At 58.7% G+C, this 45,517-nt stretch carries 41 protein-coding genes and 1 pseudogene (1 of these 42 cut by a window edge); 23 read left to right on the top strand and 19 right to left on the bottom strand.

Translation table 11 applies throughout. From position 1 onward, the window contains the following. From B0D71_RS06310 to B0D71_RS32065, 3 genes are all read left to right on the top strand, one after another. The coding region (locus B0D71_RS06310; protein WP_205885984.1) for a hypothetical protein at window positions 1–733 on the top strand (733 nt) is incomplete at its 5' end. Window positions 734–1,256: 523 nt separating this feature from the next. Then, a complete protein-coding gene (locus B0D71_RS06305) occupies window positions 1,257–3,317 on the top strand; it encodes a TonB-dependent receptor (RefSeq protein WP_103393977.1) in 2,061 nt (686 codons plus the stop codon). 5 nt (window positions 3,318–3,322) lie between these two features. Beyond that, complete coding sequence (locus B0D71_RS32065) at window positions 3,323–3,445, top strand: hypothetical protein (RefSeq protein WP_276310323.1); 123 nt, start codon at window positions 3,323–3,325, stop codon at window positions 3,443–3,445. 22 nt (window positions 3,446–3,467) lie between these two features. Here B0D71_RS32065 and B0D71_RS06300 read toward each other — a convergent pair whose 3' ends face one another. Next, on the bottom strand, window positions 3,468–4,427 hold the full coding sequence (locus B0D71_RS06300) for an HlyD family secretion protein (RefSeq protein WP_103393976.1): 960 nt from the start codon (window positions 4,425–4,427) through the stop codon (window positions 3,468–3,470). Between the two features lie 3 nt (window positions 4,428–4,430). Further along, complete coding sequence (locus B0D71_RS06295; protein ID WP_103393975.1) at window positions 4,431–4,802, bottom strand: DUF3302 domain-containing protein; 372 nt, start codon at window positions 4,800–4,802, stop codon at window positions 4,431–4,433. Window positions 4,803–4,953: 151 nt separating this feature from the next. Here B0D71_RS06295 and B0D71_RS06290 point away from each other — a divergent pair, with 151 nt between their 5' ends. Further along, complete coding sequence (locus tag B0D71_RS06290) at window positions 4,954–5,616, top strand: VIT1/CCC1 transporter family protein (RefSeq protein WP_103393974.1); 663 nt, start codon at window positions 4,954–4,956, stop codon at window positions 5,614–5,616. Between the two features lie 77 nt (window positions 5,617–5,693). Continuing rightward, window positions 5,694–6,776 (top strand): sterol desaturase family protein, encoded by a 1,083-nt coding sequence (locus B0D71_RS06285; protein ID WP_103393973.1) that lies wholly within the window; start codon window positions 5,694–5,696, stop codon window positions 6,774–6,776. Between the two features lie 153 nt (window positions 6,777–6,929). Here B0D71_RS06285 and mug read toward each other — a convergent pair whose 3' ends face one another. Next, window positions 6,930–7,445, bottom strand: a complete 516-nt coding sequence (gene mug, locus B0D71_RS06280) for a G/U mismatch-specific DNA glycosylase (RefSeq protein ID WP_103394037.1) — start codon at window positions 7,443–7,445, stop codon at window positions 6,930–6,932. Continuing rightward, window positions 7,438–8,064: a TetR/AcrR family transcriptional regulator gene (locus tag B0D71_RS06275; protein WP_103393972.1), complete on the bottom strand. Its 627-nt coding sequence runs from the start codon at window positions 8,062–8,064 to the stop codon at window positions 7,438–7,440. The genes mug and B0D71_RS06275 overlap by 8 nt, the downstream gene beginning before the upstream one ends. A gap of 260 nt (window positions 8,065–8,324) precedes the next feature. Between B0D71_RS06275 and B0D71_RS06270 the strand changes: the two genes are divergently transcribed. The 5 genes from B0D71_RS06270 (at window position 8,325) to B0D71_RS06250 (ending at window position 14,425) form a co-directional block, all read left to right on the top strand. Beyond that, a complete protein-coding gene (locus B0D71_RS06270; RefSeq protein WP_103393971.1) occupies window positions 8,325–9,461 on the top strand; it encodes an HlyD family secretion protein in 1,137 nt (378 codons plus the stop codon). Then, complete coding sequence (locus B0D71_RS06265; protein WP_103393970.1) at window positions 9,461–10,957, top strand: DHA2 family efflux MFS transporter permease subunit; 1,497 nt, start codon at window positions 9,461–9,463, stop codon at window positions 10,955–10,957. Before B0D71_RS06270 ends, B0D71_RS06265 begins: the two co-directional genes overlap by 1 nt. Before the next feature lie 19 nt (window positions 10,958–10,976). Further along, a complete protein-coding gene (locus B0D71_RS06260; protein WP_103393969.1) occupies window positions 10,977–12,455 on the top strand; it encodes an efflux transporter outer membrane subunit in 1,479 nt (492 codons plus the stop codon). A gap of 23 nt (window positions 12,456–12,478) precedes the next feature. After that, a complete protein-coding gene (locus tag B0D71_RS06255) occupies window positions 12,479–13,429 on the top strand; it encodes an aldo/keto reductase (RefSeq protein ID WP_103393968.1) in 951 nt (316 codons plus the stop codon). A gap of 63 nt (window positions 13,430–13,492) precedes the next feature. Beyond that, window positions 13,493–14,425, top strand: a complete 933-nt coding sequence (locus B0D71_RS06250; protein WP_103393967.1) for a LysR family transcriptional regulator — start codon at window positions 13,493–13,495, stop codon at window positions 14,423–14,425. Window positions 14,426–14,481: 56 nt separating this feature from the next. On the opposite strand, the gene B0D71_RS06245 is transcribed toward B0D71_RS06250, so the two are convergent. Together B0D71_RS06245 and B0D71_RS06240 are read right to left on the bottom strand one after the other, a co-directional pair. After that, window positions 14,482–14,754, bottom strand: a complete 273-nt coding sequence (locus B0D71_RS06245) for a DUF2790 domain-containing protein (protein WP_103393966.1) — start codon at window positions 14,752–14,754, stop codon at window positions 14,482–14,484. Between the two features lie 748 nt (window positions 14,755–15,502). Then, entirely contained in the window at window positions 15,503–18,805 is a 3,303-nt protein-coding gene (locus B0D71_RS06240) for a metallophosphoesterase family protein (RefSeq protein WP_103393965.1), read from the bottom strand. Between the two features lie 541 nt (window positions 18,806–19,346). Here B0D71_RS06240 and B0D71_RS06230 point away from each other — a divergent pair. Then, window positions 19,347–20,817: pseudogene (locus B0D71_RS06230) on the top strand (TrkH family potassium uptake protein). 248 nt (window positions 20,818–21,065) lie between these two features. On the opposite strand, the gene B0D71_RS06225 reads toward B0D71_RS06230, so the two are convergent. After that, complete coding sequence (locus B0D71_RS06225; RefSeq protein ID WP_007975212.1) at window positions 21,066–21,506, bottom strand: Lrp/AsnC family transcriptional regulator; 441 nt, start codon at window positions 21,504–21,506, stop codon at window positions 21,066–21,068. Between the two features lie 139 nt (window positions 21,507–21,645). Here B0D71_RS06225 and B0D71_RS06220 point away from each other — a divergent pair, with 139 nt between their 5' ends. From B0D71_RS06220 to B0D71_RS06190, 7 genes are all read left to right on the top strand, one after another. Beyond that, entirely contained in the window at window positions 21,646–24,693 is a 3,048-nt protein-coding gene (locus tag B0D71_RS06220; RefSeq protein WP_103393964.1) for an aminotransferase class III-fold pyridoxal phosphate-dependent enzyme, read from the top strand. 171 nt (window positions 24,694–24,864) lie between these two features. After that, window positions 24,865–25,653 carry an ABC transporter substrate-binding protein gene (locus tag B0D71_RS06215; RefSeq protein WP_103393963.1) on the top strand — a complete coding sequence of 263 codons (789 nt, stop codon included), beginning with the start codon at window positions 24,865–24,867 and terminating at the stop codon, window positions 25,651–25,653. 63 nt (window positions 25,654–25,716) lie between these two features. Next, window positions 25,717–26,364 carry an amino acid ABC transporter permease gene (locus B0D71_RS06210; protein ID WP_103394036.1) on the top strand — a complete coding sequence of 216 codons (648 nt, stop codon included), beginning with the start codon at window positions 25,717–25,719 and terminating at the stop codon, window positions 26,362–26,364. 10 nt (window positions 26,365–26,374) lie between these two features. Next, window positions 26,375–27,034, top strand: a complete 660-nt coding sequence (locus B0D71_RS06205; RefSeq protein ID WP_103393962.1) for an amino acid ABC transporter permease — start codon at window positions 26,375–26,377, stop codon at window positions 27,032–27,034. Continuing rightward, a complete protein-coding gene (locus B0D71_RS06200) occupies window positions 27,031–27,798 on the top strand; it encodes an amino acid ABC transporter ATP-binding protein (protein ID WP_103393961.1) in 768 nt (255 codons plus the stop codon). The genes B0D71_RS06205 and B0D71_RS06200 overlap by 4 nt, the downstream gene beginning before the upstream one ends. 97 nt (window positions 27,799–27,895) lie before the next feature. Then, the gene (locus tag B0D71_RS06195) at window positions 27,896–29,116 is read left to right on the top strand and encodes a helix-turn-helix domain-containing protein (RefSeq protein ID WP_103393960.1); all 1,221 of its coding nucleotides are present in this window, start codon (window positions 27,896–27,898) and stop codon (window positions 29,114–29,116) included. A gap of 35 nt (window positions 29,117–29,151) precedes the next feature. Continuing rightward, window positions 29,152–29,784, top strand: coding sequence for a Vgb family protein (locus B0D71_RS06190; RefSeq protein ID WP_103393959.1), 633 nt, complete (start codon window positions 29,152–29,154; stop codon window positions 29,782–29,784). 112 nt (window positions 29,785–29,896) lie between these two features. Here B0D71_RS06190 and B0D71_RS06185 read toward each other — a convergent pair whose 3' ends face one another. Further along, window positions 29,897–30,298 (bottom strand): GFA family protein, encoded by a 402-nt coding sequence (locus B0D71_RS06185; RefSeq protein ID WP_103393958.1) that lies wholly within the window; start codon window positions 30,296–30,298, stop codon window positions 29,897–29,899. 388 nt (window positions 30,299–30,686) lie between these two features. Beyond that, on the bottom strand, window positions 30,687–31,547 hold the full coding sequence (locus B0D71_RS06180) for a CAP domain-containing protein (protein ID WP_103393957.1): 861 nt from the start codon (window positions 31,545–31,547) through the stop codon (window positions 30,687–30,689). A 181-nt stretch (window positions 31,548–31,728) separates the two neighbouring features. Between B0D71_RS06180 and B0D71_RS06175 the strand changes: the two genes are divergently transcribed. Continuing rightward, window positions 31,729–32,088 carry a hypothetical protein gene (locus B0D71_RS06175; protein WP_103393956.1) on the top strand — a complete coding sequence of 120 codons (360 nt, stop codon included), beginning with the start codon at window positions 31,729–31,731 and terminating at the stop codon, window positions 32,086–32,088. On the opposite strand, the gene B0D71_RS06170 is transcribed toward B0D71_RS06175, so the two are convergent. The 3 genes from B0D71_RS06170 to B0D71_RS06160 all read right to left on the bottom strand — a co-directional run bounded on the left by B0D71_RS06170 (window position 32,085) and on the right by B0D71_RS06160 (window position 34,463). Next, complete coding sequence (locus tag B0D71_RS06170) at window positions 32,085–32,750, bottom strand: helix-turn-helix transcriptional regulator (RefSeq protein ID WP_103393955.1); 666 nt, start codon at window positions 32,748–32,750, stop codon at window positions 32,085–32,087. The genes B0D71_RS06175 and B0D71_RS06170 overlap by 4 nt on opposite strands. Window positions 32,751–32,769: 19 nt before the next feature. Further along, on the bottom strand, window positions 32,770–33,399 hold the full coding sequence (locus B0D71_RS06165; protein ID WP_103393954.1) for a hypothetical protein: 630 nt from the start codon (window positions 33,397–33,399) through the stop codon (window positions 32,770–32,772). A 275-nt stretch (window positions 33,400–33,674) separates the two neighbouring features. Next, a complete protein-coding gene (locus tag B0D71_RS06160; protein ID WP_103393953.1) occupies window positions 33,675–34,463 on the bottom strand; it encodes an alpha/beta hydrolase in 789 nt (262 codons plus the stop codon). Window positions 34,464–34,587: 124 nt separating this feature from the next. Between B0D71_RS06160 and B0D71_RS06155 the strand changes: the two genes are divergently transcribed. Both B0D71_RS06155 and B0D71_RS06150 read left to right on the top strand, forming a co-directional pair. Next, the gene (locus tag B0D71_RS06155) at window positions 34,588–35,535 is read left to right on the top strand and encodes an aldo/keto reductase (RefSeq protein WP_165798691.1); all 948 of its coding nucleotides are present in this window, start codon (window positions 34,588–34,590) and stop codon (window positions 35,533–35,535) included. Window positions 35,536–35,653: 118 nt separating this feature from the next. Beyond that, window positions 35,654–36,307 carry a peroxiredoxin gene (locus tag B0D71_RS06150; protein ID WP_103393951.1) on the top strand — a complete coding sequence of 218 codons (654 nt, stop codon included), beginning with the start codon at window positions 35,654–35,656 and terminating at the stop codon, window positions 36,305–36,307. Window positions 36,308–36,436: 129 nt separating this feature from the next. Here B0D71_RS06150 and yghX read toward each other — a convergent pair whose 3' ends face one another. The 6 genes from yghX to B0D71_RS06110 all read right to left on the bottom strand — a co-directional run bounded on the left by yghX (window position 36,437) and on the right by B0D71_RS06110 (window position 43,723). Beyond that, on the bottom strand, window positions 36,437–37,324 hold the full coding sequence (gene yghX, locus B0D71_RS06145) for a YghX family hydrolase (protein WP_103393950.1): 888 nt from the start codon (window positions 37,322–37,324) through the stop codon (window positions 36,437–36,439). 179 nt (window positions 37,325–37,503) lie between these two features. Beyond that, window positions 37,504–37,905: a heme-binding protein gene (locus tag B0D71_RS06135; protein ID WP_103393949.1), complete on the bottom strand. Its 402-nt coding sequence runs from the start codon at window positions 37,903–37,905 to the stop codon at window positions 37,504–37,506. Between the two features lie 19 nt (window positions 37,906–37,924). Continuing rightward, on the bottom strand, window positions 37,925–39,142 hold the full coding sequence (gene glcF, locus B0D71_RS06130; RefSeq protein WP_103393948.1) for a glycolate oxidase subunit GlcF: 1,218 nt from the start codon (window positions 39,140–39,142) through the stop codon (window positions 37,925–37,927). A gap of 3 nt (window positions 39,143–39,145) precedes the next feature. Next, window positions 39,146–40,210: a glycolate oxidase subunit GlcE gene (glcE, locus tag B0D71_RS06125; protein WP_103393947.1), complete on the bottom strand. Its 1,065-nt coding sequence runs from the start codon at window positions 40,208–40,210 to the stop codon at window positions 39,146–39,148. After that, complete coding sequence (gene glcD / locus B0D71_RS06120) at window positions 40,210–41,709, bottom strand: glycolate oxidase subunit GlcD (RefSeq protein WP_103393946.1); 1,500 nt, start codon at window positions 41,707–41,709, stop codon at window positions 40,210–40,212. The genes glcE and glcD overlap by 1 nt, the downstream gene beginning before the upstream one ends. A 250-nt stretch (window positions 41,710–41,959) precedes the next feature. Further along, a complete protein-coding gene (locus B0D71_RS06110) occupies window positions 41,960–43,723 on the bottom strand; it encodes an L-lactate permease (RefSeq protein ID WP_103393945.1) in 1,764 nt (587 codons plus the stop codon). A gap of 182 nt (window positions 43,724–43,905) precedes the next feature. Here B0D71_RS06110 and B0D71_RS06105 point away from each other — a divergent pair, with 182 nt between their 5' ends. Next, a complete protein-coding gene (locus tag B0D71_RS06105) occupies window positions 43,906–44,142 on the top strand; it encodes a hypothetical protein (protein WP_103393944.1) in 237 nt (78 codons plus the stop codon). A 38-nt stretch (window positions 44,143–44,180) separates the two neighbouring features. Here B0D71_RS06105 and B0D71_RS06100 read toward each other — a convergent pair whose 3' ends face one another. After that, the gene (locus B0D71_RS06100) at window positions 44,181–44,441 is read right to left on the bottom strand and encodes a hypothetical protein (protein WP_103393943.1); all 261 of its coding nucleotides are present in this window, start codon (window positions 44,439–44,441) and stop codon (window positions 44,181–44,183) included. Between the two features lie 383 nt (window positions 44,442–44,824). Here B0D71_RS06100 and B0D71_RS06095 point away from each other — a divergent pair, with 383 nt between their 5' ends. Beyond that, window positions 44,825–45,517: the 5' portion of a hypothetical protein gene (locus B0D71_RS06095; protein ID WP_103393942.1), read on the top strand. Its footprint extends 372 nt past the window's final position; only the first 693 of its 1,065 coding nucleotides appear in the window; its start codon is at window positions 44,825–44,827; the stop codon falls past the right edge of the window.

Genomic DNA, 45,517 nt, shown 5'->3' with positions numbered 1-45,517 from the left:
GTGTGAACTGAATAAACGCGGCGCACTTGAGTCCATCGCCGGCAAGCCGGCTCCTACAGTTTGGTGTTCACATCATTCGACGCGGTCCCTTGTAGGAGCTGGCTTGCCAGCGATGGTCGTTAACGATTACGCGTGTGAACTGAATAAACGCGGCGCACTTGAGTCCATCGCCGGCAAGCCGGCTCCTACAGTTTGGTGTTCACATCATTCGACGCGGTCCCTTGTAGGAGCTGGCTTGCCAGCGATGGTCGTTAACGATAACGCGCATGAACTGGATAAACGCGGCGCACTTGAGTCCATCGCCGGCAAGCCGGCTCCTACAGTTTGGCGTTCACATCATTCGACATGGTCCCTTGTAGGAGCTGGCTTGTCGGGTCGCCGCATCGCAGCGATGGTCGTTAACGATTACGCGTGTAAACCGGATAAACGCGGCGCACTTGAGTCCATCGCCGGCAAGCCGGCTCCTACAGTTTGGCGTTCACATCATTCGACGCGGACGCGGTCCCTTGTAGGAGCTGGCTTGCTAGCGATGGTCGTTAACGATAACGCGTGTAAACCGGATAAACGCGGCGCACTTGAGTCCATCGCCGGCAAGCCGGCTCTTACAGTTTCCCGGGATTGCGTGAAGAACCATTTTTTCCTGATGTGTGCGCCAATGGAACTGAAAACCATTCTGACACTCGAAGTCTTTACGGGCGAAGCGGGCGTCGTAGTGGTGACGCATTCGCAATAAACGCCCTGCATGGTTGTTAAGCCGGGAGGGTGGCATGGAAGATCGCGCGATGTTCAAGTTCGTTGCAGGCTACCTGCTCGTGTGCGCACTGTTGGCATGGGGGGTGGCCCAGGCGTCCCCCTGGATCGCCTCGCATGTGCTCCTGAGCTGGATTCTCTAGCACCGCGTTCCTCGGTGCCACGCCCGACGATTTCCGATACCTCATCCCGATACTTCAAGCACCGCAAGGGTGCGGTCCATTGTCTGGACTTCTTCCTCTGATCCTCAGCCTGCATTGCCTTTGCTGGCGTGATGCGCCACGGCCTTCTGTCGATACCTGAAAAAACCAGCGTTGCCCGAGGCGGCAAAAATCGAACTCGAATGTATTCAATTGGATACGTTTTCGATCTATAGATTTAAATGAGAAGCCTTATCAATAGTATTTGTTTTTGATTTTCATTCGATTAGACTCCCGCCAGCTGTAGGAAGACAGCGTTCTGGACGTAAGAAAAAACACAAAAAATCTGTCGCAGGGGAGCGGGGCGTGAATTTCAAAAAAAATACAATTGCGTTGGCTGTGGGGTCGGCGGCTTGCCTCATGAACAGCACATGGGCGGCCAAACAGTCGAACACAATGGAAATCGCGCCGATCACGGTGACGGGTGAAAAAATCAACCGCACCCTGGAAAAGACCCAGTCGAGCGTGGTGGTCGTCACCGACAAACAGCTGCGGGAAAAGGAAGACCATAACCTGGTCGACGTATTCGCCCGTACGCCAGGTGTCTACAACCAGTCGGGCAACGAAAACTGGGGTATCCGTGGCGTACCTGTGTCCGGTTTCGATGACCAGGGTCCGGCTGCGCTCAACGGCGCGGTCTCGGTATTCGTCGACGGCGCCGTGCAGCCGAACCGCGCACTGACCCTCAGCCCGATGCCGCTGTGGGACGTCGAGCAGGTCGAAGTGTTCCTCGGTCCGCAATCCACCACCCAGGGCCGCAACTCCCTGGCCGGTGCAGTGGTCATTCAAACCAAGAATCCAACCTTCGAACCGAGCTTTTCTGCGCAGACCAACGTAGGCAACTACAACGAACGCGGTGGCGCGGTGGCCGGTGGCGGCTCGATCGTCGACGATAAGATCGCCGGCCGCATCGCCGTCGATTACCAGGAAGGCGACGGTTACATCGATAACCTCTTCAACGGCGATGACGCCAACCCGACCCGCACCGCTAACTACCGTGGCAAGCTGCTGGTTCTGCCCAGCGACGATCTTGATGTGCTCTTGACCTATGCCCACGGTGAAAGCCGCAAGGGCGATAACTCGGTCATTCGCCAGAACGACAAGATCCGTTATTACAAAATCGATTCCAACACCGAGGCCTACGACAAGCTCAAGCAGGACACCGTCAGCGCCAAGGTCGACTACCGGCTCAATGATGACTGGTCCATCACCAGCCTCACGGCCAACACCGATTCGGACTACGACGCCCGTCTGGACTTCGACCAATCGGCCGATGCCAACCAGTTCGTTCTGCGCAAACAGGACGGCGACCTGTTCAGCCAGGAACTGCGGCTGAACTACAGCTCGGACACAGTGAAGAGTTTTGCTGGCCTCTACTATGGCCACAACACCAACAACTTCCACGACAGGCTGTTTTTCGGCAGTCGCCTGTTCGGCACCGTGAAGGGCGATACCACGATTGAGAACAAGGCGGTATTCGGTGAGGTCAACTGGACCTTCGCCCCGCGCTGGACATTGATTACCGGTCTGCGCTACGACCACGAGACCAACGACACCGACGTCAAGCAAGACGACTTCTCCGAGCCCGCCAAAGACAATCAGACGTCTGATGCCGTCTTGCCAAAACTCGGTATCGACTACGAGCTGGCCGACAATCAGTTCGTGGGCTTCATGGTGCAGAGAGGTTATCGCGGCGGTGGCGTCAACGTCCGGGCCGGTAGCGGTCACCAAGCCTACGATCCGGAATACACCACCAACTACGAGCTGTCCTACCGCGGTTCGTTCATGGACCAGACCCTGCGTACCCGTGCCAACGTCTACTACACCGACTGGAAAGACCAGCAGGTCAGTGTGCTGGACCCGCAAACCGAGTTCCTTGACGTGTTCAACGCCGGTAGCAGCGACATCAAGGGCCTGGAAGTCTCGGTTGAAAAAGACTTCGGCGAACAGCTGACCCTGAATGCCGGGGCCTCCGTGACCGATGGCAAGTACAAGGACTTCGTCACCAGCGACGGCCGGGACATGAGCGGCGAGGACTTCCTCTTTTCGCCCAAGTACAAGATGGCGCTGGGTGCTACCTATCGCTGGAATGATCGCCTGACGTTCAACACCGACGTCGTTTATCAAAGCACCAGTCCGTCGGAATACGAGTTTGACGACGCCGGTCAGGTCACTGGCGAGCGCAAGAGCGACGCCTACTGGTTGGCCAACTTCAACACCGAGTACAAGGTCACCAAGAACATCGCGGTGTCCGGTTACGTGAAAAACGCCTTCGACAAGGAATACGTCACCAACAACCGCAGCGGCGACATTGTCGATGTCGGCGCACCGCGCACGGTGGGTCTGGTTCTGCGCTACGACATGTAAACCCGATGACCTGCGGGAGCCGCCTGCTCGCGATTGCGGACGCGATCCGAAGCCTGCTCGATCAGTCGTTGCAACTGCGCGACCAGGCCGGTTCGTTGAACCGGCAACTGACCCAATTCAAGGATTGAGTCAGTTGCCGGTGCTACCCGGTTAGTGGAACGGGAAGATGTAGTTCATCCAGGCGGCCATGCGCAGGAGGATCTTGCGCATCATCGCGATGTGATGGAAATGCTGGCTGTACAGCGCCGCCTGGCCGTAGGCCCCGCCGGGCATCTGGTCGACGTACTGGGCATAGTCGGGATCGGTGATTTCAATGATCACCGGTACCCGGCCGGCCGGTGGTGAGCCGGTGAAACCGATCAGCGTGCCCGAAGGCTGGATCTGGCCCTCGGCAATGACCGACACGACGGTTTTGACCTTGCCTTCAAACACCTTCCCGGGAATGCCGTCAAAAGCGACTTCGGCCTCGTCGCCTTCGGTCAGGCGCAACAGGCTGTTCTGGCGCATCCACGCGGAGAAGTAGTGCCCTTCGGCGGGAATGAAGACCATCGAAGGGCGCAGCGGCAATTTGGTCGCCATCATGCCCGGACGCAGCGACACGTGGGTGACGAAGCCTTTGCTCGGCGCACGCACCGTGGTGTTGTCGAGTTCGTACTGCGCGTTGTCCAGTTGTGCCTTGAGGTCGTCACTGCGCGCGACCACCATGTCCAGTTCCCGTTGGGTACTGAAGTTACGCTTGATCAACTCGGTGATCCGGGCGCGATCGGCCTGGGCGGCAATCAGCTGTGCCTTGAGGGATTTCACCCGGTACTCGAAAGGCGCGGGGTCGATGCGAAACAGCACATCGCCTTTTTCCAGGGGCTGGTTGGTTTTCACCGGCACATCGATCACCTGGCCACTGACCACGGGAATCACCGGAACTGATACGAAATAGGAACGCGCCACCTCGGAGTAGGGGTGGTTGTAGTTCATGGTGAAAATCAGCGCGCCGATAATCACCACTCCGCCCAGCACCGCTGTGGGCACCGTCCATTTGTTCAGGGGAATGCGGAAGATCTTGAAGATGGCTACGCAGAGTGCCGCATACGTCAGTATGAGTAATAGATCCATGGCTCAAATGCCCTCGCCGAGATTGTCCGTTGGCAGCTTGCCCGGTGCCGTGCCCGCCGATGCTTCGAGGCGCTCGATCCGGCCTTGCAGTTCGGCGACCTGTTGTTCGAGGTGAACCACATGGCTCTTGGGTGAATGCCCGTCACTGAAGCCCCAGCCCCGGTCCTCTCGATAGGCCATCGCCCAGATCCACAGGAACGGCCAGAGCGCGTGCAGGGTGAACAGGCTGACCCAGCCGGTGGCGTGGATCGCATCCTGGTGGGGGTGGTTGCGGTGGACGGCAATTTCATAGGGGATGTCGTGGAGCAGGATGATCCCGTAGAACAAGACGAGCCCGACAAAGATCAGCAGGCCCAGCGCGAAGTAATCAAGCATGTATCACTCCTCTTGAAGCAGGAAACGTGTGCGCATGAGTGTAGCCGTTCAATCTACACTTGACGGGGATGCGGATATCCAGCCTGGGCAACCGGTGCCTGGCCGAAGCGTCGACCGGTATCGAGCCGGCAGACCCGGGGGAGGTGAATTCATGCAAACCAATGGTCAATTCGAGAGGGCGCCTGTACTTGATCCTGTCGAGCGTATTACCGAGGTGATCTTCGGCCTGCTGATGGCCATGACGTTCACCGGCACCATCAGCGTGGCCACGGCAGACCAGGCCGCCGAACGCACGATGATGATTGCCGCGCTCGGTTGCAATCTCGCCTGGGGACTGGCCGATGCGGTCATGTACCTGTTGCGCGCACTGGTAGAGCGCACGCGCCGGATCAAGTTGTACCTCGCCCTGCGCAATGGCGCGGACGCCGCGGCCGGTCAGGCGCTCATTGCGCAAGTATTGCCGATGCAATTCGCGACGGCGGCCGGCAGCGAGGGCCTGGAACTGTTGCGCCTTCGGCTGCTCGAGCAGCCGCCTTTGCCGATCAGGGCCGGCCTCGGCTGGAACGACTTCAGGGGCGCCCTCGGTGTTTTCCTGCTGGTCGTGTGCTCGACCTTTCCGCTGGTGGTGCCGTTCATACTGCTCGATCAGACGGCGCTCGCCATCCGCCTGTCCAACCTGATCGGTCTCGTGGTGCTGTTCATCGCAGGCTGGCTGCTCGCCCGATACGCGGGCGCCACGCAATGGCAGGGTGGGGTGATCATGGCGGCGACGGGGGCCGTGCTGATCCTTGCAATCATTGCGCTGGGCGGCTGACAGTCGGTCATAAATCAACACATTAAAGACTCGTTCTCATTTACAATTGCCCTTCCATTTACGTTGGGCAGCCCGCTATGGATGTTCTCGTCGCAATCCATCTTTATTTATCCCAGTGGGTGATCGAGCCGGTCACCCGGCAGTTCCTGGGCATTTTCGACTTCAACGGCAGACTCGGTCTAGCCTTTCTCTGCATGTCTTACGGCATCGCTTTTTGCCTGTTCCGGTACCGAAAATCCCGGGGCCTGACCGACGCGCGCTCGTTCCCACAGTTCATCGGCGGCCGCCGGGTCTACCTGCACCGCTCGGCGCTGCTCGACTACCGCTATTACTTCGTAATCGCCATTCTCAAGGTTGCCCTGGTGCTGCCCATCGTCGGCCTGGTCGATCCGTATGTCTTGCGTTCAGCGGACTACATCGCGTTCTTCACCAACCTGTGGGGCGCGCGTACGCAAGTGCAGGAGAACCTGGCGCTGACCCTGCTTTATGGACTCGGGGTATTCCTGGTCAAGGATTTCAGCCATTACTGGGGCCATCGCGCCTTTCATTCGCGGTATCTGTGGGCCTTCCACAAAGTCCATCATTCGGCGCCCGTGCTGGTGCCGGCGACGGCCAGCCGGGTGCACTTTCTGGAAGATGTGGTGGAAAAACTCACGGACATCATCTGCCTCGGCGCCTTTGCCGGTGTCTTCTGGTACGCCTGTGGCGGGGAGATCAGCCGCTATACGCTATTTGGCGTGACCTACATGGTGTTCATCTTCAATAGCCTGGCGGCCAACCTGCGTCACAGCCATGTGTGGCTTTCCTTCGGGCCGGTACTTGAGCGGGTGCTGAGCAGCCCGGCGCAACACCAGATTCATCACAGCGATGCGCCGCGACACTTCAACAAGAATTTCGGCATCAATCTGTCACTGTGGGACTGGATGTTCGGCACGCTGTACGTCACCCGGTCCACACCCGAAGTCATCCATTTCGGCACCGGGGAACAGGATCACGAGCGATACCTGACGCTGCAGGGTTTGATCGTCACGCCGTTTGTGGATATCGCGCGCAAACTTTTCCCTGCCAAACGCCCGAACGCACAGCCTGAAAGCAGATCTGATCCGTATTTTTCAGCGCAATCTGCCTCTGTAACGAAAACAGTCGTCCGCCCACAATAAGTCTTCGGTACGCCGTTCGGGCAGCGCCCGGCGCCCGCTGTACCGCCAATTCATTGTGTGGGAGGCCACATGGCCAAGATGACGATTTTTCTCGGCGGTTTTCTGCTGTTGACCATCCTGATCGGTGTGCTGGCGACGATTCCGCCGGCGTGATTAGCGCTGATCGTCGACGGCCAGCCGCAGTTCGCGGTACGCCGTGACCAGTTGCTCAAGGCTGAATGCACGATTTCTCCCGCTGGGGTTGGGCAAAACCCAGACCGAGGCATTGCCGAAGGTTTTGCCTTGCAGGCCCCAGGCAATGTCGCGCTGACCGGACAGCGCGCTATAGGCCGCCTTGCCCAGAAACGCCACGAAACGCGGCGCATGGCGGGCGATTTTCTGTTCGAAGCCCGCTGCGGCGGCGCTGAACTCGTGCAAGGACAATTGATCGGCACTGGCCGTCGGCCGTTCGACCACCGCGGTCAATCCGCATCGATAGTTCAGGAGGGTCCGATCGTTTTCCGGTTGCACTTGCTCGGGGGTAAAACCGGCGAGATGGAGCGTGCGCCAGAAACGATTGCCGCGCCCGGCAAAATGGTGCCCCTGGGCGGCGGCAGTCAGTCCGGGATTGATACCGCAAAAGATCACGGCCAACTCCCCGGCAAGAATATCCTCGAGTTTTTCACTCACCACAGATCACTCTGACTGCATTGCGCGCCAGCGCCGTCAGCTCGGCTCGGGATTTACCGGCCCGGGCACGTATGGAAATGCTGTGCAGCAGCGACGAGGCGAGCACGGCAAGGGCCGCCGGGTCTGCATCGCTTTTCAACTCGCCGGCATTTTTCGCCGCTTGCAGGCGAACTTCCAGATCGGCATCCAGCCGGCTCAAGCGGTCGGACAGCACCTCGCGAATCTGTGGATCCTCGACGGCTTCGGTGGTTGCCGTGCCGATGGCGAAGCAACCCCGGGGCTGGCCGTCGCCCGAGAAGTAAATCGACAGCTGCCCCTCGTAGAAGCGCTGCAAGGCCTCGGCCAACGGCAGCTCCAGGTCCGTCAGCGCCTCGCGCATGGACGCCGCGGCAAACTCCCAATATTGCTCCAGCGCTTTGATATAGAGCGCGTGCTTGTCGCCGAATGCCGCATAGAGGCTGGGGCGATTCATTCCGGCGGCGGTGGCGATGCTGTCGAGCGACGCGCCGGAATAGCCGGTGTTCCAGAACACCCCGAGTGCCTGCTGCAACGCTGTCTGCGGGTCGTAGGCCCGAGGGCGGCCACGGCCTTTGCCCTCTGTCGATTTATTTTGTGCCATGTCGTACAAAATCCTTGTTAGAAGGTTGGTCGAGGGATATTCTTACACTATCGCACAAAATTAAGGAATCAGAAATTCCTTGATCCTGGGTTTGTTGTAGCCGAGCGCGAACTGAGTGTTGCGGCGACGAAACCGACGCGCTGGGAGCGATCCTCCCGAACGCGCACGGGCTTGCTTCCTTACTGCATCCATTCACATCCGGGCCGCTGGCGTTTGTTGCCGATGCCGGCCCGATTACCCGGCTAAAGGTGAACTCGATCATGACCAAATCGTTCGATATCCCGGCTTCGCAGACCTTCGAGCACCCTGGCCCCAACCCGGCTGACTCGCCTATCCGCAAACCACTCAAACAGCGGTTGCGCCCATGGTTGATGGTCGGTGTGCCCATCCTCTTCGCGGCGCTGGGTTATGCCCACCACGTGTCGGGGCAGGCGTATGTTTCGACCGATAACGCCTACGCCCGGGTGGCGAAGGCCTCGATCAACGCGCGGATTTCCGGGCAAGTGGTGGAAATCGCCGTCGAGGACAACCAGCAGGTCCACAAGGGCCAGGTGCTGTTCCGGATCGACCCGCAACCCTTCCAGATCGCCGTCGAACGTGCCCAGGCGCAGCTCAGCGTGGCGCGGCTGCGTATCGACGGGCTCAAGGCCAGCTATCGCCAGCAGCAGGCTGAACTGCAATCGGCAAAAGAGTCGGCCGACTTCGACCAGAAGGACTTTGCCCGCAAGAAGGCCCTGGTAGCCTCCGAGTTCGTCTCGAAATCGATTTACGAGCGGGCCGACACCGACGTGAAAGTGGCGCGGCAACGGATCGCGTCCATCGAGCAACAGATCGCCAGCACCGTGGTGGCCTTGAACGGCAATCCGAACATCGACGCCGACAGTCACCCGACGGTGCGCGAGGCCAGGGCGCAGCTCGACGAGGCGCAGTTATACCTCTCGTACACCACGGTGTATGCGCCGCAGGATGGCATCGTGGCCAAGGTCGATGATCTGCAGGTGGGCAACCATGTGAACAGTGGAGCGCCGGCTTTTGCCCTGTTGTCCGGTCACGAGATCTGGATCGAGGCCAACTTCCGCGAGACCGACGTGGCCCACATGCGCCCGGGTCAGGAAGCCACCATCCGCATCGATACCTACCCGGATCGCGTGTTCAAGGCCCACGTCACCAGCATGAGCCCGGGGGCCGGGTCGGATTTCGCCCTGCTGCCGCCGGAAAATGCGACCGGCAACTGGGTCAAGGTCACGCAGCGGGTGCCGGTACGGCTTGAGCTCGACGAAGAGGACCCGGCGCTGCCGCTGTTCTCCGGGACCAGCGCCACGGTCAGGATCGACACCAAGTTTCAAAGCCCATGGTGGCACCCACTCAAGGCATTGTTGACCGCAGGTAACTCCTGATGAACGCCCAATCGTTGGTAAGTCCCGGTGGGGAGGGTGCGCGCTCGCTCAGGTTCGCCGCCTTGCTGGCGACCTATATGCAGTCGGCCAACCTGCCGTTGCCGAACTCGGCACTGAGGTTGATTCAGGGCAGCCTGTCGATGACCGACGATCAGGCGGGGTGGATTTTCACCGCCTACCTGGCCGCCAGTGCGATCAGCATGCCAATCGCGCAGTGGCTGGCCGCACGCTTCGGCCTGAAGCGGGTGTATCAGGCGGCGCTGGCGTTGTTCGTCCTGGGCTTGTTGCTTGGCACGGCAGCGACGACATCGCTGGAGTTCGTCGGCGCGCGCATCGTTCAAGGCCTTGCCAGTGGAGTCCTGGCGCCGCTGTCGATGGCGATTGCCCTGGAAACCTTGCCGCTGGACAAGCGTGCAACGTTTGGCGCGAAGTGGACGGCGATTGTGCTGTTCGGCATCGTCAGCGGCCCGAGTATCGGTGGCTGGATCGCCGAGCATTTTGGCTGGCGGCCGATGTTCTACCTCAGCGTGCCACTGTCGGCGTTTATCTTCCTGGTGGTGGCGCTGTTGTTGACCGAAAAGAAAGCCGGGAAACCTCCGGCGTTCGATTTCTTCGGTTTCGGCACCTTCACCCTCGGCCTGATCAGCCTGCAAATGCTGCTCGATCGTGGTGAGCGGCTGGACTGGTTCGCCTCACTGGAGATCTGGCTCGAAGCCATGGCGTCGGCGTTGGGGTTCTACCTGTTCGTGGTGCATGTGCTGACCTCGAACGTGCATTTCCTCAACAAACGCCTGCTCAAAGACCGCAACTTCGTGTTGTCGACGGTGATCTTTTTCGCCCTCGGTTTCGTGCTGTTGTCGACCATGGCCCTGACGTCGCCGATGCTGGACGAGATTCTCGGCTACCCGCCTGACACCACCGGCGCCTTGACGATTCCCCGGGGCATGGGCCTGGTCGGCGCCTTTCTGTTGATGGGGCGGCTGCCTGAGCGCTTCGACCGGCGCTTTTTCGTGGCGGCCGGTATCGCCATCGTGGTTTACGCCAACTGGCTGATGCTCGGTTATTCGCCGCTGATGGACGAGTGGCCGGTGGCCGTCGCCGGTGCGATCCAGGGCGTGGGCCTGGGCATCCTGATGCCGGCGGTGAGCAAAGTCGCGTTCAGTACGCTTGACCCGACGTTGCGCCCTGAAGGCACCGGCCTGTTCAACCTGGCCCGGGTCTACGGCAGCACGCTGGGCGTGGCGATCGTGCAGTTGTTCTTCTTCAACAACACCCAGGCGATGCACATGGCGCTGGTCAGCAACCTGACGCCGTACCGCGCCGCTGCGCATTCACTGACCTCGGCGCCGTTGCAGGCGCTGGAAGGCCTCAACGAAATGATCACCGGCCAGGCTGCGTTCATCGCCGTGATCGACCAGTTCAAGATTTTGCTGGTGGTGATGCTGGTGGTGAGCCCGCTGGTGCTGTTTCTTCGCAAGCCCGTTGCGGCCAATTAGTTTTCGTGGAGTTTGCCAAATGAAATCTTGTGCGCTGGTCCTCAACAGACATCTGCTGCAAACGAAGATCGCGGCGCTGTCGCTGCTGGTATTGCTGACGGCCTGCACCGTAGGCCCCGACTATCAAGCACCGGCGGCGAGTGCGTCGCAGCACTATGACCCACAGGCCGAGCAGCGCCTGGCCCAGGGTGCTGAGCCACGTATCGACCTGGGCAAAAAGGTCCGTGGCGACTGGTGGGCTGCCTTTGGCTCGCAGAAACTTGACCACGTGGTGCGTCGCGCCATCGACGGCAACCTCGATCTGCTGGCCGCCGATGCGACGATCCGCCAGGCCGCTTCTTCTGTGGCGGCGGCGCAGGGTGCGCTGTATCCGCAGGTCGATTTCGCGGCCGTGGCCGGTCGGCAACGGCTGCACAACGCCAAGGAGCCCGCCATTGCCAATTTCTATGCGATTGGACCGCGTGTGGGGTTCGACCTTGATGTGTTCGGCGGCAACAAGCGCCTGGTTGAACAGCAGCAAGCGTTTGCCGACCTGCAAAAGCATCGCTACGAAGCGGCGTACCTGACCCTGACCGGCAACGTCGCCAGCCAGGCGTTGCTGCTGGCCTCCGCCAACGCGCAGATACAGGCCGTGGAAAAGCTGCTGGCCAATGACGCAAGGAACCTTGAACTGGTGCGCATGGCCCACCTCAATGGCATTACAACGCAGATCGATGTGTCGCTGGCCGAGACACGACTGGCCCAGGACCGCACGCTGTTGCCGCCCCTGGCTCAGCAGCGCGATGCCGCACGCCATGCGCTGTCGATCCTGACGGGGAAGGGGCCGGCGGACTGGATCGCTCCGGACTTCGCTTTGAGCGAGTTTGTCCTGCCGTCGAACATGCCGGTGAGCCTGCCTTCGGAAATGGCCCACGACCGCCCGGATGTGCTGCAAGCCGAGGCGCAACTGCACATGGCCAGCGCGGCGGTGGGCGTGGCGACGGCGAATCTCTATCCCCACGTCACGTTGTCAGCGTCCCTGGCCCAGGCGGCTTCGGGCAATGGCGGCGCGGCGCTCTGGGGGTTCGCTGCGGGCTTGGCCGGGCCGATCTTCGATGGCGGCACGCTCAAGGCCGAACAACAGGCTGCCGTCGACGGCTACAAGGCGACGCTCGCCGGTTACCAACAGACGGTGATTACCTCGTTCGGCCAGGTCGCCGACACCTTGCAGGCGATCAACCATGACGCCGAGGAACACCTGGCCCAGACCGACGCATTGCGCGCGGCCGAAACCAGTTTGCAGTTGAACCAGCAGGCCTTCGCGCAAGGCGAGAACAGCATTCTCCAAGTCCTGGAAGCGGAGCGTGCCTATCAGCAGGCGCTGTTGGGACAGATCCGCGTGAAAACCGCGCAGTACCTAGACACCGTGCAGTTGTTCATCGCCCTGGGCGGCAACTCGGTCGGCGCCTTCGAGCAACGCGTTGCCTCGGGCGACGGGCAGAAACCTTCGTATCAATAATGGCTGCGGCCTGGAGTACTGACATGACCTATGAAGCCTTTCACGACGGGCTGCGCGATACCCGATTCCCGCTCAACCATGGGACGGCCGAGATGCCGGCGGCTGGGTTCGGTACGTTGTTTCGCGATCTCGCCACGACGACTGAAGCGGTGAAGGAAGCATTGGCTGCCGGTTTCCGCCACTTCGATTGCGCCGAGCGCTATCGCAACGAAGAACAGGTGGGTGTTGCGCTGATGGACGTGCTGGCAGCCGGCAAAGTCCGCCGCGAGGACCTGTTCATCACCACTAAACTATGGAACACCAACCACCGTCCCGAGCGCGTCGAGCCCGCGTTCGAAGCCAGTTGCCGACGCCTGCAAGTGGACTACATCGACTGCTACCTGATCCACACGCCGTTTGCCTTTCAACCCGGTGACAACCAGGACCCGAGGGACGAGCAGGGCAACGTCATCTACGACGATGGCGTGACATTGATCGAAACGTGGCGGGCGCTCGAACGGCTGGTGGATGAGGGGCGGGCGAGGTCCATCGGGGTGTCCGATATCACGCTTGAGGCGCTGAAGGCACTTGTCGCTGTCGCCCGGATAAAACCTGCCGTGGTGCAGGTCGAGGCCCACCCTTATCTGCCGGAGTGGGAGCTGCTGGAATTCTGCAAGGAACACGGGATTATCCTGCTGGCGTTTGCGCCTCTGGGGCACGGCATGGAGCCAAATGTGCTGCAAGACCCGGTGCTCACCGGCATCGCCCGGCGCTTGCAGAAAACCCCGGCCCAGGTGGCGCTGGCCTGGTCGGTGCAACGCGGGGTGGCGTTCCTGACCACCTCGGCAACGCCGAGCCATATCCGGGAAAACATCGATATCTCGACCTTGCCACTCAGGGCCATGGTTGAGATTCAGCAAGACATCACAACCCGTATACGCTTCAACTCGGTGGTTGAAACCGGTGTACCCGGATTCATTCCACGCAAAAAGTAATGCCGGACGCCAGGGCGGCCCATCACGGGACCGTCCTGTCTGCTGATCCCTTGAGGTGAAACGATGGATGTATTCCAGACCATGCGCTGCTTCGCGGCGGTCGCCCAAACCGGCAGCTTCACGGCAGCGGCCGCGTTGTTGGACACCACCACGACCAACGTTTCAAAAGCCGTTTCCAGCCTGGAAGCCAGACTGCAAACGCGGTTGATCAACCGGACCACCCGGCGCCTGGCGCTGACCGAAGCCGGTGTGCGTTATTTGCAGCGCTGCGAGCGGATACTGGAGGACATGCGCGAGGCTGAAGCGGAGGCGGGCACGGCTCAGGTCATGCCGGCCGGCCGCCTGAAAATCCACGCCATGTCGGCCATTGGCAACCATTACGTGATTGGTGCCATTGCCCGCTACAGAGAAATCCATCCTTCGGTTCTGTTTGACCTGAGCGTGACCAATCGGCTGCCGGACTTGCTGGAGGAGGGCTATGACATGTCGATTGTGCTGGCGCGAGACCTGCCCGATTCCGGGTTTGTCGCCCAGCGGCTGGGTATCACCTACAGCATTCTCTGCGCCTCGCCGGCTTACCTGAAAAAACGCGGAACGCCCGAATCGCCAGGTGATCTCGAAGGCCATGATTGCCTGCGCATCGTCAACACGGTCATGCCAGCCGAGAACTGGGTGTTTGAAGGCCCGCAAGGGATAGAAACGTTCAGCACGCCGGTGTCGCCCTTCCACGTCAACACGGCCGACGCCATGACCTTCGCGATCAAGAACGGGATGGGGATTGGCATCCAACCGATTGCTTCGGCCGTCGAGGGCCTGCGGGCGGGGACTCTGGTGCGGGTATTGCCGGAGTATCGGCTGGAGGAACTGAACCTGTTTGCGATCTATCCGTCACGCAAGTTCGTCGATGCAAAAATAAAAACCTGGGTGGAGTTTCTGAAACATTCCATTCCCGGGTTGCTGGCGGCTGATGAAAAAATTGTCGGTGCATCTGTGTAGCGATGTGGCTGGCGCAGTACGCATGGAGTGTCGACCCTCCATCGTCCGTACTGTGCTCACCCGTTCGAGCAACCGGTGCCCATCACTTGATACTCGATGGTGCGGCGTTGACCCTGGGAGTCTTCATAGGTCATGCGCGCCGGGACTGGTCCGCATTCGTTGGCGATTTCCGAGACGTCGATGACGCGTTTGATATCCAGCCTGGTGCCGTATGTGTAGGTTTCAACCGGTGCCTGGCTGCTTGCGGCAGTCGAGTGGCTGTCGTCTGCAAAGGCCTGGGTGCCGGCGGTGCCAAGCGCAAGCAAGAGTGCGATTTTCAGCAGTTTCATGATCTTTACCTCGTGGTTGGAGCGTTATTCCTGGAACGATTTTTCCCGCGTGAGTGGGTTGCGCCTGTTTGGCTTTACTCACTTGGGTAAGGCCAATGTTAGGCGTTTGGCGGGGGTGTAAAAATCGGTCGGAGAGATAAACACTGTTGCCGGGTTGATCATGAATCGAGGGGGATTTGGTGGGGAGTCGGTCTTGAGTTTTCTCCCTCCAGGTAGGTGATTTCACGGACGTGCCCACCCATTTGCATTCGACTTGACCGGTCATTTGCATCGGACTTGACCAGTATGCTTTATGGCTATGTCCGGCAGAGAGCGACCCCAAGCAGCCAGTCAAATGCGCCTAGTGACTATGGGTGATTCAGTATTGGAGTTTTAGCATCACTCGCAAGCAGCGCAACATGGTGGTAGAGACTTCCCCACAGATTTACCAGTGGCGATCCCGCTCCTCGGTATAAGTTAAATCAACAACACCACTTACAAAAGCTTAAAACATATTTGCATTTGAGATTACTATTGTTGGCAAGAAATAACCTAGCAAAAAAACTCATACTGCTTGGTTTCCAAGAGCAATCCAAAAACATTTTTTACTGCCGGCAGCTATACAGCAGTTAGTTGCTGCGCGCATTAGCTAGACTAGCTCAAAAAGCGAATTTGGAAAGTCTACATGATTTTCTCAAATTATAGCGTGTTTCGGTGTGTGAAGGCCGTCAGCCAACGGCCCCACTCACTAATCTGTCAAAAGATAAAATTAAGGGACTTGTTTATCTGAACTTATAGATGCCCCAAGGCGAGCGTAAAAGTAAGATGTCGCCAAATCGAAACGAGCAAATGAAACAGGTGGACTTTTACCGATAATCGTATTTAATCGAACTAGAGTTTTTTTCTCCAAGGCCTCTTTTCCACGCAATCTCCAAAGTAACGAGCTGTAACGGAAAAGCTGCATCAAATTCTCATGTTCACAACGCTCAGTGAATATTTTCCAAAGGATTTCATGGCAGTGGTTAAAAAGAGCATCAAATCGCTCGTTATACAAGTAATGATACAGGCGAATTAAAATGTGCTCCTCTGCAGCTGTCAGTTTAAAGTCTGTATTGGGTTTCAAAGTAACCTTGCCTAAAGCGATCATCGCACGCATTACATCATAACTATCCCCTCCCTCCTTTGCTTCTCTAACCACAGTGCGTAATTGAGTTATTTTCTCCGCGTCATCTACGGTGGCGTATGCTCTATTTAAGGCTATAGTTACAGCTACGGCTTTGGCTCCTTGCCGTCTTGCTTTATCCTCTAACTTAGAAAGCGCAGCAGTTCGCTCGGACTCACTGCCTTCAGAAGACAACTCCAGAATAATTTGCTGCGCGCTGAATGCAGAGTAACTGCCCTTATCTAGCGCTATAACTTTTTTGGAGTAATCTACGGCGTCATCGACCTCTTTTAATGATTCAGAGCAAAGAGCAAGATTCATGTAGACACTAAGCAATGTTCTTTTGTCATTAATATGAGGTAACGCAGATATGAGAATATCCTTGGCGGCAGCGGTTTTTTGATCACCATCTAGCATTCTTAGAGCTTTGGCGTATAAAAAATCTAAATAGTACTTGTCGGGCTCTGATATCTCACTCCCTAGTAAAGGAATAATATACTCAAAAAACTCACAGCCGCTACGGTAATAATCACCAGCCAATAGTGCGGCCCCGTGATGCTTGATCAGAGATACTGCGACAGTAAGTTTTCTGGAGTTGCCGAGCGCGCCAACTACTACCTTTTGAATTATCGACCGAGCATTATCTAACTCGGCTGGGATACGACCAGGACAGTTAAATTTAAGGCTGTGCGGGGGTTTGAACTCTCCTATTGACCAAGATGCTCCAAAGTATGACGCAGCCGCGTAGTCATAAAGTGATTTACGCTCCCGTTCTGTTAGCTTTGACTGTACCCACTCCCGGACAGGGCGAGTTGCAACCAGACGTTTGGGCTTATTTGCATGCGATCCTTCGAGCTGATTTATCTCGACACCCTGTATAAGACCTCGCTGCTCCAATATTTGTGCGTGGTCAAAAAAAACTGGTTTGGTTCGATCAAAATTCTTAATCTTCCCAAGCTCCTCACCTTGCGGGAATACACATAGAATCTTCAACAACAAATATGCTCTTTGCATGCCTGGTTCTTTTGACTCAGATAGCTCAAGCATCGCCCTATTCAGCGCCCCATCTGGCAGCGGCGCTTCCGAGGACAGAGAAGTAACTTCATTTAAAGAGGCAATGCGCAAGTTGCGAAGATCAGTTTCAATAAGATTAGGCAAGCCATCGGTATGCTGGTAAATCTTAAGATAATCTTCGCTTGTTAGCCCTTTATTTCCCAAGCGATGATGTTCAATAAAGCTACGAGTGTCAGCCTGATCCAAAGCTACAATCTCTAGTACATTTTCACTATCTACTGGAGGGGATTGCCTACTAAGCAGAATGATATTTAGACTAGGGCAATACGACAACATTACATCAACTAAACCATTCAGATCCTTATGTAGCTTCGCTGAATCATCAACATTGCTCGAAAAAGGAATATCTTCGAGTATTAAGTATGGATTTGATAGTTCAGAAAGGCTTTCGCATAGGGACTCGAAGCTGAACCCATACTGTGCCTTTATCCCTTCGAAAAACTTGTTTCGATCAGTGTATTCGCTTAAATCAAGCGAATAATTATGCGAATGCTCGTGCGATATTTTTTTTTGTATTGCCCACAGGAACCCTTGCTCTCCCATGCCCCATTCTGCGGCTAACCAAAGAAGTCTGTTTTTTTCAAGAGTCGAGCATGCTGCTCTTAGCTGTACAGCTCGAACGAAGAGTGCCTCTTGCGCCTCGCCTAACACCTTAGTAAGAACGCCAAGATTCACAGAAATTCCCGCGTCCTTAACTTGGAATTGATCTGTAATTTCATCTGACAGTTTCTCTACTATCCATGAGCTTTTAGATTTAACTTTGCCTCCAGCCTTAGCAGCCAACTCAAAAGTGTGAACAATCTTGTTGTTATTGTCTATAGGTAGGGAGTAATCCGCGCCGATTTTTCGCTCCCCTGCAACATCTCTAGATGCTCGCGGCAACAATGTAAGCGTAGCCGGAGCGTCGACTGCAGTATCTATGATGTTTAAGGAGTACCCGTGCTTCCTGTCTTCATTATTACTCCCAAAGTGCTCGAGACCAAACAGCGACGCGCTTTGTATAGAACGTTTTAATTGCATTCCTAAGTGGCTTTGTTGATATGCACCAGCGGCATGCATGTGGCCGTATAAATGAGCACCAAACCGACCACTTACATCAATCTCTTGATTGAAAATTTTTAGACTTTCTGGATGCAACCAATCTAAAGGGTGGTGAGTCACTAGCAGGTTAAGATTTTGCCCTTTCGCCCAGCCTGTTGCATCACCACCTGTGACCGCACTAAGTTGATAAGGATCAATGTGAAGCCTGCCCTTATGATCCTCTCCATCTAGCTGGAGCCATGTTGAATTTAAACCAACAAGGCCGACCTTCAGATCACCGGAAGAATATATGGATGTTACATCACCTGGTATTACTCCTGACGCTTCCTCTAGGAGAGGAATACCAGCGTCTTTTAACTGTGCTTTCCATTTTTCAAAATTTTCAAAATATTGAGAAAGCGTTGACCTGAAACTAGAACCATCTTTCGACCAAAATGCGTTTCTGAGCTTAGGAGTTTCCCACCAATTGTCCAATGCGAGCTTGACAGGATCTAGAGCGTTGGGCCTGACAAGATCGTGGTTTCCTGGAACACAAAAAAGATATGGTCGGAAACCAGCGTCACCGAATACTTCCCACATCTCTTGGAGGTTTTTTGTAAGCAACGCAAACTCCTCAGGATCTCCTTTTTGTGTAAGGTCTCCTGAAAAAATTACGACATCCCATTTTCCATGTTCAGATTGTAGATATCTGAAGTCATCGTAGACCTGATGTTTCACGTTTTGCCACATCCATTTATGACTTTTCATTCCAATATGCAAATCACTGAGATGAAGCCAAGAGAAACGTGAGGTCATGCTTACAAATCCTTTTCGGTTAGGCGGTGCTGGCGCAATAATATCACGCACTTATCTATGTGTCGTATTCGTCATCTGAATGACCTACGACGGTGGGTCGCCAGTGCATATTGATTACCAGAGTCTTTGGTTTGAATGAAGCACCCCGATAAGAACAACCGTGTCTGATACAGAGTCGCTGTGGCGTGTATGACCGCTTCTGGCCGATTCTGTTGAAAAAGTCGGCCATGGTTTCTACGGCAGAAAAATACGCGTTTGAGATTGAAATCTAGATTTTGAGCAGAGGATTCCGGGCTCAGATTTCGCGTAGCGGCGCGCAAAAAAGGCGTTTTCAGCGGTCAGTATGCGGGCAGTCTGGAAGGACCGACTTTTTCAACAGAATCGGCCGAACTCTGCCTGCCACGAAGGGCAGAAACGACCCTATATAGCCCCTTGACGCACGCAGCCTGCGGGGTTGCTCGTAGAAATTTTACGTAAAATTTACGGGGACTTCAGGCTGGGTATCCAATACTGCGCGGTGCTAATTTGGAACGCTATTGTCATGTCCCTCGCAGCAATTCGGCTTATCGGCTTTATCCTGGGCATTTTTTTGATAACGCTGGCCATAAGCATGGCTATTCCCATGATCACACTGGTGGCCTATGAGCGTAGCGACGATCTGTCGGCCTTTCTCTGGTCGAGTTTGATTACCTTCATCTGTGGGTTGCTGTTGATTGTGCGGGGGCGTCCGGATACTGGCCAGCTTCGCCCGAGGGATATGTACCTGCTGACTACTGGCAGTTGGGTCGTGGTGTGCACCTTCGCAGCGTTGCCGATGGTGTTCATCAGCGATATCAGCTACACCGACGCGTTCTTTGAAACGATGTCGGGTATCACAACGACGGGCTCGACTGTTCTCACCGGACTGGATACCGCATCTCCCGGCTTGTTGGTATGGCGCTCCATGCTGCATTGGTTGGGCGGCATCGGCTTTATCGGCATGGCTGTGGCGATCCTTCCGCTGTTGCGAGTAGGTGGCATGCGTCTGTTCCAGACAGAGTCCTCAGATTGGTCGGAGAAAGTGACTCCACGCTCCCATGTGGCAGCCAAGTACATTCTTTTGCTCTATCTGGGGCTTACTGGCATTGGAGCTCTGGCGCTCTGGTTCGCTGGAATGACGCCATTTGAAGCGGTCAACCACGCAATGTCGTTGATCTCTACCGGGGGGTTCTCTACGTCGGACGCCTCACTTGGGCATTGGACGCAACCAGCGATTCACTGGGTGGCAGTGGCCATCATGATTCTGGGCAGCCTGCCGTTCACCTTGTACGTCGCGACATTGAGGGGCAATCGGCGTGCGCTGATAAAGGATCACCAGGTGCGCGGGTTTATTGGGTTCTTGCTCGTCACATCGCTGGCTGTGGGTACCTGGCTGTGTTTTCAAAGCGATTACGGATGGTGGGATGCGTTTCGTATCGTGGCAGTCAATGTGACCTCGGTTGTCACGACCACCGGAATTGCGGTTGGCGATTACACGTTATGGGGCAGCTTCGCTGTCTTGCTGTCTTGCTGTCTTGCTGTTTTTCTATTTGACCTTCGTGGGTGGATGTTCTGGCTCAACTGCCGGCGGTCTCAAAATCTTCCGTTTTCAGGTGGCTGCCGCTCTACTGGTCAGTAGTTTGAAGCAGTTGATCCATCCTCGAGCCGTGATTCAGAAGAAGTACAACGGCCATCCCATTGATGAGGAGATCGTGCGCTCGCTTTTGACCTTCTCGTTTTTCTTCACCATCACCATTGCCGCCATCGCCTTGGGCTTGGCACTTATTGGCCTTGATTGGATAACCGCGTTGAGCGGTGCCGCTACGGCGGTGTGTAACGTCGGGCCGGGGCTTGGCACGATCATCGGGCCGGCCGGTAATTTCTCATCATTACCAGATGCCGCCAAATGGCTGCTCACCGTTGGAATGCTTCTAGGAAGGTTGGAAATCCTGACGGTATTGGTACTCGTAACTCCAGTTTTCTGGAGATATTGACCCAGCTAGTCGAGGGCAGAGACTACAAGAGCGTACTTCTATAGAGAGATTAGTAGTTGTTTGGGTTGCCGCTGTTGGCTGATGACTGGCCTTGTCGAGAGGTAGCTTCTGGCCGTTCTCTCCCGGTCACGGCCAAGAAGCAACCGGCTCAAACCCGATGCAATGGGTGGTCAGAACGAATCCAAATGCCTGCTCAGTTCGAATGCAAACGCCTGATCAAGTGCAGTGCAATTTCGCCCCCCAGCAAATCAGGAACTCTGCCGATCAATATCGCGCCGCAGAACAACAGCGGTGGTGATGTCTTCAACGTAATCGTGACTGGCGACGGCATCCCTGACCCGGTTCAGGTCATCGATGGTTCGCGATTCGATTTCGATGACCAGGTCGAGCTGGCCACTGACCGAGGACACGCGACGGACCTGCGAGTTTTGCGCAAGTAGATCCAGCAGGCCCATTGCAGGCGTGCGCTTGAGGCAGACCAGCAGGATTGCGCGAATCACGTTGGCGTCGATTTCACCGATATCCGCCCGGTAGCCCCTGATCACGCCATTGCGTTCAAGGTTGATGACCCGTTCGCTGGTAGCGCTTCTTGAGAGCCCGATTCTCGCTGCCAGGGCCTTCAGGGCAATCCGGGCTTCCTTGGAAAGAATTTCGAGTATTTCGCGATCTTTCGTGTCCAGGTCGCGCATCAGAACTCCCTAATTTTGCTGCCGAAATTGTGCCGGTCGATTCCGGCAATATGCAGGCGCAAGCCGACCGTATACCTACTGCCGTCCTGGGCGTTGCGTGCCAAGCTATCTGAAAAAAATGGCTTGGAAAACAACTACCATGACAAATCTTTCCCATCCCGCTCCCCAGTTCTCGACCGGGGATGCCGAAAAACTCAGTGAGCAGCTTTTCAACGTTGTCGGTACGGCCACGCCGCTGGATGGCGAGCGCGACCGCAACTACCGGCTGAATACCGGAACCGATGCGGGATGGATTCTCAAGGTCGTCAACTCGACCGAACCGCGCGTTGAGAGCGAGTTTCAGACGGCCATTCTCAGCCATCTCGCCACTCACAATCCCGAGCTTACCGTGCCTTCTCTGAAGAAAAGCCTGGCGGGTGAATATCTGGCCTCGGCCGTAGCGCACACCGGCGAAACCCATGCGGTCCGCCTGGTGAGCTGGTTGCAGGGAACACCGCTTGCCGAGGTCGAGCGTACGTTCGAATTGATGCGCAGCCTTGGCCAATCGTTCGGTGAGATCGACCGTGCACTTCAGGGCTTCATCCATCCGGGCGCGGTGCGTGATCTCGACTGGGATTTGCGTCACGCCGCACGTTCGCGATCACGCCTGCACTTCGTCACAGATCCTGGCAGAAGGGCCATCCTGGAGCGCTTCATTGAGAACTTCGAACAAAGCGTCCAACCGAAGCTTCCGCGTCTGCGTGCGCAAGTCATTCACAATGACGGCAATGACTGGAACATCCTCGTCGATTCCCGCAATCATCAGAACGTCTCGGGCGTCATCGATTTTGGCGATGCGGTCCATACGATCCTGATTGCCGAAGTCGCCATTACCTGCGCCTATTCCATTCTCGACATGGAAGACCCGATCGGCGCTGCCGCCGCCCTCACGGCCGGTTTCCATGAGAAGTACCCTCTGCAACTGGAGGAGCTTGACGTCCTCTTCAATCTCATTGCGATGCGCCTGGTCACCAGCGTTACCTTGTCGGCCTCGCGATGCGACCGTACGCAAGACAATCCCTACCTTGGCATCAGCGAAGCGCCGGCCTGGCGCCTTCTGGAGCGGATGGATCGCATGAACCCCCGACTGGCGACGGCGATCCTGCGCAAAGCCTGTGGTTTTGATGCGATCGAAGGCGCGGGTGCGGTGCGCCGCTGGGTGGCTGAAAACAGCAAGTCCTTCGCCGATATCGTGCGTCCATCGGCTGCGACCATGAACAAGGCCATTGCCCCGTTCGGCGACGCTTCGCATGTGATGACCATCGCTTCAGCCGAGCAGCGTCCGGCGCAGGCGACGAAGTGGTGGAGTGATTTTTCTGCCGAGCACAAGGTACCGCTCGGCATCGGGCCATGGGGCGAGGAAAGGACCATCTACACCGACACGGCGTTTGAGTCGCGATTCATCGAAGGGCAGCGTCGGATCATTCACGTCGGTGTCGACTTGATCATGCCCGCAGGGACGCCGCTCTATACGCCTGTTGCCGGTGTGGTGCAGAGCGTCGAGGTCGAGCATGAGCCGCTGGGTTATGGCGGTTTGATCATGCTCAAGCACTCGCCTGAAGGTTGCCCGCCATTCCTGACGCTGTGGGGGCACATGGCGCATGAAGCCCTGGCGCGGCTCAAGCCCGGTGACCGCCTGGAAGCTGGCGCGCTGGTGGGATACATGGGGGCGGATACGGAAAATGGCGGGTGGATCCCCCATGTGCATTTTCAGATGTCCACCGACACCGGGTTGAAAGCGGGCGAGTTCATCGGTGTGGGTGAGCGGGCTTATCTTGAGGTATGGGCGGACCTGTTCCCCGATGCATCGACCCTCGCGGGGATTCCTGCGGAAACCTACAGCCAGGACGGACGCACCAAGGCCGAGCTTGTGGCCAAGCGCAAGGAGCTGTTACTGCCAAACCTGTCGATTTCCTATTCGGACCCGATCAAGTTCGTTCGCGGTGACGGGGTCTGGTTGATCGATAACTTTGGCAGGGCGTATCTGGACTGTTTCAATAACGTGTGCCATCTCGGCCACTCTCATCCGGATGTGGTGCAAGCACTTTCGCGGCAGGCTGCACGCCTGAACACCAACACGCGTTACCTGCACGACAATATCGTCGAGTATGCAGAGCGGCTCACCGCCACTTTGCCTGAAGGTCTGGCGGTGGCTTCCTTCGGTTGTTCGGGCAGTGAAGCAAACAGCCTCATGCTGCGTATGGCGCGCAATCACACCGGGCGTAACGATGCGATCGTGCTGGATTGGGCTTACCACGGCACGACACAGGAACTGATTGACCTCAGCCCTTACAAATACAAGCGTAAAGCCGGTAAAGGGCGCGCAGACCATGTGTTCGAGGCGGCCGTCCCGGATGCCTACCGTGGCATGGATCAGTGGGCGTTCGAGGAACTTGGCAAGCGTTACGCCGAGAGCGTGGCGGATCAGATCGAGCTCATGCGCAAGCAGGGCAGAGCTCCGGCGTTCTTCCTGGCGGAGTCCATTCCAAGTGTCGCCGGGCAACTGTTCTTCCCGGAAAACTACTTGAAAGAAGTCTATGCGATGGTCCGTGCTGAGGGCGGCCTTTGCCTGGCTGACGAAGTCCAGGTCGGCTTTGGTCGTGTCGGCAGCCACTGGTGGGCTTTTGAAACCCAGGGTGTCGTTCCCGATGCCGTGTCCATGGGCAAACCCATTGGCAATGGCCATCCCATGTCGGCAGTGGTGACCACGCGGGAAATTGCCGACAGCTTCAACAATGGCATGGAGTACTTCAATACCTTCGCCGGCAGTCCGGTTTCATGTGCTGTAGGGCTCTCGGTACTCGATGTGATCGAGCGCGATAACCTGAAACTCAACGCACTGACCATTGGCAACTATTTGCTCGACGGCTTTCGCAAGTTGCAGCAGCGCTACGAGGCAATTGGCGATGTGCGCGGGCAGGGTCTGTTTCTCGGGATAGAACTTGTCACGGATCGCAAAACGAAAGTTCCAGCCACGGAGTTGGCCAGGAAAGTAGCCGATGCTGCCAGGGAGCGAGGCATTTTGATCGGTACTGAAGGGCCACACGACAATGTCCTGAAAATGCGCCCGTCGATGATATTCAGTCAGGCAAATGCTGATTTTCTGCTCGAGGTCCTGGACGAAAGTTTCAAGGCCGCACTCCGCTAACCAGCTTGGACGATGTGACTGCCCGACATAGTGTCGGCCAACTCCGGCAATGTGTCAGGCAGGCTGACACCTTGCCGGGTGCTTTCCAGAAGTGCCTATGCAAGACTTTTCATGAAGGCCGGCTGAATAACTCCAAGAAAATAAAAAACAATTCTTCCAAGGTGCCATCCAATGCTAACCAAAAAGCTCAAGGGTTTGATTGTCGCTTCTACCGTGGCGGCAGCGGCGCTACTTTCCACTTCGGCTGTTCACGCTGATGATTTGAAGTCGATTCAGGATTCCCAGGAAATCCGCATCGCGATGAGCGGTCAATACTCTCCCTTCAGCTTTGCCAACGAGCAGAATCAGATTGTTGGATTCGACGCGTCCATCAGCGAGGCATTGGCTGAGCGGATGGGGGTAAAAGTGAAGATCATTACCACGCCATTCGACGGGATAATTGCAGGTCTTCTCGCGAAAAAATATGACGCCATTATCGCTTCCATGACCATTACCCCGGAACGGCAGAAGGCAGTGGATTTTGTGGGGCCCTATTACCATGCCGGCCGCACGATCGTAGTGAAGGAAGATTCTTCGATCAAAAGCCTCGATGATCTTAAAGAGGTGATTGTCGGCGTGACCCTCGGCGACGCCCACGATAAATGGGCCAGGGCCCGCGGCAACCTGAAGGTCAGAACCTACAAGGGGCTTCCGGAAATGCTGGTCGATCTGGAGGCCGGTCGTATCGACGCGATTGTGATGGACAGTGTTCCGGTGTTGGTCGCCGTCAAGGAAACCGGGCAGAAAGTGCGCATCATTACTCCGCCGGATAGCGATGGTGCTCTTGAGGGAATGGGTATTGCGTTGCGCAAAAATAACCCTGAACTCAAGGCGACGATGCAGAAGGCTCTTGAAGACATGCTCGCCGACGGCACCTACGAAAAGATCTCGATGAAGTGGATTGGCAACGATATCCGCTGATTCGTATTTAGCATGGCTCGACTTATCGTCGAGCCAGCCAATCAGACTTTTCCGAGCGTGCTCATGGATCTGACTCTCATACAACGCACATTCCCGTTTTTCCTGGAGGCGGCCTGGATTACGGTGCAGATCTCTGTACTTGCTCTTCTGCTTGGTTTTCTGGTCGCAATCGTGCTGGTGGCTGCCCGGTTGTCCACTGTTCTTGCCTTTCGATGCCTTGCAAGACTCTACATCAGCGTTTTTCGCGGCACTCCCTGCCTGGTTCAACTGTTCATCATTTACTTTGGTGGACCGCAGATCGGACTTGAGCTGGAGCCGTTTGCGGCAGGCGTCATCGGCTTGGGCCTGAACATCGCCGCCTACATGGCCGAGTCCATTCGTGGCGCTATCATCAACGTTGACCTTGGCCAGGAAGAAGCGGCACGTTCAATTGGTTTCGGGCGAGGCCAAACCTTGTGGTTCATCACGCTGCCACAAGCTGCAAAACTGATGATAAGACCGCTGGGAGTGAATGCTGTCGCTCTTATCAAAGGTTCTGCATTGGTGTCGACGATCTCTGTTGTTGAACTTTCATATACAGCGCAACGCTTTATCAGTTCAACGTACAAACCTTTTGAGATTTTCATGGTGTCTGCACTGCTTTACATCGTGATGGTCTACTCGGTCAGATTTATTGTCGACTATCTCGATAATCGCTTCGCGGCAAGGTGAGAGCATTCATATGCAAAGCCTGGATCTTAGTATAGTTACACCTTATTCCGAGCTGCTTGCGACCGGTCTTTGGTGGACGGTCGTGATGTTTGTAAGTTCCAGCGTATTGAGTTTGATGGCCGGGATAGCTTTTGCACTCATCGTTCTTTATGCGCCCAAGGTGTTGGCGCTGCCCGTGCGTTTTATGACCTGGTTACTGATGGGCACTCCACTGCTTCTGCAGTTGTACGTGATTTATTATGGTCTTGTGCAAGTGGGCATCGATATTCCTGCACTGGTGGCTGGCATCATAGGCCTGAGTTTGCACTTTGCCGTCTACAACGCCGACGTCATTCGTGCCGGCGTGGTGTCGGTAGACCCGGGGCAAATCGAAGGTGCCCGTTCCATTGGCCTCAGCCGTGGACAGACCCAGCGTTACATCATCGTGCCGCAGGCGCTGCGCAGGACTATTGCGCCACTGGGAAACAACCTGATTGTCCTGTTGAAGGACACCTCCCTGGTTTCCATCATCGGTATTGCCGAGTTGGTGTACAGCGCGCAACTTGCCGTGAGCGAGACCTATAGCCCGTTTGAGTTTTATCTGACTGTTGCGGTTATTTACTATGCAGCCAATCTTGTTCTGGAAGGCGGCCTGCATCTCCTCGAAAACAAGGTAGAGATGTCACGATGATCAGCAAGGCATTCATGGTTGAGGTGAAGGGCGCTCGCAAGGCTTACGGAGCACTTGAAGTACTCAAGGGCATCGATCTTTCCATCTCTCGCGGACAAATCATCGCCATCATCGGCCCGAGCGGTTCTGGCAAAAGCACGCTCCTGCGCTCAATCAATCATCTGGAAGTGCTCGACGATGGCGAGATCTGGCTAGAGGGCGAACAAGTCAACCGGCCATTGAAAGGTCGTGCGTTTGAGCAGCATATAAACGCTGTGCGTCAGCAGATGGGCATGGTGTTCCAACACTTCAATCTATTTCCGCATTTGACCGTGTGTGAAAACATTGCGCTTGGCCCGATAAAACTCAAGGGCGTTACGAAAAAAGCCTCTCGTGAGTTGGCAATGGAATACTTGTCGAAAGTTGGATTGGCCAACAAAATCGATGAGTATCCTTCTCGCTTGTCGGGCGGGCAGAAGCAACGCGTTGCCATAGCACGAGCACTGGCGATGCAGCCAAAAGTCATGCTGTTCGATGAGGCTACATCGGCACTGGACCCTGAGCTTGTCGAAGAGGTCAACCTGGTCATGAAGCAACTCGCTGCGGAGCATATGACAATGTTGATCGTCACTCATGAAATGCGCTTTGCAGGCGAAGTTGCAGACCGGATTGTCTTCATGGACGGCGGGGTTGTAGTCGAGGAGGGGGCACCGCAAGAGATCCTGCAAAACCCCGTCCATGAACGAACCCGGTCATTCTTGAAAAAGCATTTGCACGATAGATAAGGTGCGATTTAACCGCTCTACGGTCCTGGTGAATGGTCGTGAATTAGACTAAACCCGGGTATCGAATGGCGGGAGTGACAAGCGTGGCGGGATTTCGATGGACTCGATAATCACGGCAGCCGCCCAGGCGCTGGCAGCGGGTAATCCGCTGGGCGCACTGGACCGTGTGGCCTTGCGCGACGACGCACCGGCGCTGGCCCTGCGCGGTATCGCCATGGCGCAACTGGGCGATCTGGTGCGGGCCCGGGCGCTGGTCAAGCGCGCGCAACGGGCCTTTGCACCCAGGGAAGTGCTGGCCCGGGCGCGCTGTGTGGTGGCCGAGGCCGAAATCGCCCTGGCTTCGCGGGAACTCGGCTGGCCGGTCAAGGCGCTCGAAACGGCGCGGGTCACCCTTGAGCAGCACGGAGACCGGGTCAATGCCGCCCATGCGCGGTATCTGCAAATCCGCCGTTTGCTGCTGATCGGCCAGCTCGACGAGGCGCAGCAACTGCTGGCCGAACTCGACCCCGGCCCATTGCCGCCGGCCTTGCGCGCAATTCATGAACTGGTGCTGGCGGGGATCGCCATTCGGCGCCTGCAATCGCACGCGGCACGGGATGCGTTGACCAGGGCCCGACAGGCGGCCGGTCAAACGGGAATTGCCGCGCTGATGGCCGAGGTCGAACACGCTGCGCATTTGCTCGATACCCCTGCGGCACGCCTGATTGCCCGAGGGGAAGTACGGCCGCTGTTGCTCGATGAAGTTGAAGCGTTGCTCAGCTCAACGTCGCTGGTGGTGGATGCCTGCCGCTACGCCGTACGTGGCTGTGGCATGTCGGTGTCGCTCGCGACGCGGCCGATCCTGTTCATGCTTGCCCGCGCATTGGCCGAAGCGTGGCCCGCCGATGTCGCACGGGAAACGCTGATCGCCCGGGCGTTCCGCTTGAAGCTCGCGGATGAATCCCATCGCGCCCGGCTTCGCGTGGAAATCGGCAGGCTGCGTCAAGCACTCAAGCCCTTGGCCGGCATCACCGCGACGGCTCGCGGTTATGCGCTGCAATCGCCGGTGTGTACGGATGTGGTGACACTGGCGCAACCGGTCGAGGAAAGATTTGCCGCGGTATTTGCTTGCCTCGCCGATGGCGAGTCGTGGTCGAGCTCCGCCCTGGCCTTGGCGCTGGGCACCAGCCAGCGCACGGTGCAACGGGCGCTCGATACACTGGCGGAACAGGGCAAGGTGCAGTGGTTTGGCCGTGGTCGCGCGCGGCGCTGGATGACACCGCCGGTGCCGGGATTCGCGACGACCTTGTTACTCCCGGCGCCGCTGCCCGGTGGCTAGGATGAACGCCACCAACCCCCATGAGGAATGCCGGAATGAAACACGCAAGCGCTGAAATCATTCGTGAATATGGCCCGTTTGCCGATGTCGACCATGTGTGCGGCGTCACCTGGGACGGCGAAAAGGTCTGGTTCGCCTGCAACAACAAAATCAACGCCCTGGACCCGCAAAGCGGCAAGGTGCTGAGCTCCATCGATGTCGCCGCCCATGCCGGCACGGCGTTCGATGGCGAGCACCTGTTCCAGATCGCCGAAGACCGCATCCACAAAATTGACCCCCGCAGCGGCCGCATCCTCTCGACGATTCCTGCCCCCGGCGCAGGCACCGATTCGGGCCTGACCTGGGCCGAAGGGACGTTGTGGGTGGGCCAGTACCGCGAACGCAAGATCCACCAGATCGACCCCGAGACCGGCAAGATCCTGCGCACCATCGAATCCAACCGTTTCGTCACCGGTGTGACCTGGGTGCAAGGTTCGCTGTGGCATGGCACCTGGGAGGGCGACGAGAGTGAACTGCGGCGCATCGACTCGCAAACCGGTGAAGTACTGGAGAGCCTCAAGATGCCGGAAGGCGTTGGCGTGTCGGGACTGGAGTCCGATGGCGGCGAGCGGTTGTTCTGCGGTGGCGGCGATAGCGGCAAGGTAAGGGTAGTGCGCCGGCCTTCGTGATGCGTTGCAGCAAGGTCACCCGGTACAACCTGTGTGGGAGGGTGTACGCAGATTTCGCATTCGACGCAGATCAACTTTGGGAGTGTCAGGCGCCATAAATATTGAATGTGCCTCAGTCGGTTTGTGGATGCTGATCGCTGATGTTGTGCCAATCCGCTTTCGAGCCGACATTCACATGTTTTTGCTTGCGGGGGCGTAGCGGCGTATCCAGGGTACCGAGGGCAATCGAAACCCACTCGGAAAACGCTCCTGTCGAGTCAGTCCAGAACAGCGAAGATCCGCAACGGCAACAGAACTGCCGCGTGACGCCTTTGGAGGATTCATACGCCATCAGCGAATCAGCGCCGGTCATGATCGATAGCGCCGAGGCGGGCGCGCTCGCGTAGGTCGCAAACGCAGCCCCATGGCTCTTTCGGCATTGCCTGCAATGGCAATGGGTGACGGCTTTCAGCTCGGTCGACAAACCATATTTGATGGCGCCGCAGAGGCAACTGCCCCGGTGAAACTCATCCATGTAACGTCATCTCCTTGTCGATAGTATTTTTGTTTCCTGCCGGGTTTTCTGCTGGTCGAAATCGGTCTAAAAGCCCGGTTGGCAATCGTGTGTGTTTTGCTATTCTCAAACCTGTAGGTGAAGACGCAGACTGATGCGCAAAAGGATAGCAAGGAGACGTGGGGCGCGTTCCGAAGGGTACACGGTTAGAAAGATCCCCGCGCTGGGATCCAGCCCTTATGCCGTGTGAAGCAGAAGAGTTCCATTACGGTTTCACGACTCTTCTGTGGGAGGCCTGATAAACCTTGTAAGCCGGAGACCAGCACCGGCCACCTACTTGTTACATTCACCCACAAAGCCCGCTCAGAGCGGGCTTTTTAATGCCCGCAAGGTGGGGCCGGTCAGCGGCTCAAGGCGCGCCAAACAGCATCGTCCAGTAAACACCTTCGTCGCTGCGCGCATTGGCGGCGTAAGCGGCACCGACCTGGGTGAACATCGGGTTCATCAGGTTGGCGCAATGCCCGGGGCTGGCGAGCCAGCCGGCCATGGCCTTGCTCGGTGAGCCTTGTCCTGCGGCGATGTTTTCACCGATCTGCCGGCCACGGTAACCGGCGGCCCTGGCGCGGTCGGAGGGCATGTCGCCGTCGCGGTCCTGGTGGGCGAAATAGTTGCCGTAGGCCATATCCTTGCTGTGGCTTTGTGCTGCGGAACCTAAGGCCGCACTCCAGGACAGCGGCCGCGCGGCGGAAAAACGCTGGCGACCGCACAGTCGCGGTTTGCCCCGGGCCGCGTTGACCTGTGCCAGCAACGCCTGAGCGGCGCTGCGTGGATCGCCGGTCCGTCCATCGAGTACCGGCTTGGCGAGTACCACTTGCCACTCGCTCCCGGCGCGGCTGACACCGATGTCGGCGTATTGATTGTCGAGTAGTGCGGCGCAGTGCTCATCCTGGAACATATCGAACGCTTCTTCGGCATCCCGTGCACCCACCACGCGGATCGACCGCACCATGGTGGCCTGATAGCCGGAAGCCTTTAACCGGTCCCGCAACCCTCCGCCATAACCAACGGGCAGGGCCAGGTTCGATTTGAGCGTCAGGGGTGATAAGCGTTGCGCCGGTCGTCGGTCGCAGCGTTGCGGATGGGCGCGATAGTCGTTGATGGCGTCGACCAGTTGTCGTTGCCCATCGGCGTGGGCAGGGCTGGCGAAAACGGGGAGCAGGGAAAACAGGCACAGCGAAGAAAAGCGCAAGGCAACGACGGTTTGGCGCATGGACGGACAACTCGGATGAGATGACGACGATAGGAGAGGAAAAAACGCTGGGGTATGACCGGGGTCTGGAGACAAGGTTCACGGCGCAGGCATGTCTATTTGCGGGCGAAGCCATGAGTCCGACGAAGGGTGTCGGCGGGTCTGTATGATGAGACTTTTTGCCCCGGACAAGGATCAATCCATGAGTTTGAGCAAACGCGATCAGGCGCATATCGAACGGCGCCTGGTCGCCACCCTGACCGAAGCGTGCGAGATGGCCAAAGCGGAAATCGTCGGGTTCCAGTGGCTGACTCATGTCGTCGACTACGCTCGGTTTCCGGCCAGCCTCAAGGTGATCTGGGTCTTCGATACGCAGGTTGACAGGGAGCAGGCGTTGACCAAGGGACAGGGCGATCGCATGGTTGAATTCACCGCCATGGCCTTGGCTGAGGCGCAGGTTCAACTCGGCCCGGTGGCGGCCCATGTACTTTTCGATTCTGAAGAAGCCTGCCAGCGGGACAACGCCGGAAACTGGCAGCAACGGCTGTCACGCAAGCACTAGGCTGGCTGATCGGTACTGGCTGAAGCCGCCTTTGTCGCGACGTCCGGGGTTTCGCTCGGCCGCAGCCTGAAGCGACAGACATGCCCGCCACGCACCATGCATTCGCTGTGCTCGACTTCACCGCCGCCCAGCGCGCCGATCAAGGCCAGGTCCAGTTCGCAGACCACCGGATGCTCGGCGGCCAGGCGATGGAACACGCAGTTGTGCGCGACGATTTCCGGGCTGTCGCCTGAGCGAAAAAACACTTCGGCCTCGTAGCCCGCCTGGTTCATGTGCTGGACGATTCTGGCTTCGTCCACGACCTGTTGCTCACGGTCCAGCGCCAGTTTGCGGCCCATGCTGCGCATCAGCGAGGCCAGGGCCTGGGGGCCGATGATGGCGGCGACTTCATCGATCAATACGCTGGCCAGCAGCTGATAGTGGCGAGGGAACTGCTCCCGCGCGTGGTCGGTGAGCCGATACAGCTGCTCCGGACGGCGCCCCGTCGGCCGGGTGTCGCCGCGCAGCACCAGACCATCACGCTCCAGCGCCGCCAGGTGTTGGCGAATCGCGGTGCGCGTGACCGCCAGATGCTCAGCCAACTCGTCAATGCTCATGCCGCCAGCATGATGCAGCAGCGCATTGAGCAAGTCTTGCTGTGTTCGGCCCAGTCCTTCCAGCATGGGAAACCCTCGCGCGATATCAGAATTTGTCCGGGAATTGCTTGACCAGCGCACCGGTCAACGCATCGGCCAAGGCCAGGATGTGCGTGCGCATCATCGCCCAGGTACGGGCTTCGCCGGCGTAATCGTGGGCGGCAAACTCATCGATCTGGGCGATGTGGTGACCGCCATGGGCGGACAACATGTTGACCAGTGTGGCTTCAGGCAGATTGGGGTTGGCGCCGGCCAGGAATGCCGCAATCGCCTTGGCATTGCTGGTCAGATCGGTGACGGCGGCCTGCTTGCCCTTGGTGTCCTTGGCCACCGTGGCGTCGCTGTAGTGTTTCACCGCGCCCCAATGACCGGCAAGCAGCTTGAGCAGTTGATCCGCCGCGGGCTGGCCGTAGAGCGGGGCGATGCTGTTGGCGATTTTGGTGGCGTTGTCGACCACCTGGTCCGCCGCAACTTTGGCTTGCTTCTGGTCCGCGGATTGATTGGCCAGCGCGTAGTTTCTGATCCAGAAAATGTGTTCGACCCAAAGGTCACGCTCGGCCAGGCGCGTAGTCAGCGCGGGGCTATCGGCAGCGGCGGGTGAAGCGGTGGGAGTCTGGCTCCAGACCGGTTGTGCACAGAAAGCCAGCAGGAGCAAAGCCAGGGTTTTGATATTCATGACGGCACCCTCTGAGAGTGGGAACGTTCGACAGTATCAATATAGGCATAAAAATATGTTTTTATTGGCCCAAAGAAAACTCTCGGACCAATGGTCATGGCCGGCTACCGAAAGTGACTTTGCTCTTTGTGGCGAGGGGGCTTGCCCCCGTAGGGCTACGAAGTAGTCCTCATCCAGACGATACGGTATCTCAGGCAAACCTCATGTCGTTGTTTTGCGACCGCTTCGCGCTCGAACGGGGGCAAGCCCCCTCGCCACAAGGATGGATATTGCCGCTACAAGCCTTCCCTCAGTGCTTCGAGGTAATCAGGGCTTTCGCTGATCGAGTTATGCCCCGTCCCCGGTATGACCTGCAACGACGCCACGCCTTTGGCGAAGTGCGTATACAAACGCTCGGTGCTCGGGCGCGCAATCACCTCGTCATGCTCGGCCGCGATCAATAATGTCGGCACCGTGATACGGGCGGCGTAGCGCCAGGACTGGAATTTGTCCTTCAACAACCAGCGCACCGGAAACCAACGAAACTGACGGGCGGCCAGCCCTTCGAGGCTGTTGTAGGGCGTGATCAGCACCAGCCGTGCGGCCGGGCGCTGGCTGGCAAGGCGTACGGCAACCCCGGAACCCAGGCTGCGTCCGACCACCGCCACATGCGCATGGCTGGCATACACCGTGTCGAACAACGTGATGGCATCGCGGGCAATGGCCTCTTCGGAAGGCGAGCCGGAACTCCCGCCGTAGCCACGGTAATGCAGCAGATACAGCGCGTAGTCAGGGAACGCCTGGGAGAACACGGGCAAGTTGCGCGAGGCGTCTTCGGCATTGCCGCCAAAATAAATCAGCGCGTTGGGCCCCTCGTGAGGACGGACAGTGACCAGCACCTGGGCGTCGGCGACCGGCAGGGTGAGCAGCGTTGCGGCTGTCCCGACGGCGCGCGGTTGCGGGTAATAGATCAGCGCCCGTTGAAACACGAACAGCGCGACGCACAGCACCAGGTACAGCGCAGCGACGATGACGACGAGTAACACCAGGGTGCGTGACATTCGACTAACGTTAGTGGGCGGCATGATTGCTCGGGGTTTGAAAGTGGCTAGCGCAAGGCTTTCTGAGTCTAGTCAATCGACCCTTGGCGCGGGTTGTCCGGACTGTTGACGCACGGGCCGAACCCGAATGACTGGTGAGAAGCGTTTTATGAGCCATCCTGAGGGTTACACCCGTAGAGAAATACTCACGCTGGCTGCCGGTGCTTCGGCGGTCTTCACGTTCGGTCCGGTGGGGGCACAACCTGCGCCACCGACGGGAACAGGAGGCAAGACCATGCAGACTCGCGCCATTCCTTCCAGCAACGAGCCCTTGCCGATCGTAGGCTTGGGCACTTATCGCGGATTCGACGTCGAGCCTTCGCAACCGGCCTACAAGGACTTGCCCGCGGTACTGGATGCGTTGTTCGACAAGGGTGGCACGTTGATCGACAGCTCGCCGATGTACGGTCGCGCCGAACATTCCATCGGCGAACTGCTGTCGATTCATGAGCCACGCTCGCCGGCGTTCCTGGCCACCAAGGTGTGGACCCGGGGTCGCGAAGAGGGCATCGCGCAGATGGAGCAATCTTTCGCTCTGTTGCAGACCGACCGGATCGACCTGATGCAGATCCACAACTTGCTGGACTGGCAGACGCACCTGCCGACCCTGCGCCACTGGAAGGAAAAAGGGCGCATTCGCTACATCGGCATCAGCCATTACACCGCATCGGCCTATGAAGAAGTGGAGGCGGTACTCAAGGCCGAGCCACTGGATTTCTTGCAGATCAACTACGCGCTGGATGATCGCGGCGTCGAGAAACGCTTGCTGCCGTTGTGCCGCGAGCGGGGCGTGGCGGTGATCTGCAATCGGCCGTTTGGCGGTGGCGGCCTGCTGGCCAAACTCAAAGACAAACCGCTGCCAGGCTGGGCGGCGCAAGTCGGGGTCAAGAGCTGGCCACAACTGGCGCTGAAATTCCTGCTGTCGCATTCAGCGGTGACCTGCGTGATTCCGGGCACCGGCAACCCGCGCTACATGGCGGAAAACGCCAGGGCCGGTTTCGGCCCGATGCTGACCGATGCCCAGCGTCACCAGCTGATTGCACTGGTGGGCGAGTGACTCACCCGGCGCAGGCTTGAATTACCGAACCTCTCCTATACTGTCTCGCGTCCATGCCGTTGAAAGCGCATTCGGTGCCCTGACGGCGTCCCTGTCCATCACTGCAAGGAGATCGAACATGGCTATCCGTATTGGCGACGAAGCACCGGATTTCACCGCTGAAACCACCGAAGGCACGCTCAATTTTCACCAATGGGTCGGCGATGGCTGGGCCATCCTGTTTTCCCACCCCAAGGACTTCACCCCGGTGTGCACCACCGAACTGGGTTACCTGGCCAAACTCAAGCCGGAATTCGACAAGCGCAACACCAAGGTCCTCGGCCTCAGCGTCGACCCGGTCAGTGACCACAACCGTTGGGTCGGTGACATCGCCGAGACCCAGGGCTGCGCGGTCAACTATCCGCTGATCGGCGACGAAAACCTGGTGGTGGCCAAGCTCTACGACATGATCCACCCCAATGCCAGCGGCGGCGCACGCACGGCGGTGGACAACGCCACGGTGCGTTCGGTGTTCATCGTCGGCCCGGACAAGAAGGTCAAGGCCATGCTGATCTACCCGATGAGCGCCGGGCGCAATTTCGATGAAGTGCTGCGCCTGCTCGATTCCCTGCAACTGAACGCCAAGCACACTGTTGCCACGCCGGTGAACTGGCGGCCGGGTGAGGATGTGATCATTCCGACTTCGGTGTCTGACGAAGATGCGAAGAAGAAATACCCGGATGGCTTCAAGACCCTGAAGCCGTATCTGCGGACGGTGGCGCAACCGAAGTAACCTCGGCAGCCCTGAAATCGCCTTCGCGAGCAGGCTCCCACAGGTACCTGAGTCGTTCACAGATATGTGCTTCGACTCGGACCTTGTGGGAGCGGGCTTGCCCGCGATGGGGCCGGCCCTGTTGACTCCTCAAACCAGATACTTTTTAAACCACCCCAACGTCCGCTCCCACGCCAGCTTGGCCGCCGCCTCGTCATAACGCGGCGTCGAGTCGTTGTGGAAGCCATGGTTGCAGCCCGGGTAAATGTAGGCCTCATAGGTCTTGCCCCCGGCCTTCAACGCCTTCTCATAGGCGGGCCAGCCTTCGTTGATCCGCGTATCCAGTTCGCCGTAGTGCAGCATCACCGGGGCCTTGATCCGGGGCACTTCCTCGGCCGTCGGCTGACGGCCATAAAACGACACGGCGGCACCCAGTTCCGGGTAGGCCACGGCCGCGGCGTTGGTCACGCCACCGCCGTAGCAGAACCCGGTGATGCCGACTTTTCCCGTGGCGGCCGGGTGTTTCATCATCCACTCGACGGCGGCGAAAAAGTCGTTCATCAGCTTTTCCGGGTCGACCGTGGCCTGGAGTTCGCGGCCTTTGTCGTCATTGCCGGGATAACCGCCGACCGAACTCAGGCCGTCCGGGGCGAGGGCGATGAAGCCGGCCTTGGCCACACGCCGCGCCACGTCTTCGATGTAGGGGTTGAGCCCACGGTTCTCGTGCACGACCACCACCGCCGGCACTTTGCCGCTGGCCTTGGCCGGACGCACCAGGTAACCGCGAACCTCGCCGTGGCCCTTGGGCGACGGGTAGGTGACGTATTCGGCAAGGATGTCCGGATCGGTGAACTCGACCTGCTCGGCCAGTGCATAGTTGGGGCTTAGTGCAGTGAGCAGGGCGCCAGCGGTCAAACCGCCGAAGGTAAACAACGCCGCACGGTCGAGAAACTCCCGGCGGTTGATCTTGCCGTGGGCGTAGTAGTCGTACAGTTCCAGCAGTTCGGGGGCGAAGTCTTTTGCGGTTAGACGGGTCATCGGTGCGCTTCCTCATATAAGGTTGAACACGGCCCCTGTGGGAGCGGGCCTGTGGCGAGGGGGCTTGCCCCCGTTGGACTGCGCAGCAGTCCCATTTTTCGGGGGCCGCTTCGCGACCCAACGGGGGCAAGCCCCCTCGCCACAAGCCCATTCACAGGGGGAAAGGTGATGCCAAAACCTCATTCCAGGCACTGCGCCCCGGCCTTGGCTACCTGCGCATCCTGTTCCGGCTTGACGCCCGACACACCGATGGCACCAATCACTTGCCCATCAAAAACAATCGGCACGCCACCTTCCAGCGAAGTCAGCACGGGTGCTGACAGGAAAGCGTAGCGCCCACTGTTGACCATGTCCTCATAACTTTTCGATTCGCGCCGCCCGAGGGCTGAGGTCCGGGCCTTTTCGGTGGCGATGTACGCGCTGCTCGGCGCGCAGCCGTCGAGGCGTTCGAGGGCCAGGGGGTGGCCGCCGTCATCGACGACCACTATGGTCACGGCCCATTGGTTGGCCTGCGCTTCGGCGCGGGCGGCTTTGATGATCTGGCCGACTTCGGCCTGGCTCAGGACGGCTTTGCTGTTCATGGGCATCTCCGGGATTCGCTTAGGGCAGGGCGGCTTCGACCAGTTCGATCCAGTGCCGCACCGGGGTTCGGCCCGCGCCGTCGAGGTGCGACTGGCAGCCGATGTTGGCCGTGACAATCACCTCGGGATGGCCGCTTTCCAGGGCGTTGAGCTTGTTGTCGCGCAGTTGTCGCGACAATTCGGGCTGGGTCAGTGAGTAGGTGCCCGCCGAGCCGCAGCACAGGTGCCCGTCGGGAACGGGCGTCAGGTTGAAACCGAGTTCGCTCAGCAGCGCTTCCACGGCACCGCCGAGCTTCTGCCCGTGCTGCAAGGTGCAGGGGCAATGGAAGGCCAGGCGCTGGGAGGCGTGGATGCCGAGCTTTTCCAGTGGTTCGTCGCGCAACACCTCCACCAGGTCCCGGGCCAGTTCGCTGACCTTTTTCGCCTTGTCGGCATAGGCCGGGTCGCTGGCGAGCAGATGGCCGTAGTCCTTGATGAAGGCGCCACAACCGCTGGCGGTCTGCACAATCGCCTCGGTGCCTTTTTCGATGCCCGGCCACCACGCGTCGATGTTGCGTCGGGCGCGATCGAGGCCGGCGGCCTGGGCATCCAGGTGGTAGTCCACGGCACCACAGCAACCGGCTTCGCGGGTCGCGATGACGCTGATCCCCAACCGGTCCAGCACCCGCGCCGCCGCGGCATTGGTGTTGGGTGACAGGCCGGGCTGCACGCAACCTTCGAGCATCAGCACCTGGCGCTCACGGTGGGTCATGGGCCGCGGCTTGGCCGGGTAGACACTGCGCGGCAACTTGCTTTGCAGGGGGCCGGGCAGCAGGGCGCGGAACACCTGACCGCCATTGACCAGGCTCTTGAACAGATCGGGATGCGGTACAGTCTGGCGCAACCCCTCGCGCAACAGGCGTTGACCGAGCGGGCGCGGCACCGCCGCATCGACCACCGCCCGCCCGATGTCCAGCAGGTTGTGGTAATCGACGCCCGACGGGCAGGTGGTTTCACAATTGCGGCACGACAGGCAGCGATCCAGGTGTTGCTGGGTCTTTTGCGTGACGTCGTTGCCTTCCAGCACTTGCTTGATCAGGTAAATGCGCCCTCGCGGTCCGTCCAGCTCATCGCCGAGCAATTGATAGGTCGGACACGTGGCATTGCAGAACCCGCAGTGCACGCAGGTGCGCAGGATGCTTTCGGCTTCTGCGGCACGGGGCAGATGGCTGGCGCGTTCACTCAAGGTCGTCTGCATGGTTCAAAGCTCCGCGTACAGGCGTCCGGGGTTGAAGATGCCCCGTGGATCGAGTTGTTGTTTGAGGTTGCGGTGATAGCGCATCAGCGCCGGCGGCAGCGGATGGAACGGCGTGTCGGTCAGGCCGTGACTGAAGCAGGTGACATGACCGCCGACCTCGTCGACGACCTGGCGAATGAACGCCGCTTCGGCATCGGACTTCAACCAGCGCTGGGCGCCGCCCCAGTCGACCCACTGGCGCCCCGGCAGCGACAGGCGCGGCGTGTTGTGCGGCAGGGACAGGCGCCACAGCGGCTGGTCTTCATCGAAGTAGCTCAGGCGCTGTTCGTTGAGATCGTCCCAGAAGGCAGCGTCCAGCCGTTCGCCGCCGAGGCGCTCATGGGCCGCCGCCACCGAACCTTCACCGCCCTCGAGCCGCAGGTGCAGGCGTGAACCGTCGTGACAGGCAGCGCTGATCGGCAGCGGCTGCTGGCCCCAATCCGCCAGGCGCAGCAAGGCCTGTTCGGTGTTCATTTCCAGGCTGATGCTCAGGCACTGTCGGGGTTTGGGCAGCACTTTCAGGGACACTTCGGTAATCAGCCCGAGGCAACCGTAACTGCCGGCCATCAGGCGCGACAGGTCGTAGCCGGCGACGTTTTTCATCACCTCGCCACCGAAGCGCAACAGCTTGCCTTGCCCTGTGATGACCCGCGTGCCGAGGACGAAATCCCGCACCGAGCCGGACCACGGGCGCCGTGGCCCGGACAACCCGCAGGCGATCATGCCGCCGACGGTGGCGCCATCGCCAAAGGACGGCGGCTCGCAGGGCAGTATTTGTTGCGCGGCATCCAGCACTTGCGCCAGTTCCGACAGCGGTGTGCCGCAGCGCGCGGTGATCACCAGTTCAGTCGGGTCGTAACTGACGATGCCACGGTGCGAGCGGGTGTCGAGAATTTCCCCGGCGGTGGTGCGCCCGAGAAAGCCCTTGCTGTTGGAACCCTGAATGCGCAACGGCGTGGCGTTTTCCAGCGCCTGATTGACCTGTTCCAGCAGAGACTGGCTGTCATCGAAATCTTCAGGGCCGCGCATCAGAAACGCTCCAGCTCAGGGAAGGGCAGTTGACCGTGATGCACATGCAGGGCACCGAATTCGGCGCAGCGGTGCAGGGTCGGAATGTTCTTGCCGGGGTTGAGCAGGCCGCTCGGGTCGAAGGCGGCTTTGATGGCATGGAACAGGGTCAGCTCATCGCTGTTGAACTGCGCGCACATCTGATTGATCTTTTCGCGACCCACCCCGTGTTCCCCGGTGATGCTGCCGCCGACTTTCACGCACAACTCCAGGATCTTGCCGCCCAGGGCTTCGGCGCGGTCCAGTTCACCGGGTTGGTTGGCGTCGAACAGAATCAACGGATGCATGTTGCCGTCGCCGGCATGGAACACGTTCGCCACCCGCAGGCCGTATTCGTTCGACAGCTCGGCGATGGCATGCAGCACGCCGGGCAGTTCGCGCCGGGGGATGGTGCCGTCCATGCAGTAATAGTCCGGCGAGAGGCGGCCCACCGCCGGGAAGGCATTCTTGCGCCCGGCCCAGAAACGCACGCGCTCGGCTTCGTCCTTGGCCTGGCGCACCTCAGTCGCGCCGGCCTGTTGCAGTACCTGGCGCACCCGGTCGCAATCATCAGAGACATCGGCTTCAACACCATCGAGTTCGCACAGCAGAATGGCCTGGGCATCCACCGGGTAACCGGCGTGGATGAAGTCCTCGGCGGCGCGGATGGCCAGGTTGTCCATCATTTCCAGGCCACCGGGGATGATGCCGGCGGCGATGATGTCGCCGACCGCGCGCCCGGCTTTTTCCACGGAGTCGAACGCCGCCAGCAGCACTTTGGCGGTCTGCGGTTTGGGCAGCAGTTTGACCGTGACCTCGGTAATCACCCCGAGCAAACCTTCGGAGCCGGTGAACAGTGCCAGCAGATCGAAACCGGGGGCGTCGAGGGCATTGGAGCCCAGGCTCAGATGCTCGCCATCGACGGTGAGGATGTCGACCTTGAGTACGTTGTGCACCGTCAGGCCGTACTTCAGGCAGTGCACGCCACCGGCATTTTCCGCGACGTTGCCGCCGATGGAGCAGGCGATTTGCGAGGACGGGTCCGGCGCGTAATACAGGCCGAACGGTGCCGCCGCCTGGGAAATCGCCAGATTGCGCACGCCGGGCTGAACCCGTGCGGTACGGGCGGCGGGATCGATGTGCAGGATATTGTTGAAGCGCGCCATCACCAGCAGCACGCCTTTCTCCAGGGGCAGCGCACCACCGGACAAACCGGTACCGGCGCCCCGGGCCACCACGGGGACGTGCCGTTCATGGCAGACGCGCAGTACCCCTTGCACCTCGTCGATGTGCCGGGGCAGCACCACCAGCATCGGGGTGGTGCGATAGGCCGACAGGCCATCGCATTCGTAGGGCTTGAGTTCCTCCTGCTGATGCAGGATTTCCAGACCCGGCAAGCGGGTTTGCAGCGCGTGCAACAGCGCCTGTTTGTCGACGTCGGGCAAGGCGCCGTCAACGCGCTCATCGTAGAGAATGTTCATTGGCGCTCGACACTCGTTTTGTTGATGCGTGAGGTCTGTTTTCGCGGTCCACTGTCTTAATCATTGGCCCATCAGGCTCAGCTGTCCATGGGATCGTTCTCTGCTCGACGTACCACCATCCACTGTAGGAGCGAGCTTGCTCGCGATGGCGGAGTGTCATTCAACATAGATGTCGAATGGTCTGCCGCTATCGCGAGCAAGCTCGCTCCCACAGGGGTCAGGGTTAAGCAGAATGACGCGTGTATTCGATTTAATGGCCACCCACCACCATGTGGCTGAACGGTGCGACATAGGCCTGCAGCGTCACCAGCCCGCCGACCAGGATCGCCAGCACAATCGAGTGGAAGAACACGTAGCGCAGGATTTCCCCTTCATGGCCGTACCAGCGGGTGGCGGTGGAGGCGACCACGATCGACTGGGCGTCGACCATCTTGCCCATGACCCCGCCGGAACTGTTGGCGGCGGCCATCAACACCGGGCTGATGCCCAACTGCTCGGAGGTCACCCGTTGCAAACCGCCGAACAGCACGTTGGACGCGGTGTCCGAGCCGGTCAACGCCACGCCGAGCCAGCCGAGCAAAGTACCGAACATCGGGTAGAAAATGCCCGTCGCCGCGAAGGCCAGGCCCATGGTCGCATCCAGGCCGGAGTAGCGTGTGAGAAAGCCCAATGCGAGCATCGCCGCAATGGTGATCAGCGAGTAACGCACCACCCACAGGGTGCGCAGGTATTGGCGAATCAGTTGCGGGATCGAGTAGCCCATCAGCAAGCCGCCGACAATCGCCGCCAGCAGAATGCCGCTACCGGTAGCGGTGAACCAGGTGAACTTGTAGATCGCCTCTTCGGTTTTCGGTGCAGGCACCACGGGCGGGACTTTTTCGACCTGCAAGTGCAGGGTGGTGAAGGTCACGACCGGCGCGAACACCGGGTTGGCCTCGCGCAGCGGTTTGCCCTGAGGGTCGAGTTTGGCCGAGCTGGTTTGCGGGTCAATCGCCGGGCGGGTGTCGAAGGTATTTTTGAAGCCCTGGGTCCCCCAGATGAACACGAAGATCGTGAGGATGATCCACGGCATCCATGCGCGCATGACCGCCGGTTTCGCCTCGTTGGCGAAGGTTGCAGTGGGTACAGGCTTTTCGTCGTGCTCGGCGTCGATCTTCGAGTTGTCGACGCGACCGGACAGTGCAGCGGAAGTGTGCACCGTGGCTGGTTTCCACATCTTGAGGAAGCCGGTCAGGCAGGCCATGGAAATCAGCGCAGCGATCACGTCCACCAGCATCGGCCCGTGATAGTTCGACACGAGGAACTGCGGCACGGCAAAACTGACCCCGGCCACGAGGATCGCCGGCCAGATTTCCAGCATCTTGCGCCAGCCGGCAAAGGCCCAGATCAGCCAGAACGGCACCAGCACTGAGAAGAATGGCAATTGCCGGCCGACCATCATCGACAGCTCCATTTCATCCAGTCCGGTGACCTTGGCCAGGGTGATGATCGGCGTGCCAAGGGCGCCGAACGCCACGGGGGCGGTGTTGGCGATCAGCGCCAGCCCCGAGGCGGCGAGTGGCGAAAACCCCAGCCCGATCAGAATCGCCCCGGTCACCGCCACCGGTGTACCGAAACCGGCCGCGCCTTCGAAAAACGCACCGAAGCAGAAAGCGATCAGGAGCAATTGCAGGCGTCGGTCATCGGTGATGCGTGCCAGGGAGTCTTGCAGCACTTTGAACGAACCGTTCTCGGTGGTCAGACGGTGCAGGAAGATGATGTTCAATACGATCCAGCCAATTGGCAGCAGTCCATTGGCTGCACCGAACAACGCCGCCGAACCTGCCATGCTCGCCGGCATGCCGAAGGCGAAGATCGAGATCAGCAAGGCCGAGGCCAGGGCGAGCAGCGCTGCCAGGTGCGCCTTGACATGGAAAAATGCGAGGGACGCCAGCATCACCACCACCGGCACAGCCGCCATGAGCGTTGAAAGCACCGGGTTACCGAACGGATCGTAGACTTGCTGCCAGACCATGTTCCACCTCTGCTTTTTATTGTTGGACGTGCAGATCCCCTGGGGGGGGAGGTGGCCTTCAGTATAGGTGGCATTGCGGCGCAGTCAGGGCAGGCCGTTGGTAAGGGCGGATCAGCGCTTTGCGGGGGGCTGAGCTAGCATTGCCAGTAGGCTCGCAATCCACAGACGGGAGGAAAGCAGCAATGACTGAGCGCCATGAGGTCCACAAGGAAACGCTGTCGAATGGATGCAGGATCGAGGTCAAGGCCGAGATTTTGAAGGATGGTTCGTTGGGAATGTTTATAGGTGTCTACCGGCCGGACGGCACGGTCATCAATGAAGACCACGATCCCCGGCCGCACTTGCTGGACATGGAGGCGGCGATGGATTGGGGGATCGATATCGCCAAGGGGATCGGTAATAGCCAGCGGACGCTGTGAGCGGTAACCGTCCGTGCGAGGGCGACCGGCGGTCGCCGTCAGAACCCGAACGAACGGGACGGGCTTTTTGCCAACTCGATATCCAGCAGGTGCTCGACCAGTACGTCATTCAAGAAACGGAACTGATCATTGAGCCCGACCACTTCGTTGCTGAAGTGATGATCGGCTGCCGGGATCAGCAACGCCTCGAACTTCTCGTCGAACAGCAGAGTCAACTCTTTACGTGACTCGAATTTCTGCGCGTAGAAATTATTGCCGAACACCGGAAAACGCACGGCGAGGGTAACGCTGCGAATCATGATGTTTGCTCCTCGCTCAGGACGTACCAGGCAAACAGGCTCAATGTGAACGCCGTCAGGGCCAGGCAGGTCAGCAGATGGATCAGCATGATGTTCCCCTCCGAATCGGGGTTTCGTGGTGGCTTGGGATTGATCCTACGCTGACGGCGTTCAAGCGGAAGGCAATCGCGGCGATGGTGAATATCGACGCCAGTGATGGTGGGTTTTGTGTTGTTGCTGCTGGCCCCATCGCGAGCAAGCTCGCTCCCACAGGTTCACCGCCGACCAGGGTGGGAGCGAGCCTGCTCGCGAAGGCGGCCTGCGGAGCACCGCCACCTATACTTAAACCGAGGGTTCTGAGTGTCGGGCATTTCGCCCGGTGCACACTGCAGGAAGTCGCAATCTTGAGCCTGCGTTCGCTGATCGTCGCCGTATTGGTGGTGTTGGCAGGGTGCGCCACACCGCCGCGCGCGCCAGTGGTAGTGGCGCCGGTCATCGTTTCAGCGAGCACCTGGCAGCAAGTGGACCGGGAGATCGTCGCCGCGTCGCAGTCGGCCACCGAGCAGACCAGAATCTACGCCCGCGGCGCCATGGATTACTGGCGCACACGGGTCTATGAACAGACCGAAGAGAACTTCATTCCGTGGTTCAGCAGCTACTGGACCCAGGAATGGCTGTCGATGAAGGTCAGCTGGTACACCCTCAGCGCCAAGGGCGAGCAGGACGCCTCGGCCAAGCGCCTGGCGGCCTACCTGCTCGAAGCCTATCAGGAGAAGGTCCTGGCCCCGGTGGCGGCGGAAATCGACCCTGATGCGATTCTTGGCCTGGCAGCGGCATTCTACGTCGACATCCTCAAGGAAGAACTGCAGAAAATCTCAACCCGCCATGGCGTGCCGATGGCCCAGCTCAACGGGCGCATCCAGAAAATCCCAGCCATCGCCCTCGGGCCGCCGCCGGCGCGGGACGCCTCGTTGTACCAGATCGTGCAAACAGAATCGCTGGTCACCTTGCCGGCCTACGCCGCGTTGATCGACAAAATCCATAAGGCTGGCGGTGACAGGGGCGTGGGTTCGACCGACACCGCGATGGCGCCCGTG

Source organism: Pseudomonas laurylsulfativorans, from assembly GCF_002906155.1.
In the GTDB taxonomy this organism is placed as follows: Bacteria; Pseudomonadota; Gammaproteobacteria; order Pseudomonadales; family Pseudomonadaceae; genus Aquipseudomonas; species Aquipseudomonas laurylsulfativorans.
This window is presented reverse-complemented; position numbering and strand designations above follow the sequence as displayed.

Bases quoted from the DNA above. Each gene is read 5' to 3' on its own strand.
- B0D71_RS06155 (WP_165798691.1), top strand. From the start codon at position 34,588: ATGAGCCATCCTGAGGGTTACACCCGTAGAGAAATACTCACGCTGGCT.
- B0D71_RS06135 (WP_103393949.1), bottom strand. From the start codon at position 37,905: ATGAACAGCAAAGCCGTCCTGAGCCAGGCCGAAGTCGGCCAGATCATC.
- B0D71_RS06250 (WP_103393967.1), top strand. From the start codon at position 13,493: ATGGATGTATTCCAGACCATGCGCTGCTTCGCGGCGGTCGCCCAAACC.
- B0D71_RS06110 (WP_103393945.1), bottom strand. From the start codon at position 43,723: ATGGTCTGGCAGCAAGTCTACGATCCGTTCGGTAACCCGGTGCTTTCA.
- yghX (WP_103393950.1), bottom strand. From the start codon at position 37,324: ATGACCCGTCTAACCGCAAAAGACTTCGCCCCCGAACTGCTGGAACTG.
- B0D71_RS32065 (WP_276310323.1), top strand. From the start codon at position 3,323: ATGACCTGCGGGAGCCGCCTGCTCGCGATTGCGGACGCGATCCGAAGC.
- B0D71_RS06220 (WP_103393964.1), top strand. From the start codon at position 21,646: ATGACAAATCTTTCCCATCCCGCTCCCCAGTTCTCGACCGGGGATGCC.
- B0D71_RS06170 (WP_103393955.1), bottom strand. From the start codon at position 32,750: ATGCTGGAAGGACTGGGCCGAACACAGCAAGACTTGCTCAATGCGCTG.
- B0D71_RS06260 (WP_103393969.1), top strand. From the start codon at position 10,977: ATGAAATCTTGTGCGCTGGTCCTCAACAGACATCTGCTGCAAACGAAG.
- B0D71_RS06150 (WP_103393951.1), top strand. From the start codon at position 35,654: ATGGCTATCCGTATTGGCGACGAAGCACCGGATTTCACCGCTGAAACC.
- B0D71_RS06165 (WP_103393954.1), bottom strand. From the start codon at position 33,399: ATGAATATCAAAACCCTGGCTTTGCTCCTGCTGGCTTTCTGTGCACAA.
- B0D71_RS06245 (WP_103393966.1), bottom strand. From the start codon at position 14,754: ATGAAACTGCTGAAAATCGCACTCTTGCTTGCGCTTGGCACCGCCGGC.
- B0D71_RS06255 (WP_103393968.1), top strand. From the start codon at position 12,479: ATGACCTATGAAGCCTTTCACGACGGGCTGCGCGATACCCGATTCCCG.
- B0D71_RS06185 (WP_103393958.1), bottom strand. From the start codon at position 30,298: ATGGATGAGTTTCACCGGGGCAGTTGCCTCTGCGGCGCCATCAAATAT.
- B0D71_RS06225 (WP_007975212.1), bottom strand. From the start codon at position 21,506: ATGCGCGACCTGGACACGAAAGATCGCGAAATACTCGAAATTCTTTCC.
- B0D71_RS06100 (WP_103393943.1), bottom strand. From the start codon at position 44,441: ATGATTCGCAGCGTTACCCTCGCCGTGCGTTTTCCGGTGTTCGGCAAT.
- B0D71_RS06270 (WP_103393971.1), top strand. From the start codon at position 8,325: ATGACCAAATCGTTCGATATCCCGGCTTCGCAGACCTTCGAGCACCCT.
- B0D71_RS06240 (WP_103393965.1), bottom strand. From the start codon at position 18,805: ATGACCTCACGTTTCTCTTGGCTTCATCTCAGTGATTTGCATATTGGA.
- B0D71_RS06190 (WP_103393959.1), top strand. From the start codon at position 29,152: ATGAAACACGCAAGCGCTGAAATCATTCGTGAATATGGCCCGTTTGCC.
- B0D71_RS06215 (WP_103393963.1), top strand. From the start codon at position 24,865: ATGCTAACCAAAAAGCTCAAGGGTTTGATTGTCGCTTCTACCGTGGCG.
- B0D71_RS06210 (WP_103394036.1), top strand. From the start codon at position 25,717: ATGGATCTGACTCTCATACAACGCACATTCCCGTTTTTCCTGGAGGCG.
- B0D71_RS06160 (WP_103393953.1), bottom strand. From the start codon at position 34,463: ATGCCGCCCACTAACGTTAGTCGAATGTCACGCACCCTGGTGTTACTC.
- B0D71_RS06175 (WP_103393956.1), top strand. From the start codon at position 31,729: ATGAGTTTGAGCAAACGCGATCAGGCGCATATCGAACGGCGCCTGGTC.
- B0D71_RS06180 (WP_103393957.1), bottom strand. From the start codon at position 31,547: ATGCGCCAAACCGTCGTTGCCTTGCGCTTTTCTTCGCTGTGCCTGTTT.
- B0D71_RS06195 (WP_103393960.1), top strand. From the start codon at position 27,896: ATGGACTCGATAATCACGGCAGCCGCCCAGGCGCTGGCAGCGGGTAAT.
- B0D71_RS06300 (WP_103393976.1), bottom strand. From the start codon at position 4,427: ATGGATCTATTACTCATACTGACGTATGCGGCACTCTGCGTAGCCATC.
- B0D71_RS06295 (WP_103393975.1), bottom strand. From the start codon at position 4,802: ATGCTTGATTACTTCGCGCTGGGCCTGCTGATCTTTGTCGGGCTCGTC.
- B0D71_RS06290 (WP_103393974.1), top strand. From the start codon at position 4,954: ATGCAAACCAATGGTCAATTCGAGAGGGCGCCTGTACTTGATCCTGTC.
- glcD (WP_103393946.1), bottom strand. From the start codon at position 41,709: ATGAACATTCTCTACGATGAGCGCGTTGACGGCGCCTTGCCCGACGTC.
- B0D71_RS06200 (WP_103393961.1), top strand. From the start codon at position 27,031: ATGATCAGCAAGGCATTCATGGTTGAGGTGAAGGGCGCTCGCAAGGCT.
- glcF (WP_103393948.1), bottom strand. From the start codon at position 39,142: ATGCAGACGACCTTGAGTGAACGCGCCAGCCATCTGCCCCGTGCCGCA.
- B0D71_RS06265 (WP_103393970.1), top strand. From the start codon at position 9,461: ATGAACGCCCAATCGTTGGTAAGTCCCGGTGGGGAGGGTGCGCGCTCG.
- glcE (WP_103393947.1), bottom strand. From the start codon at position 40,210: ATGCGCGGCCCTGAAGATTTCGATGACAGCCAGTCTCTGCTGGAACAG.
- B0D71_RS06275 (WP_103393972.1), bottom strand. From the start codon at position 8,064: ATGGCACAAAATAAATCGACAGAGGGCAAAGGCCGTGGCCGCCCTCGG.
- B0D71_RS06285 (WP_103393973.1), top strand. From the start codon at position 5,694: ATGGATGTTCTCGTCGCAATCCATCTTTATTTATCCCAGTGGGTGATC.
- B0D71_RS06205 (WP_103393962.1), top strand. From the start codon at position 26,375: ATGCAAAGCCTGGATCTTAGTATAGTTACACCTTATTCCGAGCTGCTT.
- B0D71_RS06105 (WP_103393944.1), top strand. From the start codon at position 43,906: ATGACTGAGCGCCATGAGGTCCACAAGGAAACGCTGTCGAATGGATGC.